We start from the raw sequence: 57,671 nt of genomic DNA on the forward strand, positions 1-57,671 counted from the left end.
GAGGCTCGCGAGCGTCAACGCGAAGGTCATCCACCACGCGCCGTCGAGCCGCCGCAGCAGCCCGCGCGCGACGAACAGCAGCGCGACGCCGAGCACGCTGCAGATCACCTGCGAGCCTTCGAGCACCCACAGCGGCACGATGTGGCGCAGGATCGCGATCCGGTGCCAGAACGCGGGGGTCGCGCTCGAGATCACCAGCATCCCGCCCACTGCGAACGTTACGAGGCTCAGGAACACCGGTGCGAGCTGCGACACGCGCACGGCCTGCCGCGTGACGAGCCGGCGCCGCAGCGCGCGGCCCTCGAAGCCGGCCAGCAGGCCGGCCGACAGCACAAGCGGCACGCCGAAGTAGATCGCGCGATAGGCGATCAGCGCGGCGACCATCGCGTGCGCGGGCACTTCGCGGCCCAGCGTGAACACCATCGCGGCTTCGAACACGCCGATCCCGCCCGGCGTATGACCGATCATCCCGAGCAGCAATGCGGCCGCGTAGACAGTAATGAAGGTCGGGAAGCCGACCGGCGCGGCCGGCAGCAGCACCCACAGCGTCAGGCCCGCGGCCACGACGTCGAGCACCGCGTAGACGACCTGCGCGACGAGATCGCGCCGCGCCGGCACGTCGAACGACAGCCACTTGAAGCGCGTGACGACCGGGCGCGCGGCGTTGCCGCACATCACGACCATCGCGGCCAGCACCACGAGCAGCGCGGCGCCGGTCCACGTGAGCACGCCGGGCGCGACGTGCAGCATCGCGGCGAGCGCCTCCGGCACGCAGACCATGCCGACCGCCGTCATCAACACCATCGCGAGCGCCAGCGTGCCGCTCGTGAATACCGTCATCCGGCCGATCTGGGCGGGCGTGACGCCCGACACGCCGTACACGCGGGCGCGGACCGCACCGCCCGTCAGCGCGCCGAAGCCGGTGGCGTTACCGAGCGCGGATCCGGCAATCGCGCCGATCCACAGCGCGACACGCGGCACCTTCGCGCCGACATAACGCAGGCCGACCGCATCGCGGGCGACGAGCGCGAGATAGCTGAGGGCCGTCGCGGCCAGCGACGCGCCCCACTCGCCGACGGACATGTGACGCAACTGGCGGATCACCGACCGGTAGTCGACGGATTCCGACAGATGCTGGAAAACCACGATCAGCAGCAGGCCGATGCCGAGCGCGAGCAGCGGCGACAGCACGCGCTCGTTGCGGATCAGCGCCCGGGCACGGGCGATCGCCGCCGCGGCACGGCCGGGCGAACCTGAGTGGCGGGAAGACATAAGTTGTTCAGTGGTGATGCATAGCGTGTCGCGGCGCAAGAGGGCCAGGCGGCGACGAATCTGGTTGTTCTGCGTGGGCGGTCGGCCGAAGACGGAGGCAGGCGGCGCCTGGATCAGAACTTACGAGTATACGGAATTTATATTACAGAATCTTTCAGGTTCGCATTGTGCGGTTTTGTGGCTCGCCGGGCGCGTCAACAACACATAAAAATCGTGCGGCCGACAAACGCAAGGTGCGCATCATACCGGGAACGCAGGCAGTTTTTTCATCGGACGAATGACTTGTGATGCATTTGGGAGAAATCTACCGGGCGCGGCCCGGCGGTCGAGGACGAAAACGTGATGCGGCGGGACTTCGCCGGAATCGGGACGGGTTGATTCGGGCCGCTCTCCGCGCCTTGCGTCGGCGCGACGACATGCCCCCATTTCGTCCCCCGCTCACGCTCCCCCAACGCAATCGCCTTGTAGTCGTCAGTCGGATAGCACTCCGTCCGGTAAGCGCCCCATGCCGGGTCCTCGAGCACGCGATTGACCTCGCGCAGCCGCGACGCCGGCAGCCGCAGCACGACGATCTGCTCGATCCCCATCGTCACGGTCCCGCTCGCCACTTCGACGCACGGCGGCGGATAAATTGCTACCGTCAACCGGCCGATGCGATTACGTCGCGTCCGCGCCTTCTCGCTCCCGCAGCACGTCGATGAACGCACGCAGCTTGGCCGGCACGTGCTTGCGGTTCACGTAATACAGCCACATCGGCGGCAGCGTGCGGCACACGCCCGGCAGCACCTCGACGAGCCTGCCGTCGCGCAAATCCTGCTCGATCCGCTCGCGCATGAACGCGAACGCAATGCCGACACCCGCGCGTGCCGCATCGATCACCGCATCGGCATCGTTCGTCACGAACACACCGTCCGGATCGAGATCGACGTCGCGCTGCCCGTCGTGCAGCAGCCACTTGTGCAGGCGCCCGCTTTCCGAGAACCGGAACCGGATGCACGCATGCCGTTCGAGCGCCGCAATCGACGCCGGCACGCCGTGCCGCGCCAGATAACCGGGCGACGCAACCAGCGCACACGACAGCGCCGGCGCGATCCGCACGCCGATCATGCCCGGCTGCAACCGGTCGGCCAGCCGGATCCCCGCATCGAACCCGTCCTTCGCGATATCGACCAGTTCGTTCTCGTAGCGGATTTCGAGCCGGACTTTCGGATAGCGCTCGCGGAACGTGGCGAGTACCGGCGCGATCACGCGTGCGCGCGCCAGCGGCAACGCGGTCACGCGCAACACCCCGCTCGGCTCGCTGCGCGCGTCCTTCAGCTCGTCGCGCGCCTGCATCACCTGCCGGTACGCAGGCTCCGTCTGCCGCCAGTAGCGCTGCCCGGCTTCCGTCAGGCTCACGCCACGCGTGCTGCGGTTGAACAGCTTCACGTTCAGTTCGCCCTCGAGCTGCCCGATCGCGAGGCTGACGGCAGCCGGCGTCAGGCCGAGCGCGGCGGCGGCCCGCGTGAAGTTGCCGGCCGTCGCGACGGTCATGAACACGTGCAGCCCGGCCATCGGATCGCGTCTGCCCATCATTAAAAAAACTTGAAACTCCTTCGAGCGGAATACGGATTCTCCCATATACCGCAACTGCCTACACTGGCGCTGTCGTCCCACCGGAGCCCCGCATGAACCCGCTCGCCGCCGCGCTGCCGCTCGCAGCCGCCCGCCGCACGATCGATGCCGCCCTCGCGCATGCCGCGTCGCTGCAAGTCGCCGGCGTCGCCATTGCAATCGTCGATGCCGGTGCAAACCTGCTCGCATTCGTGCGCACCGACGATTGCTTCCTCGGTGCGATCGATCTCGCGCAGCGCAAGGCGCTGACGGCTGTCCGCTTCCGTGCATCGACCGGCGCACTCGGCGCGATGTCGGGCGACGGTCCGCTGCGCGGCATCGAGCACAGCCACGGCGGGCTCGTCACGTTCGGCGGCGGCGAGCCGCTCTTCGATGGCAACGGGCGCTGCGTGGGCGCGATCGGTGTCTCGGGCGGCAGCGTCGACGATGACACCGCGATCGCGCAACACGGCCGCGACCGCTTTCCGGCAACGCTCCACCTCCAAACCAAAGGGTAAGCACATGACACAGAAACGCATCCTCATCACCGGCGCAGGCACCGGCTTCGGCCGCGAAGTCGCGCTGCGCCTCGCCGAGCGCGGTCACGACGTGACGGCCGGCGTGCGCGTCACCGTCGAGATCGATGCACTGACGGACGCCGCCGCGCAACGCGGCACCGCACTGCGCGCGATCAAGCTCGACGTCACGTCGGCCCATGATCGTGCCCGCGCGGCCGAACTCGACATCGACGTGCTCGTGAACAACGCGGGCGTGGGCGAAGCCGGCGCGCTGGTGGACCTGCCGGTCGAGATCGTCCGCGAGCTGTTCGACGTCAACGTGTTCGGGCCGCTCGAACTCACGCAGCAGATCGCACGCGGCATGCTCGCGCGCCGGCACGGCAAGATCGTGTTCGTATCGTCGATCGCAGGCCTGATCACCGGCCCGTTCACGGGCGCCTATTGCGCGTCGAAGCACGCGGTCGAATCGGTGGCCGAGGCGATGCACGCGGAACTGGCGCAGCACGGCATCCGCATCGCGGTCGTGAACCCCGGCCCGTACAGCACCGGCTTCAACGACCGGATGATGGAAACGACGCGGCGCTGGCGCGATCCGGCCGTGCATACCGTGACGCCCGAGCGGCTGACGTTCCCGCTCGAACAGCACGACCCGGAAGAGATGATCGCGAAGATGATCGACGTGATCGAAAGCGACGGCGGCGCATTCCGCAACCTGCTGCCGCAGTCGTCGGAAGCGTTCGTCCGTGCCGAACAGGCGCGCGCGTGGGACCGTCAGCAGTGATGTAAACCGGCGGTGGCCGGCGGTTCACGCAGGAACGCGATGCCCGCCGCCCGGCGTGACGCGCGCCGCGTTCGCCGTCGCCAGCCGTCCCGACGGCCTGGACCGCCGCACGCCAACCCGTCGCCGAAGCCGGGCCCGCATGCCGGCGGGCCGCGTTAAGCCGCGCCGCCCGCGGTCAGTACACGTCGCGCATGTAGCGCCGTGCCTTCGAAAGCCGCGCGACGTAGTCGTTCGCGGCCTCGTCCGACATGCCGCCGTGTTCGGCAACGACGGCCTTCAGCGCCGTATCGACGTCCTTCGCCATCCGCGCGGCGTCGCCGCACACGTAGAAGTGCGCCCCCTCCTCCAGCCACGCGAACAGTTCCGCGCCCTGCTCGCGCATCCGGTCCTGCACGTAGATCTTGTCGGCCTGGTCGCGCGAGAACGCGAGATCGAGCCGCGTGAGGAAGCCGCTGTCGTGCATCGTGCCCAGTTCGTCACCGTAGTAGAAGTCGGTCTGCGCATGCTGCTCGCCAAAGAACAGCCAGTTGCGCCCGCGCGCGCCGCGCGCCTGCCGCTCGTGCAGGAAGCCGCGGAACGGTGCGACGCCGGTGCCGGGGCCGACCATCACGATCGGCACGTCGCCGTTCACCGGCGGCCGGAAATGCGCGGACTTCTGCACGAACACCGGCACGCGGCCGTCGTCCGCGCGATCGGCGAGAAACGTCGACGCAACGCCTTTGCGCGCGCGCCGGCCGTTGTGATAACGCACGGCCGACACGGTCAGGTGGATCTCGCCCTGGTGCGCGCTCGGGCTCGACGCGATCGAATACAGGCGCGGCTGCATGCGCTTCAGCATCCCGACCAGCTCCGTGCCCGACAGCTCGACCGGGAATTCGTGCAGCACATCCGCGAGCTGCTGCCCCCACAGCCATTGCTTCAGGTCGCCCTTGCGCTCGTCGCCGAGCAGCGATTTCAGCGCGCCGTTCGCACTGCGCGACGCAATGAACGCGAGCGTGTCCGGATGCGGACGCGTGATGTCGAAGTGACGCGCGAGCGCATCGCCGAGGCGCACGTCGCCGACGCCCGCGATCGACACCGGCGCATCGGCCTTCAGCGCGGTGACGGAAAGCAGCTCGTCGACCAGCTCCGGGCAGTTGGTCGGCCACACGCCGAGCGCGTCGCCGGTTTCGTATTCGAGGTTCGCGCCTTCGGTCGACAACGACACGTAGCGCGTATCTTTCGCGGCGCCCGGACGGTTCAGCCGCAGGTTCGCAACGAGCTTCGACGGTGCCGGATGCGCCTTCGTCGGCAGCAGCCCCGACGGGCTCATCCCGCCGGACGGCACCGCGTGCAGCGCGGCATCGGCCTCCTTGATCCGCGCGACGACGCGCTCGAGCCACTGGTCGGCGTCGCGCTGGAATTCCACGTCGCAATCGACACGCGCGCACAGGCGGGCCGCGCCGAGCTCCGCGAGCCGCGCGTCGAGCCGGCGGCCGTGGCCGCAGAACTGGTCGTAGTTGCGATCGCCGAACGCGAGCACCGCGAAGTGCACGCCGTCGAGGCGCGCGGCACTGCCGGCCTGCAGTGCATCCCAGAACTCGGTACCGTTGTCGGGTGCATCGCCGTCGCCGAACGTGCTCGTCATCAGCAGCACGTATTGCGCACCGGCGAGCGACGCAATCGGATAGTCGGACATGCACGCGGTGCGAATCTCGAAGCCCGCGTTCATCAGTTGCGTCGCGTAATCTTCGGTCAGCGATTCGATGTTGCCGGTCTGCGACGCCCACAGCAGCACGACCTTCGGGCGCGTGCGCACGATCCGCACGCCGCCGGACGCGGCCGCGTCGGCCGGCAGCGCGGCCGTCGCGGCCACCGGCGAATGCGCAGGCAGCGAACGGCTGAACAGGCCCGCGAGCATCCCGTCGAGCCAGAACCGCACCGGCGGCGTCAGCGGGGCGGCGGCCGGCAGCACGGGCACGCTGCCCTCGCGCCGGCCGGCGCTCGCCTTCAGCCCGCTGACGAGGCCCGCCACGTACAACCGTTCCGTGTCGGTCAACGGCGGCGGCGCGAGATCGGCGACGCCGAGCGCGGCCGCGAAAGTGTCGATGTCTGCCATGTCGGATTCCTGTGAAGCAGTGGCCTGCACCGTCGCCGGCGCGGGCCGCACGTCGTCGGCGCATGCATCGGGTTGCGCCGTTTCGTCGTCGGCGGATGCGAACGCGTCCGTGTCGACGCGCCGCAGCGCGACCGCGCAATATTTCAGTTCGGGTTGCTGCGATTCCGGGTCGATCGCGTCGTTCGTCACCGCGTTGATGCACAGGTCGTCGCCGTACACGTCGTTCCAGTGCATCGGGGCAAAGCAGTTGCCGCGCTGCACGCGTTCGGTCACGACGGCCGGCAATACCGCACGGCCGCGCGCCGAACGGATCTCGACGCTGTCCTTCGCGGCAATGCCGAGCGCGCTCGCATCGTCCGGGTGCAGCTCGACGAACGGGCGCGGGTTCAGCTTGTTCAGCATCGCGACCTTGCCCGTCTTCGTCATCGTGTGCCATTGATGCTGCAGCCGCCCGGTGTTCAGCACGATCGGGAACGTGTCGTCGGGCAGCTCGGCCGGATCGACGTGCGGCCGCGCGAAGAAGCGCGCCTTGCCCGACGGCGTCGGGAACGCGATGCGCGGGGCATCGTTGCCGTCAGCGGCCGGGCGCCGTGTCTGGCTCACGCCGTCGTTCAGGTAGCGGATCGGGTGCCGCTCGCGCGCGGTGCCCGGCGCGACCGGCCATTGCACCGGGCCGTCGCGCAGCGCCGCGTGGCTCGCGCCGCGCAGGTCGTAGCCGGTCGCCGGATTCGAGAACCGCACGATCTCGTCGAACACGTCGGCCGCCGACGCATAGTCGAATGCATCGCCGAAGCCCATCGCGCGCGCGACTTCCGCGACGATACGCCAGTCGGGCAGCGCGTCGCCGGGCGGCGCGACCGCCGCACGCATCAGCGTCATGTTGCGCTCGGAGTTGATCATCACGCCGTCGCCTTCGGCCCACAGCGCGCCCGGCAGCAGGATGTCCGCGTAGCGGTTGGTCTCGGTGTCGAGGAACGCGTCCTGCGCGATCACGAGTTCCGCGGCCTGCAGCCCGGCGATCACGTTCTGCCGGTTCGGCACGGTCGCGACCGGATTCGTGCAGACGATCCAGCACGCCTTGATGTCGCCGGCCGCCATGCGTTCGAACAGGTCGACCGTGCCCTTGCCGGTGTCCTTGCGCAGCGTGCCGGCCGGCACGCGCCACAGGTGCTCGACGAAGCGCCGGTCGTCGTCGGACAGCACCGAGCGCTGGCCTGGCAAGCCCGGACCCATGTAGCCCATCTCGCGGCCGCCCATCGCGTTCGGCTGGCCGGTCAGCGAGAACGGGCCGCTGCCCGGCCGGCAGAGCTTGCCCGTTGCAAGATGCAGGTTGCAGATCGCGTTGGTGTTCCACACGCCGTGCGTGCTCTGGTTGAGCCCCATCGTCCAGCAGCTCATCCACTCCTGCGCGTCGCCGATCCATTGCGCGGCCGTGCGCAGGTCGGCTTCCGCGAGCCCCGTGATCGCCGCGACGCGCTCGGGCGTGTAGTCGGCGAGAAACGCGGGCATCGCGTCCCAGCCTTCCGTGTACGCGTCGATGAACGCGGCATCGGTGCGGCCGTTCGCATGCAGCAGGTGCAGCAGCCCGTTGGTCAGCGCGAGATCGGTGCCCGGCCGGATCTGCAGGAACAGGTCGGCCTTGTCGGCGGTGCCGGTGCGGCGCGGATCGACGACGATCAGCTTGGCGCCGGCCTTCACGCGATCCATCATCCGCAGGAACAGGATCGGGTGACAGTCGGCCATGTTTGCGCCGATCACGAAGAACAGGTTCGCGCGATCGAAGTCCTGATACGACCCGGGCGGGCCGTCCGCGCCGAGCGACTGCTTGTAGCCGGTGCTCGCGCTCGCCATGCAGAGACGCGAGTTCGACTCGATGTTGTTGGTGCCGACGAAGCCCTTCGCGAGCTTGTTGACGAGGTATTGCGCCTCGATCGACATCTGCCCCGACACGTAGAACGACAGCGCGTCGGGCCCGTGCGTATCGAGCACCGCCCGCAGGCGGCGCGCGGTTTCGGCGATCGCGTCGCGCGCCGGCAGCGGCACGAGGTCGTCCTCGCGTGCGCGGCGCACGAACGCACGGTCGAGCCGCCCGGAGCGGCGCAGCGCGACGTGCGCCGACGAACCCTTCGTGCACAGCCGCCCGAAGTTGGTCGGATGGTCGGAGTCGCCGGATACCTTGACGACTTCGCCATCCTCGACGTGCAGCACCATGCCGCAGCCGACGCCGCAGTACGGGCACACGCTCTTGACGGGGGTGGCGGTCATGCGCGCTCCGGGACGGTCAGGCCGCGATCCACACGAAGCCGTCCTCGACCCGCGACGGATACGCGCTCACCGACTGCTCGGGCGCTTCCAGGCATTCGCCGGTGCGCAGGTCGAAATGCTGCTTGTACAGCGGCGACGCGACGACGACACGCTCGCCGAGGCTGCCGATCAGCCCGCGCGACATCACGGCCGCCTGCGATACCGGATCGACGTTGTCGATCGCGAACACGCCGCCGTCGGCATGCGCGACGTGAAATACCGCGACCTGCTCGCCGTTGACGAGCGCGCACACGCCGGTGTTCGGCACGATGTCGTCGAGCGGGCACACGCGGGTCCAGGACAGCGGAAGACGATCGTTCATGATGGGCTCCTTGAAGTGATGCGGGTATCGGTCAGGCGGTTGCGGGTTCGGTCACGGCTTGCGTCGCGCTTTCCGCGACGACGGGAATCGGCACGGGCTTGCCGCCCGCGCGCTCGCCGGGCGTCGCGGGCCGGATCTGGCCGCGCGTCTCGACGAATTCGATCGTCGTGTCCGGCGCGTCGCTGTTCACGAAGTGGCGGAAGCGCTTGCGCGTATCGGGATCGGTGACGGCCTTCTTCCATTCGCACTCGTAGGTGTCGACCACGTGCTGCATGTCGGCTTCGAGTTCGGCGCCGATCCCGAGCCGGTCGTGCACGACGACGTCGGTCAGGTAGTCGAGGCCGCCTTCGAGGTTGTCGCGCCACACGCTGGTGCGCTGCAACCGGTCGGCCGTGCGCACGTAGAACATCAGGAAACGGTCGATGTAGCGCAGCAGCGTCGCGCGGTCGAGATCGGACGCGAGCAGTTCCGCGTGGCGCGGCTTCATCCCGCCGTTGCCGCACACGTACAGGTTCCAGCCTTTTTCGGTCGCGATGATGCCGACGTCCTTGCCCTGCGCTTCAGCGCACTCGCGCGTGCAGCCCGATACGCCGAACTTGATCTTGTGCGGCGCGCGCAGCCCCTTGTAGCGATTCTCCAGGTCGATCGCGAGGCCGACCGAATCGTCGACGCCATAGCGACACCACGTCGACCCGACGCACGACTTCACGGTGCGCAGCGCCTTGCCGTACGCGTGCCCCGATTCGAAGCCGGCCTCGATCAGCTCCTCCCAGATCGACGGCAGTTGCTCGACGCGCGCGCCGAACAGGTCGACGCGCTGGCCGCCCGTGATCTTCGTGTACAGGCCGTACTTCTTCGCGACCTGGCCGACGGCGATCAGCCCTTCCGGCGTGACTTCGCCGCCCGGCATGCGCGGCACGACCGAGTACGTGCCGTCGCGCTGGATGTTCGCGAGGTAGTAGTCGTTCGAATCCTGCAGCCCCGCATGTTCCTTCTTCAGCACGAATTCGTTGAAGCACGACGCGAGGATGCCCGCGACGGCCGGCTTGCACACGTCGCAGCCGAGCCCGTGGCCGTGCTTCGCGAGCAGTTCGTCGAACGTCGTGATGCGCTCGACGCGGATCAGGTGGAACAGCTCCTGGCGCGAATGCGGGAAGTGCTCGCACAGATGGTTGTTGACCGCGAGGCCCTGCTTCTTCATCTCGGCCTTCATGATCTGCGTGACGAGCGGCACGCAGCCGCCGCACGACGTGCCGGCGCCCGTGCACGTCTTCAGCGCGCCGAGGCTCGTCGCGCCGTCCGCGACCGCCGTGCAGATCTGCGACTTCGACACGTTGTTGCACGAGCAGATCTGGGCACCGTCCGGCAGCGCGTCGACGCCGATCGCCGGCTTCGCGACGCCGTCCGACGACGGCAGGATCAGGAATTCGGGCGACTCGGGCAGCTCGATGCGGTTCAGCATCATCTGCAGCAGCGTGCCGTACTCGGCCGCGTCGCCGACCATCACCGCGCCGTGCAGGAACTTGCCGCAGTCGGACACCACGAGCTTCTTGTAGACCTGGCGGCGCTCGTCCGCGTACTGGTAGGTGCGGCTGCCGGCCGTCGTGCCGTGCGCGTCGCCGATGCTCGCGACGTCGACGCCCATCAGCTTCAGCTTCGTGCTCATGTCGGCGCCCGCAAACGCGGCGCCGGTTGCGTCGTTCGCGTCACCGGCGAGCTGCTTCGCGACCACACGCGCCATGTCGTAGCCGGGCGCGACGAGGCCATACACCATGCCGTTCCATGCCGCGCATTCGCCGATCGCATAGATGTCGGCATCGCTCGTGCGGCAGGCGTCGTCGATCGCGACGCCGCCGCGCGGGCCGGTGTCGAGCCCGCATGCGCGGGCCAGTTCGTCGCGGGCACGGATGCCGGCCGAGAACACGATCATGTCGGCGTCGAGGTGCGTGCCGTCGGCGAACGCCATCCGGTGCGTACCCTCCTCACCGTCGACGATTTCGAGCGTGTTCTTGCCCGTATGCACGGTCACGCCGAGCGCCTCGATCTTCGCGCGCAGCATCCGGCCGCCGCCGTCGTCGACCTGGACGGCCATCAGCCGCGGTGCGAATTCGACGACGTGCGTGTCGAGCCCCATGTCACGCAGCGCCTTCGCGCATTCGAGGCCGAGCAGCCCGCCGCCGATCACGACGCCGCGCTTCGCGTGCGTGCCGCACGCCTGCATCGCTTCGAGATCCTCGATCGTCCGGTACACGAAACAGCCTGCGCGATCGTGCCCCGGCATCGGCGGCACGAACGGGCGCGAGCCCGTCGCGAGCACCAGCTTGTCGTAGGCCAGCGTTTCGCCCGACGCGAGCGTGACCGTATGCGCGGCGCGGTCGATCGATGCGACCTGCGCGTTCAGGCGCAGGTCGAACTGCGGATGACGCTCGAAGAAGCCCGGTTCGACGAGCGACAGGTCGTCCGCCGACTTGCCCGAGAAAAATTCCGACAGGTGCACGCGATCGTAGGCCGGACGCGGCTCCTCGCCGAGCACGGTGACCTGCAGCGCGCCCGCCGCACCGGCTTCCGCCGCGACGCATTCGAGGAGCTTGTGGCCGACCATGCCGTGGCCGATGACGATGAGTTTCATGGTGACGATTCCTTCGGTCGATCAGTTCGCGGCGTTGGCGGCGGCCAGCGCGCGGTCGCGCAGTTCGGCTTCGCGCGCCTTGTGTTCTTCGCTGAAGCGCACGGCCATCGCGCACAGCGCGGTGGCGGTGACGGCGAGGCCGAGCATGCTCAGCGTCTGCTGGACGTCGCCGACGCCCTTCAGCAGGAACGCCGCGGCCACCGCGCCGACGTTGCCGCCCGCACCGACGATCCCGGCGACGCCGCCGAGCGCCTTGCGGTCGATGAACGGCACCAGCGCGTAGGTCGCGCCGCACGCCATGTGCGTGAACAGGCCGAAGGTCACCATCGCGACGAGCGCGATGCCGACGCTCTGCGCATGCGAGAACCAGATCAGCCCGAGCCCTTCGCCGATGATCAGTGCGCACAGCAGCGTCGCGCGCACGTCGAGGCTGCGGCGCGCGGCGATCTTGTCGGACAGCCAGCCGCCGAGCGCTCGGGCGAACAGCGCGAGCAGCCCGAACAGGCCGACCGCGAAACCGGCGTCCTTCAACGACAGGCTGAAGTGATCGACGTAGTACAGCGCGGCGATGTTGTGGATGAACACTTCGACGCCGAAGCACGCGCCGTACGTGACGAACAGCATCCACACGCGATAGTTGCCGCACGCGGCGAAGAAGCTCGCCCAGCCCCCCTTCTTGCCACTGTCGACCGTCACGCCTTCCTTGCGCAGCGCGACGATGTCGCCTTGCGGGCAGTCCTGCGTGAAGCGCCAGTACGCCCACGCCATCACGAGCATCGCCACGCCCGGCACGACCAGCGCCATGCGCCACGACGAATCCTCGCCGAAGCCGAGCATCAGGCCGGCGGCGACGAGCAGCGGCATCAGCGCCTGCGTCGCGCCCGCCCCTGCGTTGCCCCAGCCGGCCGTCGTCGCGTTCGCGGTGCCGACCACGTTCGGCGCGAACATCACCGACGTGTGGTACTGCGTGATCACGAAGCCCGCGCCGATCGCGCCGATGCCGAGCCGGCAGATCAGGAACGACAGGTAGTCGTGCGTGAACGACACCGCGAACACCGGGATCGCGCCGAGCAGCAGCAGACCGACATACACGCGGCGCGGGCCGAAGCGGTCGCACAGCGGGCCGACCAGCAGCCGCACGGCGATCGTCGCGGCCACCGCGGCGATGTTGATGTTGGCGACCTGCGCCGCGGTCAGGTGGAATTCGCGCGCGATGAGCGGCATCAGCGGCGCGCACGCGAACCATGCGAAGAAGCACACGAAGAACGCCATCCACGTCATGTGGAACGCGCGCATCGGCGCGGTGCGGAAGCTGAAGAGATCGATACGGGTAGCTTTGTCGGTCATGTCATCCGCCAAACGAAAAACGGCGTCCTGCGCACCCGGTCTCGTCGAGACCCGATGCGTAGGACGCCGTTGCCCATGAAGCCCGTTGCCGGGCGCGTCTGTAATCGGTACTGCGAGCGAATCGCCATTGATCCGCCCGGACCAGCTTACGCAAACGCCGTGCCATGTCATCGAAAATCCGGCTCACAGCCCCGCCGTACAAGGCTCGCGGCGAGGGTATGGCCCGCTGCGGCACACGACGCACGATGCGCCGAGATGCAGCGAGGCACAGATGTGGTGCGCTGCAGCACTGTCGCCGTGCGACATCGCGGTGCGCGCTGGCGGGGCACGATGCACACCGATGCGGCATTGCGGACGGCCGCACGCCGCGGCCGGCTGCATACGTGTGGCCGGCGCGCGGTGCGTCGCGCCACGCGGCCACCATGTGTTGCCCGGGTTGGCCCGGATATTGCTCAATCTCATCCATCACACCGGCAACGGCGCCGGTGGGCAGTCCCCGCAAACCCTGCCCGCCCTTCACGGCGGGCCCGTCAGGACAACGGTGTCCCCCCGTGCGCGGCACGGCCGGATGCCGGTGCGTTTCGACCGCCCGCCGCCGCCGCGCAGACAACGCGTTAGCAGACCGCCGCACGCTCGCGATGCGGCACAGGAACACGACATGACGACTGGCAAAGTCACGCTGCTGGGCGCCGGCCCCGGCGATCCCGATCTCCTCACGCTGAAGGCCGTGAAAGCGCTGGCCGCCGCCGACGTGCTGCTGCTCGACGATCTCGTCGCGCCCGGCATCGTCGAACTCGCCCCGCAGGCGCGCGTGATCCGCGTCGGCAAGCGCGGCGGCTGCCGCTCCACGCCGCAGGCCTTCATCGAGAAACTGATGCGCCGCTACGCGCTGCGCGGCGCACACGTGGTACGCGTGAAAGGCGGCGACGCGCTGCTGTTCGGGCGCGCCGGCGAAGAACTCGCGACGCTGCGCGCAGCCGCGATTCCGGTCGAGATCGTCAACGGCATCTCGTCGGGATTCGCGGCCGCCGCGAGCCTCGGCATCTCGCTCACGCACCGCGAGCACTGCCAGGGCGTCACGTTCGTCACCGCGCACCGCCAGGACCACGGCGAACCCGACTGGGCACGGCTCGCGGCCACCGGCACCACGCTGGCGATCTACATGGGGATGAGCCGCGTCGACAGCCTTGCGGCGGGCCTGCTCGCCGCGCTGCCCGCGTCGACCCCGGCGGCGGCCGTGCAATGGGCCGGCACGCCCGACGAACGCCGCTGGACCGGCACGCTCGGCACGCTCGCACACGGCATCGAGGCCGCGCGGCTCGGCAGCCCGGCCGTGATCCTCGTCGGCGGGGCGATCGGCGAAGCAGCCGTGCAAGGCACGGACGCCGCCACCGAAGCGGCGTTTTCGAGAGCCGCGTGACATGCCCGACATCGTGCGGCTTCGGCCGCTTCCCGTTCCCGTCACCACCGGCCGCGCGTCCGGCCTGCATACGTCGTCAGCAACTTGCACCGAAGCCCCATTGCCCCTGTCGCCCGCCTCATGAGTTCGCCTGCCCTGTCCGCCCGCCTGCGCGTGCTGCTCGTCACCGACACCGACAAGCCGATCGGCGAGCTCGGCGACGCGCTCGCGCGCCTCGGCTACGAGATGCTGAACGACGTCGCGACGCCCGCGCGCCTGCCGGCGGCCGTCGAGGAACAACGCCCTGACGTCGTGATCATCGACACCGATTCGCCATCGCGCGACACGCTCGAGCAGCTCGCGGTCATGCACGCGACCGCACCGCGCCCCGTGCTGATGTTCAGCCACGACGCCGACCAGGAACTGATCCGCGCGGCGGTCGGCGCGGGCGTCAGCGCGTATCTCGTCGAAGGCTTGTCGGCCGAGCGTCTCGCACCGATTCTCGAAGTCGCGCTCGCGCGCTTCTCGCACGACGATGCACTGCGCCGCCGGCTGGCCGACGTCGAGCGCGAACTCGCGGAGCGCAAGCTGATCGACCGCGCGAAACGCGTGCTGATGGACCAGCGCAAGCTGTCCGAACACGACGCGTACGCGGCGCTGCGCAAACGTGCGATGGATCAGGGCCTGCGCATCGTCGACGTCGCGCGACAACTGCTCGACGCTTCACCCCAGTCATGACTGCCATGGATACCTCACCTCCCGCCGCGCCGGAACGCGCGCATCTTCGCCTCGGGTTCGTCGCGCTGAGCGACGCGGCCCCGCTGATCGTCGCGCAGCGCCTGAACCTCGGCGCGCGTCACGGCCTCACGCTCGAACCGAGCCGCCAGCCGTCCTGGGCCGCCGTGCGCGACAAGCTGTTGAGCGGCGAACTCGACGCCGCGCATGCGCTGTACGGGCTCGTCTGCGGGTTGCAGCTCGGCATCGGCGGCCCGCAGGCCGACATGGCCGCGCTGATGGTGCTGAACCGCAACGGCCAGGCGATCACGTTGTCGCGCGGGCTCGCCGACGCGTACCGTGACACCGCGAGCGTGCGCGCCGCCTTCGCGACGCTCGGCCGCAAGCCGCTCCTGGCGCAGACGTTCCCGACCGGCACGCACGCGATGTGGCTGAACCACTGGCTCGCGTCGCATGACGTCGATCCGCTGCGCGACGTGCGCAGCGTCGTGATCCCGCCGCCGGAGATGGTCGCCGCGCTCGCCAGCGGCGAGCTCGACGGCTTCTGTTCCGGCGAGCCGTGGCACGCGGTGGCCGACGCATGCGGCGCAGGCCGGACCGTCGCCGTCACGAGCGAGATCTGGCCCGATCATCCGGAGAAGGTGCTCGCGACCCGGCGCGATTTCGTCGCGCTGTATCCGGCCACCGCGCGCGCGCTGATCCGCACGCTCGTCGATGCGTGCGCGTGGCTCGACAGCGCCGCGCACCGCCGCGAGGCGGCCGACTGGCTCGCGTCGCCCGATGCGCTCGGCGTGCCGGCCCGGCTGATCGCGCCGCGCCTGCTCGGCGATTACGGCGCGGGGCCGTTCGCCGCGCCGCCGCTGCCGATCCGCTTTCACGACGGCGGCACCGTGAACCGGCCCGATCCGCGCGAAGGCCAGTGGTTCCTGTCGCAATACCGGCGCTGGGGCATGCTCGACGGTTCGCACGACGACGCGGGAATCGCCGCGGCGATCGCGCAGACCGCGTTGTATGATGCAGCGGTCGCCGAAGGCAGCGCAGCGGGTCCGTCGCGGGCCTGATGCGTGCCGTGCGGTGCGACAGGCGCGTGCTTCCGGGCCGCGCCATGCCGATCCGGGCCGCCCGGCGGCTGCCTGCCTGCGCCGCCCGTGCGACACCGCCTTGCCACTCCGCCCCCGCTCAGAACCGATGTCGAAACGAACGCGCGCGCCGCTCGACGTGCTGCTCACCGAAATCCGCGCGTGCCGTGCCTGCGAAGCCGACCTGCCGCTCGGCCCGCGCCCCGTCGTGCGCGCCCATCGCGACGCGCGCATCCTGATCGTCGGGCAGGCGCCGGGCGCGCGCGTCCATGCGAGCGGCATCCCGTGGGACGACGCGAGCGGCAAGCGGCTGCGCGGCTGGCTCGACGTCGACGCCGAGACCTTCTACGACGAGACGCGCTTCGCGATCGTGCCGATGGGTTTCTGCTATCCGGGCCGCGGCGCGAGCGGCGACAACCCGCCGCGCCCCGAATGCGCGCAACTGTGGATCGACCGGCTGCTGGCCGAACTGCCGTCGATCCGGCTGACGCTGCTGATCGGCCAGTACGCGCAGCGACATTTCCTGCGCGATGCGCGCAAGGCCACGCTGACCGACACCGTGCGCGCATGGCGCGAATACGGCCCCGACGTCCTGCCGCTGCCGCATCCGTCGCCGCGCAACCAGGCATGGTTCAAGCATCGCCCGTGGTTCGACGCCGAGGTCGTGCCCGAGCTGCGGCGCCGGGTCGCGCCGCTCGTGCAAGGCTGACCGCACGACCGCGGCCGTCCCCGTCGCGCCCGGTTCGCTGTACCATCGCGGCTCAACCGCGTCACGAACAGCAGAATCCTTCATGCCCTCCATCGCCCCGCCGCGCCTGTACGGGATGCCCGAACGCAGCGACCGGCTCGACTTCTACATCCGCGACCAGGCCTCGCGCCAGGCAATCACCGAGCCGCACCGGCACGCGTATTTCCAGATCCAGTTCAACCTCGGCGGCGACACCGAACAGCGGATCGGCGGCGTCACGCGGCCGTTTCCGCGCGGCGCGCTCGCGTTCGTGCTGCCGCACCGCGAGCACCTGATCCCGCATCCGGAAGGCGCGCATTTCATCGTGATCAACTTCAGCCAGGCGTTCCTGCGCGCCGATCTCGACGTCGATCCGCTCGATCTCGAGGACGTGCCCGCGCACCGCTTTCCCGAGTTGACGCCGTTCCGTTTCCAGGAGCATCTCGATTTCATCCTGACCGGCGACTCGTATGACGAAGCGCGCCGCCTCGCGCTGTGCATGCTCGACACCGATCGCGTGCGCACGTTCGGCTCGACCACGTTGCTGCGCGGCTACCTGCTGCAGCTGATCGGGCTCGTCTGCACGCAGTACGCGGGCGCGCTCGACAAGCTCGCGCAGCGCGGCGCCCAGCGTGCGGGCCGGCGCGATGCGCTCGCACGCGTGCTGCGCCACGTGCGCGCGAACCTGACCCGCGAGGACCTGACGCTCGCCGCGACCGCCGAGGCCGCGTTCCTGTCGCCGAACTACCTCGCGCACCTGGTCCGCAAGGAAACCGGCAGCACGTTCACCGATCTCGTGACCGAGCGCCGGATCGCGCTTGCGCAGTCGCTGCTGGCCCATACGAGCCGGCGCATCGCGGACATCGCGCGTTCGGTCGGCTTCCGCGACGAAGGCTATTTCGCGCGGCGCTTCCGCGCGCGGGTCGGCCTGTCGCCGAAGGCCTACCGCGACGCGAACGCCTCGCTGCCGGACAGCGACGACACGCCGCCGGCCGCGGACGCGTAGATTTGTCCCGGTAAAACGCAGTTGCGTCGCATCCGGGCGCACGTTCGTCGGGTATCGTTTCACGCATGCCGGCCCGTGCGCCGGCCTCCGTCTTCCTACCGAACGAGGCCATCCGATGTCCGCCTATGTCATCGACGCTGCCGAGCGTCCTTCCGTCGAAGTCGAACAGTCGTCCGCGCGCTTTCCGGTGCGCCGCGTATTTTGCGTCGGCCGCAACTACGCCGACCATGCCCGTGAAATGGGCGCCGATCCCGACCGCGAACCGCCGTTTTTCTTCACGAAACCGGCCGATGCGATCGTCCCGGCCAGCGGCACGGTTGCCTATCCGCCGCTGACGAACGACCTCCATCATGAAATCGAGCTGGTCGTCGCGATCGGCAAGGACGGCCGGTCGATCGACCCGGCCGACGCGCTGTCGCACGTGTGGGGCTACGGCGTCGGCGTCGACCTCACGCGCCGCGACCTGCAGGCCGAAGCGAAGAAGCTGAGCCGTCCGTGGGACTGGGCGAAGGGTTTCGATGCGTCGGGCCCCGTGACCGCACTGCGCGCGGCATCGGCCACCGGCCACCCGGCGGCGGGCCGCATCTGGCTCGCGGTCAACGGCGACACGCGTCAGCAAGGTGACCTGGCCGACATGATCTGGGCGGTGCCCGATGTCATCGCGTACGTGTCGCGCTCGGTCGAGCTGAAGGCCGGCGACCTGATCTTCACCGGCACGCCGGCCGGTGTCGGTGCGCTGCAGCCGGGCGACCGCGTGACGGGCGGCGTCGACGGCGTCGCGACGTTCGAATTCGTGGTGGGCGCCAAGCCGTAATGACGCGTGCGCGGCGGCTGCCCGTCCGGGGCCGCCGTGCGATATCCCGATGCAGGTCAGCCGAAACGGCGCAGGAATGCGTCGGCGACGGCCGGCGGATTCAGCGCTTTCGCCGAGGCGTTTTCCAGCGCCCTGGCTGCGTCGTCGTCGCTGATCGACACGAACAGCGTGATCGCCGCCCGCTCCTCGCCCGTGCCGAACAGGCCCTCGCGGTCGAGCAGCCGCAATCCTTCGATCATGTCGGCGTGCAGTTGCCGGGTGAACTCCGCGAACCGCGACTGCGCAAATTGCGGGCTCAGCACTTCGTCGGCCAGCCTTCCGCAGATCGCATTGAACGGCGACGCTTCTGCCGCCTCATAGGCCCATTCGGCAGAACCCCACCTATACCAGGGCGCCGGATCGTCGTCCGCGATCGCCCGTTGCGCGCGGATCCGGCGCAACCCTTCGATCGAATTGGCCGCCGGCACCACCGTCATCGCGCCACTGTCCGTATACAGCGCGAACACGTAGAAATGCTCGTCCGGGTGCAACGCCCGCAGTGCCTTGAAGGTCGCCCGCGCGGCATCGGCAATGTCCCGCTGGAAATCTGAAAAGTCGCTCATCGCATCCTCGTCCAGTCACCCTTCGCGCGCGTCGGGGAACATGGCTCGCGGAGGGTGCGTCGTCTCCCGGTATGCGACGGATTGTCCGTCATTCGGCCGCGACACGGTACCGGGCCGCACCCGCGGTCATCGCGCGGCGTCCCGTGCATCGAACGCCCGCACGCAAAAAGCGGCCGCCAGCGCAATCGCCGCCGACAGCAGCATCATCGCGAGCGGCACATACCCGGCGTTGCCGGCGGTCAGCACCGCGCCCGTCAGCGACGACAACGCGGCGCCGCCGGCGATCGCCATCGCGCCGGCCAGCCCCGATGCGCTGCCCGCCAGTTCCGGGCGCACCGACAACGCACCCGCGTGGGCGCCGGGATTGGTCAGCCCGTTGCCGATGCCGACCAGCACGCACGGCCCGAACCATGCAAGCGCATGCGTCGCGCCGCCGGACATCAGTGCAAGGCCGATCAACGGGCCCGTACACGCGACGATCCGTCCGCACAGGATCGTCGTGGCCAGCGCGTAGCGGCGCGCGACACGCGCGGCCAGAAAGCTGCCCCCGACGAACCCGGCCGTGATCGTCCCCATGTAGACGCCGATCTCCGCCGGCGCAATGCCGAACACCGTTTTCGCGGCGAGCGGCGCGCCGGCCAGGAACGCGTAGAACGCGCCCGTCGAAAACGCCATGCAAAGCGCATAGGCCCAGAAACGGCGCGCGCGGAGCAGCGCCGGATACGCACGAAGCTGCTGCCGGAAACTCGACGAGCGGTTCGTATGGGTTTCGACGAGATCGAATGCGCACCAGCCGAACAGCGCGATACCGGCTGCGCCGAGCAACCCGAAACCCGCGCGCCATCCGGCCATCTGATCGAGTGCGCCGCCGAGCGTCGGGCCGAGCATCGGCGCAAACGCGGCGGCCATCGCCGCATAGCCGATCCGGCTCGCTGCGCGCGCGCCGCCGCCGGTATCGCGGATCGTCGCCATCGACACGGGATAGACCGACGTGATCGCCGCCTGCATCAGGCGGCATGCGAGAAACATGCGGATATCGGTCGCCAATGCGCAGCCGAGCGAGCCGAGCGCGAACACGCCGACGCTCGTCAGCACGATCGGCCGCCGCCCGAACCGGTCCGACAGCGGCCCCGTCACGAACTCGAGCGACGCGGCCACCGCCGCGTAACCGCCGAGCGACAGTGCGACGAGCGCATAGTCGACGTGCAGGTCGCGCGCGATCGCCGGCAATGACGGCAGGAACAGGCTCAGCGGCAGTACCGAGAGCGCGCACAGCAGGATCAGCGTCGCATGTCGCGGCGACGCCGGTTCGGACACGGACGACAGGTTCGATTGCAAGCGGATGGCCCTCCGCGCACGCGCCGCATGGCCGTGCGCAACGCAAAAAAAAGCCCCCGAACGAGTCGGGGGCGCATGGGTGCCGGCGCGGTGCCGCTACCGGACCCTGCGCCTGTGGACTACTACGATGAAGCAAGCCGTTTTCATGCCGAATGACTCCTGAATGCGTGGCTGGCTGCCAGCGATACCGGACGATGTTAGGCGGAGGGCGCCGGCCGCGTCAACGCCCTAACGCGCGCGCACCGACACGAACTTCCGCGCGTTGTTGCGCTGGATCAGCACGGCGATCACGCTGCCGCCGCTCGCTTCGAGCGACTGCACGTCGTCCGGCGTCTCGAGCAGCGTGTCGTTGAGCTCCAGCACGACGTCGCCCGGCTGGATGCCCGCGCTCGCCGCCGGGCCGTGCACCGCGTCGACCATCATCCCGACCGCAAGCCCCGTCGAACGGCGCTCGTCGTCGCTCAGCGCGTGCATCGTCAGCCCGAGGCGATCGCCGCGGTCGCCGGCGGCCGGCCCCGGCCGCGCAGCAAGCGCCGGCGCGGCCATGCCCGCAGCCGCACCCGCGGTGCCGGCCGCCTCGTCGGCGCCCGTAATCGTCAGCATCACCGGCGCGCGGTTGCGGATCACCCGCAGCGGCGCCTTTTCGCCGGGCGGCAGCGCGGCGGCCAGGTCGTTCAGTTCGGCCGAGCGGCCGATCGCCTTGTCGCCCAGTTTCACGATCACGTCGCCGGGCTTCAGTCCGGCGGCCGCAGCCGGCGAGCCGGGCGCGACACCGTTGACGAGCGCACCGGCCGGACGCGGCAGCCCGAACGCCGCGGCCAGCCCGACGCCGACGTCCTGGACGTCGACGCCGAACGCATTGCCGGGCGACGCGCCCGGCGCCGGCGCCTGCTGCGCGTGCATCTGGGCCTGCTGTTGCGCCTGCAACTGCGCGCGCACCTTTGCCGCGAACGCGATCGGGATCGCGAACGTCGTGGTCGCGTAGCGGTCGGCGCCCGTATAGACCTGCACCGCGATGCCGATCACGTCGCCCGCGCGATTGAACACGGGGCCGCCCGAGTTGTCCGGGTTCGGCGCGATGTCGGTCTCGAAGAACGGAAACGCGCTGCCGTCCGGCAGCCGGTGCGACGTCGCGCTGACGATGCCGGCCGTGACCGTGTTGCCCGATCCGTCCGGCGCGCCGATCGTCATCACCGGTTCGCCCGCGCGGACCTTCGATGAATCACCGACGCGCACGAACGGCAGCTTCGTCGCGTTGACGCGCAGCACGGCGACATCGCTTTGCGGATCGACGGCCAGCACCGTCGCCTTGAATTCGCGGCGGTCGGTCAGCCGCACCGTCACGTCGGTTGCTTCGTCGACCACATGGGCCGACGTGAGGATCAGGCCGTCGGCACTGACGATGAAGCCCGAGCCGCTACCCGATACCGCGCGAGGCGCCGTGTCGGGCGCCGGCGCCTGCGGAGCCTGTGCCCCTTGCGCTGGCCCCTGCGCCGGCGGCGGTGCGTCGTGCCGGAAGAATGCGGCGAGCGGATCGTCGGGATCGAGGATCGCGAAGGACGGGCCGCCGGATTGCTGGTCGGGTGCGGTGGCCATGATGGTCACGACCGCCGGGCCGTAGCGCTCGACGATCGCCGGGAAATCGACCGGCATCGCATACGGCACGGCGGGCACCCTCTGCTTCATCGCGCGTGGCGCGGCAGGCGGCGCGACGGTGGCGGCAATGGCAGCCGGCGGCGGCAAGAATCCGGCAAACACGCCCCCGATCAACGCGGTGCGAAGCACGGCGCGAGCAAGCGTCTGGCAAACCACGGTGCACCTCCCCCGGCAGTCGCGGCGCCAACTTGCGCGAAACGCGCAGGCGCCCGACAAGCACCGGTACACGCATCCATTTATAGCCCACGCGCCGGTTGGAACATACGAATCGAAACCCGTATGCCGGCGGGAGGCGGCAGGTGCGAAGCCGCGATGGCGGTCGTTTCGAACAAAGTCGGCGATTCGTCAATCCGCACAAATCCGATCACGCGGCCTGCGCCGGCGTTGACCGGACACGAGAGACCGGCGCAGCCGGCATGCGCAGAATGCCTCGCCGCCCTTGGCGGAACAGCATCGCCACACGCGGGTTACTTGACGCACCAGTAGCGCGCCGCGAATTCCTTGTTGATCGTCACCGAGACCATCCCGTAAGCGCCGCGCGGCGGCTTGCCGTCCGTGCATGCGGCGCTGTCCGACACCCAGTACACGATATTGCCGCGCTTGAACGACCAGTCGGTGCTCACGCACGGATCCGTTCCGCCCGTTGCTTCCATGCCGCCGCGCACTTCGACGTCCGGCTTCTGGTCGACCGGACGCGGCTTGTTCCAGGCACGGTAGCGCAATGCGCCATCCGCAACGCGGTCGATCACGACGTGATGCTTGTCGGTATCGCAGATGAAGCCATCGCTCGTGGGTTGCGCGTGTGTGACGGCCGCCGCCAGCGATGCGCAGGCAACGGCAACGAACAGGAATGATTGACGGAGCGTCGTCATGAGCGGTCAGCGGGAAGTTCGAATGGCGGAACCATACCGTCACGCGTCACCCGCGTCCACCCGCTCCGCAATCGCCGACAACATCCGCAACATCGGCTCGAACGCATCGGCCGACGTATTGCCGAAACCGAGCACGAGCCCGTTGCCCGCCCGCCCCGCATCGATCGAAAAGCCCGACAGCGGAAACGGCCCGATCCCGTGCGTGCGCGCCGCGTCGACGATCGCGCGGTCGCGATAGCGCGCCGGCAGCCGCAGCGCGAGATGCAGCCCGCACGGGCCGCCCTCGACCTGATGCGGCACGCTCAGGTTGCCGTCGAGCGCCGCAAGCAGCAATCGCCGCCGGTCGCGATACAGCCGGCGCATCCGCCCGAGATGCCGGCCGTATTCGCCCGTCTCGATGAAATCGGCGAGCGCAAGCTGCACGTGCCGCGTCCCGCCGCGCAGCATCTCCGGCAGCACCGGCCGCACGGCGGCCAGCAACGCCTCCGGCAGCACGAGAAAACCGATGCGTAGCGCCGGAAACATCGTCTTGCTGAACGAGCCGAGATAGACGACCGGCGAATCGGGCGCGAGCCCGTGCATCGCGCCGATCGGCTCGCCGGTGTGACGGAATTCGCTGTCGTAGTCGTCTTCGATGATCCATGCGCGATGGCGACGCGCCGCATCGATCAGCGCGAGCCGGCGCGAGATCGACAGCACGGCGCCGGTCGGGAACTGGTTCGACGGCGTCGTGTAGACGAGGCGCGGCGTCCGTTCGCGCCAGTCGTCCTCTTCCGCGCGCAACCCTTCCGCGTCGACCGGCATCGGCACGACGTCGAGGTCGGCCGCCTGCATCGCGGTACGCGCGCCGCGATAACCGGGCTCCTCGACCCACACCGTATCGCCGGGATTCGTCAGCAACTGCGCGCACAGCGCGATCGCGCCCTGCGCGCCTTCCGTGATCACGATCTGCTCGGGATCGCAGCGCACGCCGCGCGTCACGGCCAGGTGGCGTGCGATCGATTCGCGCAGCGCGGGCTCGCCGAGCGGATCGCCGTACGCCAGCAGGTCGCGGCCGGCGCGGCGCAGCGCGCGGTCGATCGCGTGCCGCCACGCGTCCACCGGGAAATGCGTCAGCGCGGGCACGCCAGGCCGGAAACCTTCCGTTTCGCCGGTGCCGACAAGGCTCGGGCGAATCCGCGCGAGCCGCTGCGCGACGGCCGGCGGCGCGGCACGCCGGCGCGGCGGTGCGGGCCGCGACAGCCCGACCACGCGCGTGCCGCGCCGGTCCGACTGCAGGAAGCCCTCGGCGACGAGCTGCTCGTAGACGGCGGCCGTCGTGTTGCGCGACACGCCAAGCGTCTCGGCCAGCGCGCGCGTGCCGGGCAGCCGCGTGCCGGCCGGCATCGTGCCGCCGAGAATCGCGTCGCGCACGCGGCGCAACAGCTGGCGCTGCAGCGACGGTGCGCCCGGCGTGCGCGCCAGCGGCGCATCGAGCGGCAGCAACGGCGCGTCGCCGGGAGAAAAGGCAGTCGTCATCGGAACGTCGCAGCGTGAAAGTGTCGGAATCCGGCGCACGGCGCACGGCGCACGGCGGGCGGCGGGCGGCGGGCGGCCACATATCGTGGCACCATAAATTTACCGCTCTCTGGCGCTTCTCATGGTACCTCGCCGGGACTACGATCGTCTGCATGCCGGCATGTCGCCGGCCGCCAACCGAAGCGAGATCGACCTTGTCCACGCTCACCAACGCTTTCCAGCAATCCATCGGCCAACCCGTTCCCGACTGGTCCGCGCGCCCGCGCCCGGAGCGCATCGCGCTCGAAGGCCGCTACTGCCGGCTTGAAGCGCTCGACGCCGAGCGCCATGCGGCCGACCTGTATGCGGCCTACTCGCAAGCGCCCGACGGCAGCGACTGGACCTATCTCGCGCACGGCCCGTACGCCGACGAGGCGAGCTACCGTGACTACGCGCGAGGCGCGCAGGCGAGCCCCGATCCGCTGCACTACACGGTGATCGATCGCGCCACCGGCCGCGCGGTCGGCACGCTCGCGCTGATGCGCATCGATCCGGCCAACGGCGTGATCGAGGTCGGCTCCGTCACGTTCTCGCCGCTGCTCAAGCGCACGCCGGTCTCGACCGAAGCGCAGTTCCTGCTGATGAAGTATGCGTTCGACACGCTCGGCTACCGGCGCTACGAATGGAAGTGCGACGACCTCAACGAACCGTCGCGCAAGGCGGCCGCGCGGCTCGGCTTCCGTTACGAAGGCACGTTCCGGCAGGCGATCATCTATCGCGGCCGCAACCGCGACACCGCGTGGTTCTCGATCATCGACGGCGAATGGCCGGACGTCCGCGCCGCATTCGAAACGTGGCTTGCGCCCGGGAACTTCGACGCTGAAGGCAACCAGCGCCAGTCACTCGCCGCGATCCGCCACGCACAAGCCAGCGAACGCGATGCGGCCAGCCGCGCGAACGACGCCACGCGCGTCACGGTGCGCCCGCTCGTTGCGGCCGACGAAGCCGCGTGGCGCCCGCTGTGGCAGGGTTATCAGAAGTTCTACGACACGGCGCTGAGCGACGCGGTGTTCGCCACCACGTGGGCGCGCCTGATGGATCCCGCCGAACCGATGTTCGTGCTGGGCGCATTCGACGCATCGGGTGCACTGGTCGGGATCGTGCACTCGATCTACCACCGCTCGTGCTGGACGGAAGGGCCGTACTGCTACCTGCAGGACCTGTACACCGCCCCCGACGCACGCGGGCAAGGTGCGGGCGGCGCGCTGATCGAAGCCGTGTACGAACGGGCGCGCGAAGCCGGCGCGAGCCGCGTGTACTGGCTCACGCACGAGACCAACACGACCGCACGTGCGCTGTACGACAAGCTCGCGAACAATGGCGGTTTCATCCAGTACCGGCACGATCTGAAGAAGTAACGCCGTCCTGCTACCGGCCGGTGTTCAGCCGTGGACCTCGGCCGGATCGCGTGCGTCGCCGTCCCCCGGCGCGCCGTCACGCGACGCGCCGGCCACGCCTGGCACCGAGGCCGGGCAGATCATCTCGTCGCCATTGGCCGGCACGGGCCGCCGCACCGGCCGGAACACCGGTTCGCCGGCCTCGATCGGTTGCCCCGAGATCGCGCAGCGACCGGGCTGTAACGCGACGCGCAAGCGCCAGCGTTGCTCGCCGTAATGGCAACGGCCGCTCTCGACCCAACGAATCAGCAGGCCGTCGTCGCCCGCCTCCAGCACCGTGACGAACAGTTGCGGACGCAACTGCGAGACCGCCGCCTCGGCGTGCTCGGGAATCGGCGCACGGCCGATCGTCACGAGCGGATGCGCGACGCCGGCGCCGCGCGACGGCATCGCATCGTGATCGTCCAACGCCGGTGCATCGCACGACAGGTCTTCTTCGCAGATCAGGCTTTCCATGATGTTGAACATGCTTGACGGATTTCCGTGCAGGTTGAACGGCGCCGGCGCCGCGCTCAGCGCCGGCCCATCGGCTCGCGCAGCAAGGACAGGCCGATCGCCGCGCCGGCGACGGCCGCCGCGAGCATCAGCCCGATGCCGCCGGACCAGCCGAATGCCCCGACGATCGCGCCAATCGTCAGCGGGCCGATCACCTGGCCGAGATAGTTGCCTTGCACGACCCAGCCGATGCTGAGCGGCGCCAGCGACGGCGACGGTGCGGAGCCCGGCGCGCAGGCCAGGATCGTCGCGGGCAGCATCCCGGCGATCGCCGAGAACGCGAAACCCAGCGCGACCGCGAGCGGCGCGGGGGTCGCCGCGCTGAACAGCCCTGCGCCGGCCGCGCCGATCGCGACCGACGTCGCGGCCATCACGATCCCCGGCCGCGCACCGCGCGACAACAGCCAGCCGGCGGTCAGGTTGCCGGTCACGCACGCGGCGACGATTGCCGCGCTGATCAGCCCCGCCGCGCCCACCGCAACGCCGAGGCGCTGCATCAGGAACACCGGCAGGAACGTCATCACCGCGAAAAACTGCACGTTGTAGGTCGCGAAGCCCAGTGCGAGGAGCGTGGTCGAGCGCGACGCGAGCACGTCGCGCAGCGCAGGCCCGATGCGCGTGGCGCTTGCCTGCCGCGACGGGACATCGGCCGAGGTGGTGACCGGCACCGCGGCCGCCGCGACGAGCGTGAGCGCCGCGGCCGCCAGCCAGCCGTTGCGCCAACCGCCGAGCAGCGGCCCGACCAGCATCGACAGTGCCATGCCGGCCGGCATGAACGTGCTCCACAGGCCGAACGCGAGATTGCGCCGCTCGGGCGGCGTCACGCGGTTCAGCACGGCCGGTGCGGCGACCACCACGATCACGAAGCCGAGCCCTTCCGCGAATCGCGTGGCCAGCAGCAGCGCGAAACTGCCGGCCCACGCGCCCGCGATGCTCGACAGGCCGAGGATGACGAGGCCCGTCATCAGCAGCAGCCGGTCGCCCCAGCGCCGCACCAGCAGGCCGGCGGCGATCCCGCCGAACACGCCGACGAACGGAAACACCGACATGATCCCGCTCAGCGATGCGAGCGAGCCGCCGAACTCGTGCTGGAGCGACGGCAGTGCGATCGTCGCCTTGCCGACATGCAACGCCGACACGATGCTGGCCAGCACGACGTTCGCGACGGCGGCCCGGTAGCTGCGCGACGGCCGCATGGCGGCATCGGCCGCGACAGGCGCTTCGGTCATCTTCACCTCCGTTGAAACGGCCGCGTGCAACGGGATGTCCACGCGGTCGCAATCGGACTGGCGCACATGATACAAATTGAAGTTAACTTCAAGTAAAGGGGTAATGTGCGCAACGCTCCATTTCAGCGATCGCAGCAATGGCCCGCGCGACACGCGGCGGCATCCTGATCTAAGCTGTCGGCCTTGTCCCGACAACGCTGCGCGCCCACCCATGCCGACCGCCTCCCCCGCCCCGGTCACGCTGTTCCCGCTCGACGAAGCCTGGTCGGCCTTTCCCCGCCGCAAGGCGGCCGTGCGCACCTTCATCGCCGGCTACTGCGCCGCGCGCGACCGGTGCGACGCACCGCTGCGCGACAGCCCGGACGGCCACGTCGTGCAGTTCGACGGCGGCATGGGCCGGCCTTTCGAGCACTTCGTGATCGAGGGTGCGCCCGTGTCCGGCGACGGCCCGTTCGCCGTCGGCGCGTGGATCACGCGCTACGGCGCCGCCCCGCTGCCGCCCGCGCTGCGCGGCAGGACACGCCGGCTGTCGGACGAGCATTTCATGGCCGCCGATATCGGCGTGCTGTCCGGCGACGACGCACTCGCACATGCGCTTGCCTGCGATACGCCGGGCGGCGTCGACGCGTTCAACGCCAGCGACGCATTCCCGCCGTTCCAGCCGAATCCGGCCGCGTTCCTGTTCGCGCACCGGCTCGACGGGCAGATCGCGGCCACCGCACGCTACGGCTTTGCGTCGCCGCGCGATATCGTGGTCGATCGCGTCGGAACCGCGGACGCATTCCGGCGTCGCGGCCTCGCAACGCAACTGCTCGCCGCGATCGTCGCGCACGCGCGGCAACGCGGCGCACAGCGCGTGTGGCTCATCTCGACCGAAGCCGGCCAGCCGCTGTACCGCGCCGCCGGCTTCACGCCGCTCGCACCGGTCTCGGTGGACGAAGTCTTGGCCTGAACGCGCATCGAATCGTGCCGCCGATCGTGATGCGTCTCGCGATTCGTCTCATTCGCTGAGACGAATGTCCCGGCGTCTCAGCCGATTCACCGTTTCGCAGTCGCAACAAACATGACGCGCGCAACCCGCCGGATTGCTTTACGTCAACGAAAGCCGGCGTGTTGCGCCGCACACTTCACACGCTGACCGAGCGCCGCATCCCGTCCCGATTCACGCTGGCCCCGTTCCTGCATACCGGTCGATCGCGCAATCGCGCGACGGGCGCACCGGCAGCCACGCCTCGCGCCCGACGACAACCCGACGGAGACAGCAACGTGAGTACACCGGCACCGAACACCGCCCCCCGCATGAAAGCCGCCGTCTGGCATGGCCGCCAGGACATCCGCGTCGAAGAGGTTCCCGTTCCGGAGCGCCCGCCCGCTGGCTGGGTCACGATTCGCGTGCACTGGTGCGGCATCTGCGGCTCCGATCTGCACGAATACGTCGCCGGGCCCGTATTCATCCCGGTCGACGCGCCGCACCCGCTGACGGGCCTGAAGGGCCAGTGCATCCTCGGTCACGAGTTCAGCGGCGAAATCGCCGAGCTGGGCGCGGGCGTCTCCGGCTTCGCGGTCGGCGATCGCGTGACGGCCGACGCGTGCCAGCATTGCGGCACCTGCTGGTATTGCCGGCACGGGCTGTACAACATCTGCGAGAACCTCGCTTTCACCGGGCTGATGAACAACGGCGCGTTCGCCGAATACGTGAACGTGCCGGCCGAGTTGCTGTACAAGCTGCCCGACCATTTCCCGACCGAAGCCGGTGCGTTGATCGAACCGCTCGCGGTCGGGCTGCATGCGGTGAAGAAGGCCGGCAACATCGTCGGGCAAACCGTCGTCGTGGTCGGCGCGGGCACGATCGGCCTGTGCACGATCATGTGCGCGAAAGCCGCGGGCGCCGGGCGCGTGATCGCGCTGGAAATGTCGGCCGCGCGCAAGCAGAAGGCGCTGGAGGTCGGCGCGAGCGTCGTCATCGATCCGAAGACGTCCGACGCGATCGCGGAAGTCAAGGCGCTGACGGGCGGCTACGGCGCCGACGTGTCGTTCGAGTGCATCGGGCACACGGCCACCGCGAAGCTCGCGATCGACGTGATCCGCAAGGCCGGCAAGTCGGTGATGGTCGGCATCTTCGAGGAACCGACGCCGTTCAACTTCTTCGACATCGTGTCGACCGAGAAGGAAGTGATCGGCTCGCTCGCGTACAACGGCGAATTCGCGGATGTCATCCGCTTCATCGCGGACGGCCGCATCGACGTGCAGCCGCTCATCACCGGACGCATCGCGCTCGGCGACATCGTCGCGCACGGCTTCGAGGAACTGGTCAACCACAAGGACCGCAACGTGAAGATCATCGTCCAGCCGGCCCTCTCCTGACGCCGCGCGCGGTGCGGTATCGATTCGCACCGCGTCCCCCTCTGGTCCGACGTTGAGCGTCGCCCGCGCACGGGCGACGCGCCTGCCTGCCGACGCTTTCCCGCCACCACCCATCTCCTTGCCGCCATCGCCGGACGCGGCCGTCATGCCGATCTCCGTTGCGAAACGGCATCCATGAACATTCGCAATCCAAACCATTCACCGCTACGTGCCGCACGCCTGGCGCACGATCAGGGTTTCCCCGGGTCAAGCGCGATTCTTCCGGTGTCGACAGGAAGGTGGCGCAAGGCGATCCGGCGCCACGCGCGATCCGGCTTCCCGGCCGCGATCGTTGCCGCCCCGCGACGGCGGAACACCTGTTGAACCTCGCGGCGCAATCGCGCCGACAGGCCGAGAATACGGGCCTTCCCGGGATAGCTTGCAAACAGGGTGTGTCATGAATCTCTCGTTCAATCGGGAATGCGCAAACAACGTTCGATCGCTGACGATCCAGCAGAAGACGCATATCGGCGTTGCACTCGTCACCACGCTGCTGGCCCTGCTGTGCGGCACGATCATCTGGGGGAGTGTCCGGCAATACCGGCAGGAAAACGCCGATCTGCAAAGCTTCGAATTCATCCACGGCGCGATGGCCGCCGCCAACATGATCTCGGCCGAGCGCGGCCCGACGAACGACCTGCTGGTACGCCTGCAGCGCGACGATGCGACGGAGCTGCGCAACCTGCGCGCGGCACGCGATCGTTCCGACCAGGCACTCGCGCGCTTTCGTACCGCGATCGGGCAGGCCGCCGCGCTCGACGACCGCGAGCGCAGCAACCTGCTGCGCTCGCTCGACGCGATCCGGATCACGCTCGCCGATGCCCGCGCGGAAGTCGACGCGCTCGACGCCCGGCCGCTCGCATCACGCACCGTCCACGCGATCCAGCATGCGCAGGCGCGCCTGTTCCGCGTCGTCGACGCCGTGTCGCTGCTGATCGACGGCGCGATGACCGATACGGCGATGGGCGACCCGCACACGTCGGGCGCGATCCTGCTGGCGCGGCTCCTGAGCGATCTCCGCGAATACGCGGGACGCACGGGCTCGCTGCTCGTTGCGCCGATGTACAGGCGGCAGGTGCTCGACCGCCCGCAGTTCGCGGACATCATGCGGATGCGCGGCCGCATCGAGCAATTGCGCGCGCGGATCGACGGCGCGATCGGCGCGCAGCTCGACGATGCCGGCGTCGCCCGCGCGTACGCGCAGCTCAACGCGGCGTTCGACGATCGCCTGCTCCCGCTCGTCGACACGGTCGTCGCAAGCGGCCAGACCGGTGCCTACCCGATGAGCGCCGCCGATTTCTCGAGAACGATCGTCCCGTACTTCCAGCCTTGCGAACTGCTGCGCGACCGCGTGATCGACCTGGCGCGGCGGCGCGCCGTCTCGGACCGGAACACGGCCCGGATCAAGGTGGCGATGTCGGCGATCGCGGCCCTGCTCAGCGTCGCGATCCTGCTGTCGCTCACGCGCGGCACGCAGCGGCTGCTGTCCAAGCCGCTCGATACGCTCGGCCGCCGGATCGTCGCGCTCAGCGACGGCGATACGACGCACGTCGCGATGCCGCGCGGGATTGGGCCCGAGATCACCCGCATCCACGACGCGCTGGAGGTATTGCGCAATGCGTATGTCCGCCGCGACATGCTCGAACGCCAGCGCAACGACATGCTGACGCTGTTCTCGCACGACATGCGCGCGCCGCTGACGTCGCTGATCATCCTGATCGACGCGCAGGAACACCGTGCGGGCGATGCGCAGACGAAGCGACAGTGCGCGAGAATCGGCAAGCTCGCGCGCCACACGCTGGCGATGGCCGACGGTTTCGCGCAGTTGTCGCGCGCGGAGGCCAGCGAATACGAGCGCGTGCCGGTCAACCTCGCCGACCTGATGAACGAGGCGCGCGACGCCGTATGGCCGATCGCGCACCGCAAACATATCTCGATCGACGACGTGCCACGGCGCGACGACGCGATCGTGCCGGGCGACCCGGCCCTGCTGTCGCGCGCGCTGATCAACCTGCTGGACAATGCGATCAAGTACAGCGCGCCGCTCACGAGCGTCGAATGCCGGGTCGAACCGGGCGCCGACGGCAGGACCGTACGCTGCACGATCCGCGACAACGGATGCGGGATCGGCAGCGCGGACCAGGCACGGCTGTTCGAACGCTACCGGCGCTTCCGCACCGCCGGACAACCGGAAACCAGCGGCGTCGGGCTCGGCATGGCGTTCGTCAAGGCGGTCGTCGAACGGCACGCCGGCGAGATCCACGTGCAGAGCGCCGTGCTGCAAGGCACCACGATCACGATCACGCTGCCGGCGGCGGTCAACGCGTGACGAAGCCGGCGCCGGCAACCGGCGGTTGCGACACCGCAGCCCGGCGCGATTCTTCGATATACTGGACCGAACCCTTTTCGGGGCAACCGGGGACAACCACACCTTTCGCGCGTTCGCCCCAACCTGCGTGGAATTGCGACCCGTGAAACCGCGAGCCGGACTGATTCTCGAACTCTTCGTCAACCTCGTGCTGCCGTGGGTGGCCTATCGGGTCGCGCATCCGCATTTCGGCGAAACCGGCGCGCTGTACGCGTCGGCGATTCCGCCGATCATCTGGTCGATCATCGAATTCATCCGCTCGCGGCGCGTCGACGCGGTAGCGGCCATCGTGCTGCTCAGCATCGCACTGTCGATCGTCGGAATGGCGCTCGGCGGCAGCCCGCGTACGCTGCTGATGCGCGAATCGCTCGCGTCGGGCACGATCGGCGTCGTGTTCCTGCTGTCGCTGTTCCGTGAACGCCCGCTGATCTTCTATCTCGCTCGCGCCACCGTGGCCCGCGAAATGGACGGCGGCGCCGCCCATTTCGAAGCGGTCTGGGACGCGCAGCCGGGGCTGCGGCAGATGCTGCGGCTGATGACATTCGTCTGGGGCGCCTTCATGACGCTCGAAATGCTGTTGCGCTGCTGGATGGTCATGACCTGGCCGGTCGAGCGCGTGCTGGTCGTGTCGCCGGTCATCGGCTACACCGTGTTCGGCTGTCTGCTGGCGTGGACGTTCTGGTACCGGCGGCGGATGCGCGTGCGCAACAGCGTCGACATTCCGGGCCGCAACGGTGTCACCGAGACCGCCGGGCGCTGACGCCCGGCAGGCAGGCCGCCCGGCCATCGCCGGCCCGAGGGCGTGTCACGGCCGCTGCTGTATGATGCGCGGCGTCTCATCCGACAAATGCCTCTCCTGTCATGTCCCTTTCGCTCCTTCCGTGCGCCACGATCTGGATCGCCCTGTTCGCGGCCGCCGCATTCGCCTGGCATCGCCCGCTGCATGGCCTGAGCATCGGCCTCGCCGCGCTCGGCTATGCGGGCGCGCTGGCGTTCGGCCAGCTCGCGCCGGTCACGCTGGCGCCGCTCGCGCTGCTGGTTGCGGCGACCTGGGGCGTATTGCCCGAACGCCCGCTCGCGGTGCGCATCGCCGCGCACCTCGTCTTTGCCGCGCTCGCGATCGCGCTGAGCCTGCACCTGCTTCCCGGCTTCCACAATCCGCGCGTGATCGCGCCGACGCGCTTCACGCCGGACGCCGTACCGTTCACGATGTACCTGAATTTCGACAAGCCGCTCGTCGGCCTGTGGCTGCTGTGGGTGCTGCCGTGGGTCGCCCCCGACGTCGCACTGTCGCGCGCGCTGCGCACCGGCGTGGTCGCGGCCGTCGCAACGGCCGCCGCGTGCCTGGCGGGCGCACTCGCGATCGGGATGGTCGGCTGGGCGCCCAAGTGGCCGCCGTCGGGCTGGCTATGGCTCGTCAATAACCTGCTGCTGGTCACGCTCGCCGAGGAAGCCCTGTTCCGCGGCTACGTGCAAGGCGGGCTGACGCGCGCGCTCCGCGCCTACGCGTGGGGCCCGTGGGCCGCGCTCGCGACGGGCGCGGTGCTGTTCGGGGCCGCCCATGCGGCCGGCGGCTGGCAATGGATCGTGCTCGGCACGGTGGCCGGCGTCGGCTATGGCCTCGCGTGGCGACGCGGCGGCCTGCTCGCCGCCGCCACCGCGCATGCGGGGCTGAACGTCGTCCATTTCGGGCTGTTCACCTACCCGATGCTCGCCGCCGCGCACTGAGCGCGGCGCGAGCGTCGCCCGCGCGGCCGCTCAGTTGAACCCGGCGACCGCGTGCGGCACGTATGGACGTTCGAGCGTGGCGATTTCGTCGTCGGTCAGTTGCAGCTCGAGCGCGCCGAGTGCATCGTCCAGTTGCTGCGGCTTCGAGATGCCGACGATCGGCGCGGTCACGCCGCGCTTCTGCGCGACCCACGCCAGCGCAACCTGCGCCCGCGGCACGTTGCGCGCGGCGGCAATCGCCGCGACGGCCTCGACGACCGCCTTGTCGGCTTCCGCCGTCGCGTCGTACAGCCGCAGGCCGACTTCGTCCTTCTGCTGGCGTTCCGACGATTCGTCCCAGTTGCGCGTCAAGCGCCCGCGCGCGAGCGGGCTCCACGGAATCACCGCGATGCCTTCGTCCGCGCACAGCGGCAGCATTTCGCGCTCCTCTTCCCGATACAGCAGGTTCAAGTGGTTCTGCATGCTGACGAAGCGGGTCCAGCCGTTCTGTTTCGAAATATGCAGCGCCTTCGCGAATTGCCACGCGAACATCGACGATGCGCCGATATAGCGTGCCTTGCCGGCCTTCACGACGTCGTGCAGCGCCTCGAGCGTCTCCTCGATCGGCGTGCCGTAGTCCCAGCGGTGGATCTGGTAGAGGTCGACGTAGTCGGTACCGAGCCGCTTCAGGCTCTGGTCGATGTCGGTCATGATCGCCTTGCGCGACAGGCCGGCGCCGTTCGGCCCCGGTCGCATCCGGTAGAACACCTTGGTCGCGATCACGACGTCGTCGCGCTTCGTGAAATCGCGCAGCGCGCGGCCGACGATCTCCTCCGACGTGCCGTCCGAATACATGTTCGCGGTGTCGAAGAAGTTGATGCCGGCTTCGACCGCCCGCTGGATGATCGGGCGGCTCTCCGCTTCCGGCAGCGTCCACGGGTGCGTGCCGCGCAACGGCTCGCCGAACGTCATGCAACCCAGCACCAGCTTCGACACGTCCAGCCCGGTCGACCCGAATTTCACGTATTCCATTGCACGCCTCGCCACTCAAGTTGGGTTTGCGGCGACATGCGCATCGCGCATCCGCCGGACGTCGCATGGTATCTCGCAGGGCACAAACGCGTACGGCACGCGCACGCGCGCAGGCTGCGTGAAAGGATGAACCGGGACGGCCCGTTACTTGGCCTGGTCGGCGATCGGCTGCAGAAACGCGGAGAAGCCGGTCAGCATGATCTGCACGCCGATGCACAGCAGCAGGAACGCCGACACGCGCTTCGCAACCTTGGTCCCTTCGCTGCCGAGGTAGCGCGCAAGCAGCGCGGAGCGGCTGTAGACCTGCCAGATCACGACCGCGACGAGCACGGAGACGGCGATCGACACGATGCTCGACAGCATGAACTCCGACAGCTTGTGCGTGCGGTTCGCGTTCAGCGCGATCGCGGTCGCGATCGAGCCGGGCCCGACCGTCAGCGGCACCGTCAGCGGGAAGAACGCGCGCGTCATGATCGCGTTCGCGTCGATCGGCTTGACCGGCGTGTCGCCGCCGCCCGGGCCGTCGGGTTCGTTCAGCATCTGCCAGCCGGCCACGGCGACCGCGAAGCCGCCGCCGATCCGCAGCGCTTCCATCGAGATCCCGAAGAAATGCAGCACCGGCGTGCCGGCAAAGAACGCCACCAGCAGCACGACGAACGAGTTGAACGCCACCTTCCTCGCGAGCAGGTCGCGCTCATGCTCGGTCAGCGCCTCGGTCCGTTCGAGAAACAGGAATGCGATACCGATCGGATTGATGATGCCGATCAGGCCGGTGAAGCCGAACAGGATCTCGGAGATAAGGCGGTTGACGATCATCGGGCGAAGCATCGGTCAGGGCTGGGCCGGCAGCGCGCCGGGGGTCACGCATTGTAGAGCAAGCGCCCGGGCCCGAGACGCAAATTGCGGCCGGGCCCGGCTCGCCGTCGATCGTCGTCGTCCTGCCTTACTCGGCGCCCGCCTCCCAGGCCGGCGGCCGCTTCGCGAAAAAGGCCGCGAAGCCTTCCTTCGCCTCCGGCATCGCCCGCATGCGGGAGATCGTCTGCGCGGTGAATGCCGCGCGCGCGTCCGACGGCGGATACTCGCCGATCGCATCGAAAAAGCGCTTGATCTCCATCAGCGCGTTCGGGCCGTTGCGGCCCAGCTCGGCGAGCGTCCGGTCGAGCGTTTCGTCGAGCGCATCGAGCGGCACGGCCTGGTGGATCAGGCCGATCGCGACGGCTTCGGCGGCGGCAAGCTGCGTCGCGGTCAGCGCGAGCCGGCGCGCCTGGCGCTGGCCGACCGCCTCGACCAGATACGGGCCGATCACGGCCGGCAGGATCCCGAAGCGGGCCTCGCTGACCGAAAAGCGCGCGTGGTCGCTTGCAATCACGATGTCGCAGGCCGCGCACAGGCCGACGCCGCCGCCGAACGCGTGGCCCTGCACGCGTGCGACCGTGGGTTTCGGGCACTGCCGGATCGCGTGCATCATCGCAGCAAACCGCTCGGCGTCGCGCAGGTTCGCGGCTGCGTCGTTCGCGCTCGCGCGCTGCATCCACTGCAGGTCGGCGCCCGCGCAAAATGCACGGCCGTCCGAACGCAGCACGATCGCGCGCACGTCGTCGCGCCGGCCGAGCGTCGTGAACGCATCGGTCAGCTCGGCGATCATCGTCTCGTCGAACGCGTTCAGCACGTCGCCGCGCTGCAGCGCGACGGTCGCGATGCCGCGCGCATCGACCGTGACGGCCAGGGTCTTCAATCCATCCATCGAACAGGTTTCCTCGGGTAGAACGGCAAACATCGGGCTCAGGCGGCCTGGCGGCGGTCGATCACGCGCCGCGCCTTGCCGGTCGCGGTCGCGGGAATCCCGCCGGCCGCCAGCACCGTCACGCCGGACGACACGCCGACCATCGTCTTGATCCGGTGCTGCAACTCGCGCGCAAGCGCCGCGCGATCGCCGTCGGTGACGGACGCCGCCATCTCGGAGCGCAGCTCGACCGCGAGGTCGAGACGGTCCATGTGACCGTCGCGCGACAGCGTGATCTGGAACTGGCCCGACAGCTGCGGCAGCGCAACGACGATCTCTTCGATCTGGCTCGGGAACACGTTCACGCCGCGCACGATCAGCATGTCGTCGGAGCGGCCCGTGATCTTCGCGAGCCGGCGCATCGCGCGTGCGGTCGGCGGCAGCAGCGCGGTGAGATCGCGCGTGCGGTAGCGGATCACCGGCATCGCCTCCTTCGTCAGCGACGTGAACACGAGCTCGCCCTGGCTGCCGTCGGGCAGCACTTCGCCCGTGACGGGATCGATGATCTCCGGGTAGAAATGGTCTTCCCAGATCACCGGGCCGTCCTTCGTCTCGACGCATTCGCACGCGACGCCCGGGCCCATCACTTCCGACAACCCGTAGATGTCGAGCGCATCGATGCCGACGCGCGTCTCCACTTCCTCGCGCAGCGCCTGCGTCCACGGCTCGGCGCCGAAGATGCCGATCTTCAGCGACGACTCGGCCGGGTCCATCCCCTGCCGCACCATCTCGTCGATCAGGTTCAGCATGTACGACGGCGTGACCAGGATGATCTTCGGCTCGAAATCGCGGATCAGCTGCACCTGCTTCTCGGTCTGCCCGCCCGACATCGGCACGACCATGCAGCCGAGCCGCTCCGCACCGTAATGAATCCCGAGGCCGCCCGTGAACAGGCCATAGCCGAACGCGTTGTGCAGCGTGTCGCCCGGGCGGCCGCCGGCCGCGCGGATCGAGCGCGCGGTCACGTTCGCCCATGTATCGATGTCGCGCGCGGTGTAGCCGACCACGGTCGGCTTGCCGGTCGTGCCGCTCGACGCATGGACGCGCACGACCTGCTCGCGCGGCACCGCGAAGAGCCCGAACGGATAGTTGTCGCGCAGGTCGTTCTTCGTCGAGAACGGGAATTTCGCGAGATCGGCGAGCGATTTCAGGTCGTCCGGATGCACGCCGGCCGCGTCGAACGTGCGGCGATAGTGCGGGACGTTGTCGTACGCGTGGCGCAACGACCACTTGAGGCGCTCGAGCTGCAGCGCCTGCAGTTCGTCGCGGCTGGCGGTCTCGATGGGCTCGAGGGCGGCGGCGGGATGCGTCGGGTGAGTCATCGGGGTGCTCCTCCAATGGAGTGATGTCGTTTTCGTGTTCGGTGTGAGCGGGGCCTGTTCCCGCCAATGCAAGTCCGTGATGAGCGGGAACAGGCCCTGGCGGTTAGGACCGGAACGTGCGGCCGGCCGCGTGCAGCGCGGCGAGGCGCGGCGACACGCGATAGCGGTCCTCGCCGTAGCTCGCCGCCAGGTTCGACAGCACGCGATGCACGCGGCCGATGCCAATCGCATCGGCCCACGCGAGCGGGCCGCACGGGTAGTTCACGCCCTTCTCCATCGCGAGATCGAGATCGGCGGGCGAGCACACGCCCTGGTTCACCGTGTCGGCCGCCTCGTTCGCGAGCATCGCGACGGTGCGCATCGCGACCATCCCCGGCACGTCGGCGACGCCGACGACGCGGAAGCCCGCTTGCTGGAACAGGCCGACCGCGTCCGCATATGCCGCGTCGCTGCACTGGAGCGCGCGCGTCAGCGCGACGAGCCCGGCCTGCGCGTAATCGCGCGCAAGATCGACGAGCACGAGATCGGCCACGCCCGTTTGCGCGGCACGGGCGGTGGCCGTCCGGCCGTCCGTCAACGCGATCGACGCGCGGCCGGCCGTGGCGAGCAGGTCGTCCGGCTGCGCGCCGGCCTGCCGGGCGCCGACGATACGTTCGGCGAAGCGTGCATGCAACGCGGCAGCCGGACCGTCCTGCGCAAACAGCACGACGTCGGCCGGCGCGTCGCGCGGCGGTTCGAGATCGGGTGCGGGCGGCGGCGCGCCGTCTGCATACGCATAGAAGCCGCGCCCCGACTTGCGCCCGAGGAAGCCCGCATTCACGAGTTCCTGCTGGATCAGCGACGGCGTGTAGCGCGGATCGTTGAAATACGCGCGGAACACCGATTCGGTGACGGCGAAGTTCACGTCGTGGCCGATCAGGTCCATCAGCTCGAACGGCCCCATGCGGAAGCCGCCGGCTTCGCGCATCACCGCGTCGATCGAGGCCGGCGTGCCGCCCTGCTCGTTCAGCACACGCAGCGCCTCCGCGTAGTACGGCCGTGCGACGCGGTTCACGATGAAACCCGGCGTCGATTTCGCCATCACGGGCCGCTTGCCCCACGCGGCGGCAGTCGCATGGAGCGCCTGCGCGACACCGGGCGCGGTCGCGAGCCCGCTGACCACCTCGACGAGCGCCATCAGCGGCGCCGGATTGAAGAAATGCAGGCCGGCGACGCGTTGCGGCACGCGCAGCCCGGCCGCGATCGACGTGATCGAGATCGACGACGTGTTGGTCGCCAGCACGCACGCGTCGTCGACATGGCGTTCGAGCGTCGCGAAGATCTCGCGCTTCACGTCGAGCCGCTCGGCCGCCGCCTCGACGATCAGCGCGGCGCCCGCGAAATCGGCCAGCGCGCGCACTGCACGGATCCGGTTGCCGGCCGCGTCGGCCTGCGCCGGTTCGAGCCGGCCTTTCTCCGCGAGTCGCGCGAACTGCGCGCGAATGCCGGCGAGCGCCTTGTCGCACGCCGCTTCGTTCAGGTCGTACAGCAGCACCGTGTGGCCGGCCGCGGCTGCGACCTGCGCAATGCCTGCGCCCATCGCGCCGGCGCCGATCACGCCGACGACGGACGACGGCGCCAGCGCGCCCGAGTTCACCGATTGTGCAGAGGAAACAGCCATCGCTTGCGATCCGTCATGAAGTGGAAGTGCGGCCTATTATAAACCGACCGGTCGGTAGATTTATGTCAGGGCGAGCCCGAATTTGTCGTGCAAGAGCGCGTTACGGAAACTGCAAAGGTAAAAAAATTGGAAGATCAGGGCACTTTTTGTAAACCGAAAGGTCAACGTAAGCGTTCGAATATGAGATAGTGACCCCCGAACGCCTGATAAAATTCGACAAACCGCCGGATTTCAGGGGGAAACCGCGTGTCACGCCGCCACCGCCGTCCACCGCCCGCCGCCCTCTCCGGGGCGGAACCGAGCCTCCGGCCCGCGCGTCGTCGCGTGTGCTTGCCTCGCCGTCTGCGGGCAGCTGCATCGAACCGTTTCATCCAGCGACGGGCTTCAGCCCGCCCGCGCCCCTCGCCGCCTCACGGCAGCGAACCCAGGGCAGCACCGTTGCGTGCTGCCACCCTTCGGTTTCATCGTCCTCGTTCGGCGGATAGTACGGCCGGGCTTCGTCAACCCGTGACGGCGCGTCGCGCGCCGCCACTCGCATAAGGAAACCCTCCATGCCGCTCTCGTCCAACCAGCTCCCGCGCTGGACCCTCTGGGCCCCGCTTGCCGCCTGGCTGGTACTCGCGCTGTCGCGCGTCGTGCCGGCCGAAGGTCTCGTCATCGCGGTGTTCGCTGTCGCGCTCGCCGGCGCCGTGTTCGCCGCCGTCCACCATGCGGAAGTCGTCGCGCACCGCGTCGGCGAACCGTTCGGCACGCTCGTGCTCGCGGTCGCCGTGACCGTCATCGAGGTCGCGCTGATCGTGTCGGTGATGCTCGGCGCGGGCCCCGAGAAATCGGGCCTCGCACGCGACACCGTGTTCGCCGCCGTGATGATCATCTGCAACGGCATCGTCGGCATCTGCCTGCTGGTCGGCGCGTGGAAACACGGCGAACAGGACTTCCAGGGACGCGGCGCGAGCAAGGCGCTCGCGGTACTCGCGTCGCTGTCGGTGCTGTCGCTCGTGATGCCGAACTACCTGAGCGCCGCGCCGGGCCCGTTCTTTTCGAAATCTCAGCTCGCGTTTGCCGGCGTTTCGTCGCTCGTGCTGTACGGCGCATTCGTGTTCGTCCAGACCGTGCGCCACCGCGACTACTTCCTCGCCGCGCACGACAGCGCGAACGAGTCGGTGCACGCCGCGGCGCCGAGTACGCGTACCGCCATCATCAGCATGATCCTGCTGTTCGTGAGCCTCGTCGCGGTCGTGCTGCTCGCGAAGCTGCTGTCGCCGGCGGTCGAGCACGCCGTGCTGAAGCTTGGCGCGCCCGAAGCCGCGGTCGGCATCGTGATCGCCGCGCTCGTGCTGCTGCCGGAAGGGCTCGCGGCCGTCACCGCCGCGCGTGCGAACCGGCTGCAGACCAGCATGAACCTCGCGCTCGGTTCGGCGCTCGCGAGCATCGGGCTCACGATCCCGACCGTCGCGGCCGTGTTCATCTGGGTCGGCCAGCCGCTCACGCTCGGCATCGGGCCGATGGAAACCGTGCTGCTGGCGCTGACCTTGCTGGTCAGCACGCTGACGCTCAGCCAGGGGCGCACGACGGTGCTGCACGGCGTCGTGCACTTGTCGCTGTTCGCCGCGTACCTGTTCCTGTCGATCACGCACTGACGCCCGAAAACGCGCGGCCCGGCGGATCACGCCGCCGGGCCGCGTTTTTTTACGCCCCTTCACCCACGTTCGTTCACGTCACGCCATCGTTACCGGACCGGAATCACCAGATGCTGGCCCGCCAGGATCAGGTTCGGGTTCGCGAGGTTGTTGCGGCGCTGGATCTCGCGATAGCGCTGGCCGCTGCCGAGCTTGCTCGCCGCGATCAGGTTCAGCGTGTCGCCCGCCTTCACCACATACGTGTGCTCGCCCGATGCGGCCGCGGTCGTCACCGCCTGGTCGCTGACGAAGTACTTGCGCAGCAGCTCGAGATACTGCGGCGACTGCTTGAGCTTCGCGATCGCGGCGTTCAGGTAGATCAGCAGGTCCTGGTCGTCGGCGCGCACGCCGATCTTGTACGCGATGTTCGAGCCGTCGAGCTTGGTCACCGCGAATTTCAGGTCGGTGCCCTTGATCGAGCTGACCGCGAACGGGTAGTCGTAGATGAACGCGTCGACCGTATGGCCGTCGAGGCTCTTCGCGATGAACGCCGGATCGGAATCGTCGACTTCGACGAAATGCACGTTCGGGTACTGGCGCGTGACGAACGCGCGCACATCGGGGTCGCCCTTCAGGATGCCGACCGTCTTGCCGGCAAGATCGTCGGTCGAGCGGATCGCCGAGCCTTGCCGCACGATCAGCGAATAGCCGAAATCGTCGACGTACGGCACCGAATAGACGACGCCGGCCGGCGCGTTGTCCGGGAACGTCAGCCCGTCCATCGCGACGTCGACCACGTGGTTCCCCTTCGCATCGGTATCGAGCAGTTGCTTCGGCACGCCCGGGTACGTGTCGACCTCGTGGCGCGTATCGACGACGACCGGCTTGCCGCCGTGCGAGAACGACGGATCGGCGAACAGGAGCCGCGCGAACTCGACGTTGAAGCCGTGCGGTGCGCCCTTGTCCTCGCCGAAGAACGGCTCGCTCGGGTTCTGCACCGAGATCCGGACGATGCCGTTTTCGGCAATCGATTTCAGCGTGCTGGCCTGCGGCGTGAAGCCGGCCGGCAGCACATTGGCCGACGGCGGCGTCTGCGCGGGCTGGCCGGTGTCGCCACTTTGCGCGGCCGTCGTGGACGGCGCCGCATCATGCGCGGGAATCAGCGTCGACAGGCCGCCCTGATGCACGATCCATACGCCGACGAGCACGACCAGAAACGCAACTGCGCCAAGAAGTTTTTTCATGGTTGAGGGCCTGCGGGAAGTTATTGTTGTTTCGACGGCAACTGCGCGGGGTTCGCCGCGTCGAGGCCGGGGGCGTGGCCGCCGTTCATCACCGCCTGCTGCTGCGCCTGCTTGACCTCGGGGTTATCCATCAGCGACGTCTCCATCTCGGAGAACGCCTTGTTGACCGAGCGCATGACCGAATCGACGGCCACGTCGGTCTTGATCTGCTCGAACGTATCGGACGCCTGCCGGCCCGCGAGCTTGTTCATCTGCTGCGCCGCCTGCGACATGTCCCACATCGCCTTCGCGCGGTCGATCGCCGACGCGAAGTTCTTCAGTTCGGCCTGCACCTGCTTGTAGCGGCCTTCGCGGAACGCGAGCAGCTGCTTCATCGTGTCGAGCTGCGACCGGAAGCGCGGCGCGTCGTCCGGGTACTGCTTCTCGAACAGCTCCGTCTTGTTCTCGAAGTTCTTCACCTCGGTGCGAAACGCGGTGATGCTGTCCGCGAACTTCTGCGCGGCCTGGCGCTTTTCCGCGAGCTGGTTGATCAGCGTCTCGATCGGATTCGCCTGCGCCTCCTCGACGATCATCTTCACCTTCTGGTTCGCGAACTTCATCGCGACGACCGGCGCGAAATAGATCGCGCCGAGACCGATCACGCCCGCCGTGACCAGCGCAATCACGCCCTTCAGGATGAACAGCGCGGCCGGCGCCGCGATCGCGACGCCGGCAATGATGATCGCCCACTTGACCAGCTTGACCTTGCCACTCCCCGAACTGCCGTTTGCTTCATTCGAAAGCTGCGACATGAGTTTTTCTCCTTGAACCTCGAACCGAACTGCGTACGTGTGCTTTTTCAAGCTCAATCGAAATGCTTCGGACTCCGGTGCCGCCTGGCAGTCAGGAAAGCCGGCGGCGCAATACAAGGACGGGCGCGTGCGGACGTCACGAGACGCCGGTGTAGGCGCCGGTCGGGATGCGGTGATCGGGGGCAGCGTGCGGCGGGGCGATGCGGCAGGCCGGATCGGCGCCGTTCATCGGCGCGGCCAGCGCGCGGACGGGAAAGTGTACCGAGGCACGGTACGAAACGGGATGACGGATACGTGACGCGACGGGCGTCGGGTGAAGCGTTGTTCCGGCGTGCGGACCGATACCGCGCCGGTATTCCGGTACGAGGGCGTAAAGGCTCATCGTTGTTCTTTTGCGTGTCGCGGGTGCAGGAACCGCGCGGCCGGCGCGTCCCGCTCCAAATGCACGGACGTATCCTGCGCCGACCGGCATGCAGCGTCAAGCGGTCGCCGCAGTGCGTTGCCTTTCGCAATTGAAAACGTGCGCGCGACGTCAGCTTTCAGAATCGCAAGGATTCCGGCGGTACCGGGACGCGCCCTACTCGATGAGGATTGCTTGTCGTCACGATGCGACCGGCTTCCGGATCGAAAGCTTGTTACGTAGCGGCATCGAAGCCGGTGTCTGCGTGAAATCCGTAAAGCGCAGCCGCGTTGTCGACCAGGATCGCCCGGGCAAGCGCATCGTCGGCCGTGCAATCGTGCAACCAGCCGAGCAGGCCGGCATCGTCGGGCAGCGGCGACGCGTTCGGGTGCGGCCAGTTGCTGCCCCACACGCAGCGTGCCGAATGGCCGCGCGCCAGCACGGCGGCAAGGCACGCGACATCGTCGTAGCCCGGCGCGCCGGATTGCGACGTCTCGTATGGCGCGGACAGCTTCACCCACACGTGGCCACGATCGAGCAGGCGTCGCAGGGCGAGAAAAGCCGGCGCATCCGGTGCGACGGGCGTCAGGAACTTGCCCGTGTGATCGATCACGACGCGTGCCGGCAGCCGCGCCAGCGTCCGCTCGATCCCGGGCAGCGTGCGGCCATCGATCTGCAGGTCGACATGCCAGCCGAGCGGTGCGATCCGCGCCGCCATCCGCTCCAGATCGTCCCAGCGCGCGATGCCGCCCGGCAGCATCATGAACCGCACGCCGCGCATGCCCGCGGCATGCAGACGTTCCAGCTCGGCATCGGGTATGTCGACCGGCAACGTCGCGACGCCGCGCGCCTGCGGGCCGAACGCCGCCAGCGCGTCGAGCGTGCATCGGTTGTCGGCGCCATAGCCGGTCGGCTGCACGATCACCACGCGTGCGAAACCGAGCGCTCGCTGCACGCGGCGATACGCGTCCACCGGCGCATGCGGCGGCCGGAACGTCGCCGTCGGTGCGAGCGGATACGCATCGTCGTAGATGTGGATATGGCAATCGCACGCATCCGGGAACGGCATGCCGCCGGCGCGGCGCGTCATCGTGCCCCCGGTTCGACGGATGCGTTCGTCGCGCGCCAGCGCGCGAGCCGCGTCGCCTGCGCGGCGTTGACGGCGCCGTCCGGCACGCGCCCGGCGAGCAGCGCGGCAAGCTGGTCGACCGTTTCCAGCGCCTGATGCTCGACCGCCGGCAGCGTCAACCCGCCGATATGCGGGGTCGCGATGACGTTCGGATGCGCGGCAAGCGCGGGCGTCGGCATCTGGTCCGCCGCACGGCCGACGTCGAGCGCGCAACCGGCCAGCCGGCCGCCGGCGAGTGCGTCGACCAACGCCTGCTCGTCGACGAGTTCGCCGCGCGACGCATTGATGAAACAGGCGCCCGGCTTCATCGCGGCGAATGCGTCCGCGTCGATCAGGTTCGCGGTGGCCGACGTAGCCGGCGCGAGACAGACGACGAAATCCGCATCGCCCAGCAAGGTGGCAAGGGCGACCTGTTCAAGCGGCGGCGCATCGACACGCACGTACGGATCGCTGACGAGCACACGCATCCCGAGCGCCGTCGCGACCGGTGCGAGATGGCGCGCGATCTGCCCGTAGCCGATCAGGCCCAGCGTGCTGCCGCGCAATTCGCGCCCCATCCGCGGCACCGGCGGTGCGCCACGGTGGTAGGCATCCGCATAGCGGCCGATGCCGCGCGCGAGATCGATCATCACGCCGACTGCCCACTCCGCGACAGCCGGCGCGAAACCGGGGCTTGCCTGCGTGACCAGCACGCCGAACGCGCTTGCCGCGGCGACGTCGACCGTGCGAATGTCGACCGCGCAACGCAGGAACGCGGCGAGCGCCGGCAGCCCCTCGAACAGCGCGCGAGGCGCAGGGGTTTGCCGGTACCCGATGATCGCGTCGCATCCCTGCGCGGCGACAATCAGTTCGTCCGTGCCGAGTTCGCGATCGAGCGGGTTGCAGGTGACGTCCGCGATCGCACCCAGCGCGCGCAGCGCCCTGGCGCCGAAGTAATGGTCGATCATCCCGGCCGGATGGGTGACGTAGACGCGCGTCATGCGTGATCTCCTCCCGGGCCGGCCACGCGCGGCGGCGGCGCCACCGACGCGCGCTCCACGAGCGTCACGCCCGCGAACACGCATTGCCCGGGCGCGGACGGTGCGTCGCCCTCCTGCCGCATCACGCGCCGCACCATTTCCTCGGCCATTTCCGTGACGGGCAGTTGCACCGTGGTCAGCGCCGGCCACGAGATCGCCGACAGGAAATGACCGTCCATCCCGATGACGGACACGTCGTCCGGCACGCGCAGCCCGCCGTCGCGCAGCCCGGCCATCAGGCCGAGCGCAAACAGGTCGTTGACCGCGACGATGCCGGTCGGCCGCGCCGGATCGGCCGCGAGCCCGACGCCGAGCGCACGCCCGACATCGACGATCACCGAGTCCCCGTATTCGTTGGCGGGGCCGCCGTCGAGCACGCGCGCCTGTGTGGCGCCGCCCGCATCGCGTGCCGCGGCCAGAAAACCGCGGATCTTGTCGCTGCGGCTCACCGTGATGCCGGCGACCGTCGCGAACGCGAGCCGCGTATGCCCCGCATCGACGAGACGGCGCGTCGCGAGCCGCGCGGCCGCCTCGTTGTCGGCCGTCACGTGGTCGACCTTCGACTGCTCGCCGGGTGTCGCGCGGCGGTCGTAGCTGACGACCGTCATCCCGCGTTCGGCGGCCCGTTCGAGGTGACTTTCGTCGGCGAGCGACGAGATCACGATCACGCGCCGCACGCCATGCGCGTACAGGTCGTCGAAGAACGACGCCTCCTTGCCCGCATCGCGATACGTGTTGCCGATCAGCACGCGATGACCATACCGTTCCTGCGCGCAGGTCTCGACCTCGCGTGCGATATAGCCGTACATCGGGTTCGCCATCGACGGCACCAGCAGCCCGACGAGCGGCGTCTGCCCCGTCTTGAGCTGGCGCGCGAGCGTGCTCGGCCGGTACTGCAGCGCGTCCATCGCGGCCTTCACGCGTTCGAGCGTTTCCGGCTTCATCTGGTCGGTGCGCCCGTTGAGCACGTTCGAAACCGTGCTGACCGAAACCGCCGCCTGACGGGCCACGTCCTGAATCGTACTCATGTCGTCTTGCATAGAACGGGCTACAGGCCGAACCGGGCCGGCAGCCACAATGAAAACGCCGGTGCGAAGATCAACGCCACCAGGGCAGCGAACAGCACCAGCAGGTATTTCACCATCGGCCGGGCCACCTGCCCGACCTCGGTGCCCGTGATCGCACAGGTCGTGAACAGACCGAGCCCGACAGGCGGCGCGAACAACCCGAGCCCCATCGCCACCACCACCACGGTGCCGAAATGCAGCGGGTTGATGCCGAGCTGCAGCGCGATCGGCGCGAGCAACGGCCCGAAGATGATCAATGCTGGCGCGCCTTCGAGCACCGCGCCGAACACGATCATCAGCAGCGCCGACAGCAACAGGAACATCGTCGAGCCGTACTGATGGCCAAACGCGGTCATTGTGCCCGAGACGAGGGTTGGAATCTGCTCGATCGACAGCGCGAACGACACGCTCGACGCGGCCGCGACGATGAACAGGATACCGCTCGCCATCGACGCGGCACGCACGAACACGCGCCCGACCGATCGCCACGTCAGTTCGCGGAACGCGAGCCAGCCCACGACGAGCGCGTAGACCACCGCGAACGCGGAGACTTCGGTCGACGTCGCGATGCCCGACGTCACGCCCTTGCCGATCATCGCAACCATGACCAGCGCGACGAGCGCACCGCCCGCGAGCGGCAACCACGCGCGACGCTCCGCGAACACCTCGGCCACGTCGATCTTGCCCCCGGTGGCCACGGTCACGACCGCGAGCGACGCGGCCAGCACGGCCGCCGGCACGATCCCCGCGACGAACAGGCCGGCGATCGAAATGTTCGCGACGAAGCCCATGATGATCATGTTCACGCAAGGCGGGATCGTCTCGGCCATCACCGCGCTGCACGCGAGCAGCGCGGCGGTTTCGTTCGGGTCCTGCCGCGCGCGGCGCACCGCCGGCATCACGACGCTGCCCACCGCCGCGATGTCCGCCAGTTTCGATCCCGACACGCCGGAAAAGCAGGCCGTCGCGAAGATCACGATCAGGCCGAGCCCGCCGCGCACGCGCCCGAAGATCCGCAGCAGCAGCTCGACGAGCCGCGCGGACATCCCGTTCGACTCCATCAGCAGCCCCGCCAGCACGAAGAACGGGACCGCGAGCAGCACGAAGTGGTCGGCACCGGCCATCACCTGTTGCGAGTAGACGAGCAGCGGCAGCGTCGGATCGGCGAGGAAGTACAGCAACGCCGAAAGCGCCAGCACGAAACCGATCGGCACACCGAGCACCAGCCCGCCGACGAAACCCGCGACCAGCAGCGCGCCCGGCGCGATCGCCCGCGCGGGCCACAGCGCGTTCCAGCCATACACGGCGGCCGCGAGCGCCGCGCAGCACACGAAGGTGCCGATCACGCGGCGCCGCGGCGCATTCAGCGCATTGGCGAGCGCGAATACCGTCATGAACAGCGCGCCGAACATCATCGGATAGCCGTTGATCCAGCCCGGCAGGCCGCCCGTCGTCATCTGGCCGTACGAGTCGGCGAGCAACTGGCACGACGACACCAGCAGATTCAGCGAGACGGCGGCCACGATCCAGTGACCGGCCTGGATCGACGCGCCCTGCCAGCGCGCCGGCAGCAGGCCGCGAAACACATCGATGCCGACATGCTGGCTACGCCCCAGCACCGTCGCCGCACCGAAGAACACCAGCACGATCATCAATGCGCTGGCCACCTCCTCGGCCCAGTCGACTGGGTCGTGCAGGAAATAGCGAAACACGACCGACACGAACACGACGAGCACGTCGACAGCCAGCACCGCGGCAGCCAGGTATTCGATCCAGCGCAGCGCCGCATCCAGCACGCGGGCGGCGCGATGCACCGGAAGGCCTGCGCCGGACGCCGGCGCGGCACTCGAGACGGAATGCAGGTCCATCGTTCAACCCCGCGCGGCGGCAATCGCCGGAAACAGCGGCGCAGTCGCCGGATACTGCTTCGCGAACCCGACATAGAGCCGGTCGTGCATCGTCTGCCGCAGCGCTACGCGCTCGGCATCGGCCAGCGGGTGAAACGACATGCCGCGCTGCTTCAGCGCCTGCTCCGCCTGCGCGGCTTTCTGCACGGCGATCGCGCGCTGCTGCACGGTCGCGTCGGCAACCGCACGGTCGAACGCCGCACGCAGGTTGGCCGGAATCCGGTCGAGCGCACGCCGCCCCATCACGACGGTCATCGCCGCAAACACGTGGTGCGATTGCCAGCACGACTTCACGATCTCGTCGAAGCGGCTCGCGAGCACCGTGGCGGGATCGTGTTCGAGACCATCGACGACACCCGTCTGCACGGCCATGTACAGCTCGCCGAACGGAATCGGCGTCGGCACCGCGCCCATCGCCTTGAAGGTATCCATGAACGCGGGCGTCGGCAGCACGCGCAGCTTCGTCCCCTTCAGCCCCTGCAGCGCCGACACGGGCTGCTTCGTGAATACGCAGCGCCCGCCGAAATGCGAGCCCCAGGTCAGCACCGAACAACCGGCACGCTTTTGCAGCAGCGCGTTCAGGCTTGCACCGACCGGGCCGTCGAGCGTCTTCGCGACGTGCGCATAACTGTCGAACAGGTAGCCGAGATCGAGCATGCCGAGCTCCGGCGCGACCGTGGCCCAGATCGACGACCCCGCGATCATCATGTCGATCGCCCCGATCTTCACCTGCTGCACGACGTCGCTCTCCTTGCCGAGCTGGCTGTTCGGAAAGTAGTCGACCCGAATCGCGTCGCCCACACTCGCCTTCAGGTTCGCGGCAAGACGCTCGTACCACACGTAATGCGCGGCGTTCTGGTCGGCCGGCATCGACGACGCGCAGCGCAGCGTCACGACCGGCTGCGCGCGCACCGTTTCCGGCAAGCCGCCTGCGGCCGCGAGCGTCGCGGCGGACACCGTCTGCAGAAAGCGCCGCCGGGTGTAGGTATTCATGGGCCGTCTCCTTTGCGATGGCGTCTCACGACGCACTGTATCGATTTAGTGTATCGATACAGTAATACGACGACCGATGAGAGAAAAATGAGGGTTTCCCCTGTCCAGGATGAAAATGCGTGAGTCGCCAGACCTGTTTCCAACCGGATTCGCGTGGAATCCGTGCAGTTTCCATGCATTCCGGATGAACTGAAAACGATTGAAGCCCGAGTTTTCAATTGTCAGACGACAGACTTTTCGGCCTGCGCAGACGCGCTGCGCAGGCTCATGCTCATGCTCATGCGAGCAGGCGCGCCTAGACGCCCGCGTCGTCTGCGCTCTCGGTCAGAAACCGCTCGACCATCGCGTTGAACACGGGCAGCGCCGGATTGTCGTTGTCCGCTCGCCACGCGAGATACAGCTCGGCCGCCACGTTCACGCCCGCCAGCGGCCGGAACACCACGCCGTCCACGTGAAGCTCGCGCGCCGACGCCGGCACCAGCGCCGCGCCGAGCCCCGCGCGCACGAGGCCGAGGATCGTATGCGTCTGCCCGACGTAATGCAGGTAGTTCGGCAGCCGGCCTGCGCCTGCGAACATCCCCGAGATCATGTCGTGGAAGTACTTCCCCTCGTTCGGCGAATACGCGATGAACGGTTGCCGGTCGAGCTCGTCGGGGCCGATCTGCTCGTAGGCGGCAAGCGGCGCGCCTTCCGCGACCGCGACGAGCATCGGCTCGCGCTGCACGAGCCGGTATTCGAGCGGCTGGCGCGCGGCGCGCTGGCGCACGAAACCCGCGTCGAGCATCCGCGACGCGAGCGCATCGATCTGCACGGTCGACACCATCTCGCGCAATTCGACGTCGACGTCCGGCAGCGCATGCGCCGCGTGTGCAAGCAGCACCGGAATCATCCGGTACGCGCTGACGGCCGTGAAACCGAGCGTGATGCGGCCGGCCCCGCCGTGCGCGACGCGCTGCGCGGCCTGTTCGGCCCGTGCCGAGAACTCGAGGATGTGCCGCGCGTCGCGCAGGAAGCGCTCGCCGGCCGCGGTCAGGCTGACCTGCCGGCTGCTGCGCTCGAGCAGCGCGATGCCGAGCGCGTGTTCGAGCAGCTGGATCTGCCGGCTGAGCGGCGGCTGGGTCATGAAGAGCCGTTTGGCCGCGCGGCCGAAATGCAGTTCCTCGGCCACCGCGACGAAGCAGCGAAGCTGGTGCAGTTCAATCATCCAATTCTTGAATCAATCGATAGTCTTTTGATGTTAGACCCATATCGATGCGATTCCTATACTCGGTTCCACCTGATGCGCGGCCCGCGCCGCACACGACGACCGAGACCTTCATGACCATCGACATCCTGCTGACCCAGCCGCTCCCCGACACCATCGACGCCGAACTGTCCGCCCGTTACGCGGTGCACCGGCTGTATGCGGCCGAGCAACCGGACGCGCTGCTCGATCGCGTGGCCTCGCGCATTCGCGGAGTCGTGACCGGCGGTGCGAACGGCCTGTCCGCCGCGCTGATGGACCGGCTGGGCGCACTCGAAATCGTCGCGATCAGCGGCATCGGCACCGATGCGGTCGATCTCGACCGCGCCCGGTCGCGCGGCATCCACGTGACGACGACGCCCGACGTGCTGACCGACGACGTTGCCGACATGGCGCTGGGGCTGATCCTGATGACGTTGCGCGACCTCGGCGCCGGCGAGCGGATCGTGCGTGCCGGCCGCTGGGGCAAGGCAGCCCAGCCGCTCGCGACGCAAGTCACGGGCAAGCGGCTCGGCATCATCGGGCTGGGCCGCGTCGGGCGCGCGATCGCGCAGCGTGCGCAGGCGTTCCGGATGCCCGTCAGCTACTTCGGGCCGCGCGAGCATCGCGACAGCGGCTATCGCTACGTGCCCGACCTCACCGCACTCGCGCGCGACAGCGACGTGCTCGTGATCGCGGCATCGGCCGATCACGGCAACGTGCTCGTGACGGCCGACGTCCTCGCCGCACTCGGCTCCCAAGGATTCCTGATCAATGTCGCGCGCGGCAAACTGGTCGACGAAGCCGCGCTCATACGCGCACTTGCCGACGGCACGATTGCCGGCGCCGGACTCGACGTCTTCGCGAACGAACCGCACGTGCCGGCCGCGCTGCTTGAACTCGACCGCGTCGTCGTTCAACCGCACCGCGCGAGCGCCACGCATGAAACGCGCGAAGAGATGGGCCGGATCGTGCTCGCCAACCTCGCCGCGTGCTTCGCTGGCCAGCGCCCGCCGACCAGCGTCACCGGCTGACCGCCGCGCGGCCGCACGGCCGGCATCCCCGTTACGACAACCGATGCTTCCGCGCGACGGAGGCCAGGAGACACGCATGTCCAATCGATCCAGCGGCGCCGCCCTCGCCGCGTCGCCCGCCGCCTCGCGCACGATCGGCCGCGTCCGCTATGCGGTCCTCGCGCTGATTTTCGCGGTCACCGTCATCAACTATGCGGACCGCGCCACGATGTCGATCGCCGGCACCGGCGTCGCACACGACCTCGGGCTGACACCCGTGCAGCTCGGCATCGTCTTCTCGGCGTTCGCATGGGCTTATGCGATCGGCCAGATTCCGGGCGGCTGGCTGCTCGACCGCTTCGGCGCGCGGCGCGTGTACGGCCTGAGCCTGCTGCTGTGGTCGGTATTCACGATGCTGCAGGGCACGGTCGGCGGGTTCGCCGTGCAGGGCGCAGCCGCGACGCTCGCGCTGTTCGTCATGCGCTTCATGCTCGGCCTCGTCGAATCGCCGGCCTTCCCGGCCAATTCGCGGATCGTCGCGTGCTGGTTTCCGACCGCCGAACGCGGCACCGCGTCGGCCTTGTTCAATTCCGCCCAGTACATGGCCGTCGTGCTGTTCACGCCCGCGATGGCCTGGCTCACGCATGCGCTCGGCTGGGAACACGTGTTCCTGTGGATGGGGCTGCTCGGCATCGCGCTCGCCGCGCTGTGGTTCGCCTGGTATCGCGAGCCGCACGGCCACCCGCGCGTCACCGATGCGGAGCGCGACTACCTGCGCGCGCACGGCGCGCTCGTCGATCTCGAGGCGAACCGCGTGCGCCAACGGCCGCGCGTGTCGTGGCACGATGTGTCGCAACTGTTCCGCCACCGGAACCTGTGGGCGATCTATATCGGCCAGTACTGCATCACGGCGCTCACCTACTTCTTCATCACGTGGTTCCCGATCTACCTGATCAAGGGGCGCGGGATGACGATCATGGAAGCCGGCTGGGTCGCCGCGCTGCCGGCGATCTGCGGGTTCACGGGCGGCGTGCTCGGTGGCGTGCTGTCGGACTGGCTGATCCGGCGCGGCATGCATCCGTCTAAGGCGCGCAAGACGCCGTTCGTCGCGGGCATGGCGATGGCGACGCTGCTCGTGCTCGCGAACGGCGCCTCGTCGAACGCGGTCGTGATCGCACTGATGACGATCGCGTTCTTCGGCAAGGGGCTCGCGGCGGTCGGCTGGGCCGTGCTCGCCGACACGGCGCCGGAAGGCATGGTCGGATTGAGCGGCGGCGTGTTCAACGGTCTCGGCAACATCGCCGGCATCGTCACGCCGCTCGTGATCGGCTACTTCGTGGCCAGCACGGGTTCGTTCGCCGGTGCGTTGTGGTTCGTCGCCGCGCACGGGCTGATCGGCATTGCCGCGTATGCATGGCTCGCCGGCCGCTTCGAGCGGATTCGCATCGTGCCGGCCGCATGAACGCCGCGGCGGCGCGAAGGCGCGCCGTCACGCGCGCTTGCGGCCGCCCGGTGTCTGCTCGATCGTCAGCCGGTCGAGTTCGCGCAGGTCGTGTTCCAGCGCAGGCGTGAGCGTCGTGCGCAGGTGGTCGAGGAACGTGCGAATCTTCGCATCGAGATAGCGACGCGTCGCATAGACGGCATACACGCTCACCGTCTGCAGCCGGTACTCGGGCAGCACGCGGATCAGCCGCCCTTCGCGGATGTCGTCGAGCACCGTGTACAGCGCGACGCACGCGATCCCGCGCCCGGCACGCACCGCGACGCACAGCGCGTCCGGCACGTTGACCTGGAACGGCGCCGGCTGCAGTTCGTAGACGGTTTCCTCGCCGTCGCTGCGCTCGAGCCGCCATTCGCTGGCCGGCGAGGCAGGCGTGTCCAGACGCAGGCACACGTGGTTCGGCAATTCGTCGGGCGTCTGCGGCGTGCCGTGCCGCGCCAGGTATTCGCGCGACGCGACGAGCACGCTGCAGCTCGTGCCGCAGGTCTGCGCGACGTAACCCGAATCGGGCAGTTGCGACGCCGTCACGATCGACACGTCGTAGCCCTCCTCGACGAGATTCGGCATCCGCTGCGCGAGCGTCAGCTCGACCGACACGTCGGGGTTGTCCTCCTGGTAGCGGACGATCGACGACACGACGTGACTCTGCCCGAGCCCCGTCATCGCATGAAGTCGCATCTTCCCGCTCGGCCGGAGCAACGCGTTGCGCGCCTCCGCGTTCGCGTAGTCGATCTCCGCGAGGATCGATTTCGCGCGCTCGAAATAGCGCTCGCCGCTTTCGGTCAGGCCGAGGTGGCGCGTCGTGCGATGCAGCAGGCGCGTCTGTACGTGCGCTTCGAGGTTCGAGACCGCGCGCGACACCTGCGCGGTGGTCGCGTCGATTTCCTTCGCGACCGCAGTAAAACTGCCGGCTTCGACAACGCGCACGAACAGGCGCATGTTTTCGAGCATGTCCATTGGATTGGCTTGGGGAGAGTCGGTGGGGAGGCGTCGGCGGCGCTCGCGTCAGGTGGGGAACGGAACGCAGCCGCGAACCACGTCGAATCGATCACCGAGCCGGGGGACAGGCAGGAGAGCGGACATCGCGGACGTGGTTCTGGCATGACGGGGGATTCAGTGGCCCGAATTGTACGCCGCTGCAGACAATTTTGCGCGCGTGCCCGGCCTCCAGGCTTTCATCCGATGAAAGGTTCTGGAAAGACTCGCGCGTCGTGCGCATGCAACGCGTTGATGCGATGCGACAATTTGTATCACAACACGATATAATCGCGTTTTTGTCGCCGCACGCCCCGCGCCGTCATTTTTACCGCTTACCCGTCCATGTCGTCAGGCTCCTCTCCATCGCGCCGCACGTTGCAGCAATGGCTGCACAGCTTCATTCCCCATCCGATGTCGCTTGGCTGGCGCGAACGCCTGCGCTCGTGCACGGGCGCGCTCGTCGGGATCGCGACGGTCGGCGTCACGATGCGGCTGCTGCCCGGCGTGCCGGGCCTCGTGCCGCTGCTCGTCGCGCCAATGGGGGCCTCGGCCGTGCTGCTGTTCGCGGTGCCGGCGAGCCCGCTCGCACAGCCGTGGTCGATCATCGGCGGCAATCTCGTCGCGGCGACGGTCGGCGTGGCCTGCGCGCAATGGATCGCCGATCCGATCACGGCCGCCGCGGTCGCGATCGCGTGCGCGATCGGCGGCATGTTCGTGCTGCGCTGCGTGCACCCGCCATCGGGCGCCGTCGCGCTCACGGCCGTGGTCGGCGGCCCGGCGATCCATTCGCTCGGCTTCAGTTTCGTGCTGGAGCCGATCGCGCTGCAATCGGCGATCCTGCTGTCGGCCGCGCTCGCGTATCACGCACTGACCGGGCACCGCTACCCGCACGGCGGCGTGCGCCCCGAAGCGAAACCGCAGGCGGGCGGCGCGGCGCCGGCGCGCGGCGGCTTCACGCGCAGCGACCTCGACGCAGTACTGAAGCGCCGCAGCGAATGGCTCGACGTCGATCCGGACGATCTCGAATCGCTGCTGCGCGAAACCGAGATGCACGCGTATACGCGCACCTTCGGCCAACTCACGTGCACCGACCTGATGACGAAGAATGCGATCGAGGTCGCGCCGTCGACCTCGGTAACGGCCGCGCTGACGCTGCTCGACCGCCACCGCGTGAAGGCGCTCCCGGTGGTCGACGGCGAAGGCCGCCTGGCCGGCATCGTCACGCGCGCCGACCTCACGCGCCAGCTGCGCCGTCCGACTCCGCTGTGGCAACGCCTGTCCGCGCGGCTGCCGCAGTCGCTCGGCGGTCAGCCCGCGAGCGTCGCCACCGTGATGACGCGCGACGTCGCGTGCGTGCCGGAAACGATGCCCATCACCGCGCTCGTGCCGCTGTTCACGCATTCGGGCCACCACCACATTCCGGTCGTCGATGCGTCGCGCCGGCTCGTCGGGATCATTACGCAGACGGATCTCGTGACGGGGCTTTATCGGCAGACCCAAATGCTCGAGGCCGCGTAACGCGCGTCATGCACCGTAACGACTGACACAACGCGGAATGCATTCATTCCGCCCAAGCTCGGCCATTTATATCATGTTGTGATATATTTTGCGCTACCGAAACAGACTGACCGACCGACCCCGATGAACGATACCCGACGCGCGCTGGCGAAAAGCGATTTCCAGCAATTGTCCGAGTTCCGCTACCAGATGCGCTGCTTCGAGCGCTTCTCCGAACGCGCCGCGCAAAGCGAAGGCGTGACGCCGCTGCAATACCTGCTGCTGCTGCACATCAAGGGCTATCCGCATCGCGAATGGGCAACCATCGGCGAAATCGCGGAACGCCTGCAGGCGCAGCACCACGGCGTCGTCGCGCTGGTCACGCGCTGCGAAGCGCTCGGGCTCGTGAAGCGCAAACCGAGCGAAGCCGATCGCCGCCAGGTCGAGGTCCACCTCGAGCAAGCCGGCGAAACGCTGCTCGCCCGCCTCGCAGCCATGCATCGCGCCGAGCTGAAGTCGCTCAAGGACGCGTTCCAGGTTCCCCAGATCGATTACTGACCCTTGCTCTTTCCACTCCGATGAACGCACCACACAAACGCGATTTTTCGACCAACGAACGCCTGCCCAGGATCGCGTTGCTTGCCGCCGGGATCGGCCTGCTCAGCACGCTCGCCGCGTTCGTGCTGTTGAGCCTGATCCACCTGTTCACGAACCTGTTCTTCTTCCAGCAGTTCTCGTTCGCCGACCGCTCTCCGGCAAACAACACGCTCGGCGCATGGGTGATCGTGATTCCGGTGATCGGCGGGCTGATCGTCGGGTTGATGGCGCGCTTCGGCTCGGAGAAGATCCGCGGCCACGGCATTCCCGAAGCGATCGAGGCGATCCTGTTCGGCAAGAGCCGCATGTCGCCGAAGGTCGCGATCCTCAAGCCGCTGTCGTCCGGCGTCGTGATCGGCAGCGGCGGCCCGTTCGGCGCCGAAGGCCCGATCATCATGACGGGCGGCGCGCTCGGCTCGCTGATCGCGCAATGCGTGCACGTGACCGCCGCCGAGCGCAAGACGCTGCTCGTCGCCGGTGCGGCCGCCGGCATGACGGCCGTGTTCGGCACACCGGTCGCAGCCGTGCTGCTCGCGGTCGAGCTGCTGCTGTTCGAATGGCGGCCGCGCAGTTTCCTGCCGGTCGCGCTTGCCTGTGCGGTGGCCGGGTTCGCACGCGCGGTGTTCTTCGGCGTCGATCCGCTGTTTCC

The 57,671-nt window shown here is 68.9% G+C and carries 47 protein-coding genes and 1 pseudogene (2 of these 48 cut by a window edge); 20 read left to right on the forward strand and 28 right to left on the reverse strand.

Features of this window, described 5'->3' with window-relative positions; all coding sequences use genetic code 11:
• The 3 genes and pseudogenes from mprF to BLA15945_RS00540 form a co-directional block, all read right to left on the reverse strand.
• Window positions 1-1,272, reverse strand: the 5' portion of a protein-coding gene (gene mprF, locus BLA15945_RS00530; RefSeq protein ID WP_174991200.1) for a bifunctional lysylphosphatidylglycerol flippase/synthetase MprF. Its footprint begins 1,323 nt before the window's first position; 1,272 of the gene's 2,595 nt are visible here — the first part of the coding sequence; its start codon is at window positions 1,270-1,272; its stop codon lies off the left edge, out of view.
• 434 nt (window positions 1,273-1,706) lie between these two features.
• A pseudogene (locus BLA15945_RS00535) lies at window positions 1,707-1,901 on the reverse strand (hypothetical protein); the annotation flags it as partial.
• Window positions 1,902-1,929: 28 nt separating this feature from the next.
• Window positions 1,930-2,844, reverse strand: coding sequence for a LysR family transcriptional regulator (locus tag BLA15945_RS00540; RefSeq protein ID WP_081052071.1), 915 nt, complete (start codon window positions 2,842-2,844; stop codon window positions 1,930-1,932).
• Window positions 2,845-2,939: 95 nt separating this feature from the next.
• Between BLA15945_RS00540 and BLA15945_RS00545 the strand changes: the two genes are divergently transcribed.
• Together BLA15945_RS00545 and BLA15945_RS00550 are read left to right on the forward strand one after the other, a co-directional pair.
• Complete coding sequence (locus BLA15945_RS00545; RefSeq protein ID WP_059240378.1) at window positions 2,940-3,383, forward strand: GlcG/HbpS family heme-binding protein; 444 nt, start codon at window positions 2,940-2,942, stop codon at window positions 3,381-3,383.
• 4 nt (window positions 3,384-3,387) lie between these two features.
• Window positions 3,388-4,164, forward strand: a complete 777-nt coding sequence (locus BLA15945_RS00550) for an SDR family oxidoreductase (protein ID WP_059240377.1) — start codon at window positions 3,388-3,390, stop codon at window positions 4,162-4,164.
• Between the two features lie 175 nt (window positions 4,165-4,339).
• Here BLA15945_RS00550 and BLA15945_RS00555 read toward each other — a convergent pair whose 3' ends face one another.
• The 4 genes from BLA15945_RS00555 to BLA15945_RS00570 are packed head-to-tail and all read right to left on the reverse strand — an operon-like array spanning window position 4,340 to window position 12,864.
• Window positions 4,340-8,527 (reverse strand): bifunctional nitrate reductase/sulfite reductase flavoprotein subunit alpha, encoded by a 4,188-nt coding sequence (locus BLA15945_RS00555; RefSeq protein ID WP_174991201.1) that lies wholly within the window; start codon window positions 8,525-8,527, stop codon window positions 4,340-4,342.
• Window positions 8,528-8,543: 16 nt separating this feature from the next.
• Window positions 8,544-8,888, reverse strand: coding sequence for a nitrite reductase small subunit NirD (gene nirD, locus BLA15945_RS00560; protein WP_047903106.1), 345 nt, complete (start codon window positions 8,886-8,888; stop codon window positions 8,544-8,546).
• A gap of 31 nt (window positions 8,889-8,919) precedes the next feature.
• Window positions 8,920-11,517 carry a nitrite reductase large subunit NirB gene (gene nirB, locus BLA15945_RS00565; RefSeq protein ID WP_059240375.1) on the reverse strand — a complete coding sequence of 866 codons (2,598 nt, stop codon included), beginning with the start codon at window positions 11,515-11,517 and terminating at the stop codon, window positions 8,920-8,922.
• Window positions 11,518-11,538: 21 nt separating this feature from the next.
• Window positions 11,539-12,864, reverse strand: coding sequence for an MFS transporter (locus BLA15945_RS00570; RefSeq protein WP_059240374.1), 1,326 nt, complete (start codon window positions 12,862-12,864; stop codon window positions 11,539-11,541).
• A gap of 658 nt (window positions 12,865-13,522) precedes the next feature.
• Here BLA15945_RS00570 and cobA point away from each other — a divergent pair.
• The 6 genes from cobA (at window position 13,523) to BLA15945_RS00600 (ending at window position 18,624) form a co-directional block, all read left to right on the forward strand.
• A complete protein-coding gene (cobA, locus tag BLA15945_RS00575; protein WP_059240373.1) occupies window positions 13,523-14,284 on the forward strand; it encodes a uroporphyrinogen-III C-methyltransferase in 762 nt (253 codons plus the stop codon).
• Between the two features lie 120 nt (window positions 14,285-14,404).
• On the forward strand, window positions 14,405-15,001 hold the full coding sequence (locus BLA15945_RS00580; protein ID WP_059240372.1) for an ANTAR domain-containing response regulator: 597 nt from the start codon (window positions 14,405-14,407) through the stop codon (window positions 14,999-15,001).
• A gap of 5 nt (window positions 15,002-15,006) precedes the next feature.
• The gene (locus BLA15945_RS00585; protein ID WP_174991202.1) at window positions 15,007-16,059 is read left to right on the forward strand and encodes a CmpA/NrtA family ABC transporter substrate-binding protein; all 1,053 of its coding nucleotides are present in this window, start codon (window positions 15,007-15,009) and stop codon (window positions 16,057-16,059) included.
• A 127-nt stretch (window positions 16,060-16,186) separates the two neighbouring features.
• On the forward strand, window positions 16,187-16,786 hold the full coding sequence (locus BLA15945_RS00590; protein ID WP_174991203.1) for a uracil-DNA glycosylase family protein: 600 nt from the start codon (window positions 16,187-16,189) through the stop codon (window positions 16,784-16,786).
• An 82-nt stretch (window positions 16,787-16,868) separates the two neighbouring features.
• Entirely contained in the window at window positions 16,869-17,810 is a 942-nt protein-coding gene (locus BLA15945_RS00595) for a helix-turn-helix transcriptional regulator (protein WP_059240369.1), read from the forward strand.
• 115 nt (window positions 17,811-17,925) lie between these two features.
• Entirely contained in the window at window positions 17,926-18,624 is a 699-nt protein-coding gene (locus tag BLA15945_RS00600; protein WP_059240368.1) for a fumarylacetoacetate hydrolase family protein, read from the forward strand.
• 56 nt (window positions 18,625-18,680) lie between these two features.
• Here the strand turns inward: BLA15945_RS00600 and BLA15945_RS00605 are convergent, their stop codons facing one another.
• The 5 genes from BLA15945_RS00605 to pdxR all read right to left on the reverse strand — a co-directional run bounded on the left by BLA15945_RS00605 (window position 18,681) and on the right by pdxR (window position 24,610).
• A complete protein-coding gene (locus BLA15945_RS00605; protein ID WP_059240367.1) occupies window positions 18,681-19,226 on the reverse strand; it encodes a DUF4303 domain-containing protein in 546 nt (181 codons plus the stop codon).
• Window positions 19,227-19,352: 126 nt separating this feature from the next.
• Window positions 19,353-20,564: an MFS transporter gene (locus tag BLA15945_RS00610; protein ID WP_174991204.1), complete on the reverse strand. Its 1,212-nt coding sequence runs from the start codon at window positions 20,562-20,564 to the stop codon at window positions 19,353-19,355.
• Window positions 20,565-20,792: 228 nt separating this feature from the next.
• A complete protein-coding gene (locus tag BLA15945_RS00615; RefSeq protein ID WP_174991205.1) occupies window positions 20,793-22,376 on the reverse strand; it encodes a trypsin-like peptidase domain-containing protein in 1,584 nt (527 codons plus the stop codon).
• A 311-nt stretch (window positions 22,377-22,687) separates the two neighbouring features.
• Window positions 22,688-23,092, reverse strand: a complete 405-nt coding sequence (locus tag BLA15945_RS00620; RefSeq protein WP_226196377.1) for a hypothetical protein — start codon at window positions 23,090-23,092, stop codon at window positions 22,688-22,690.
• 39 nt (window positions 23,093-23,131) lie between these two features.
• Complete coding sequence (gene pdxR, locus BLA15945_RS00625; RefSeq protein WP_059240364.1) at window positions 23,132-24,610, reverse strand: MocR-like pyridoxine biosynthesis transcription factor PdxR; 1,479 nt, start codon at window positions 24,608-24,610, stop codon at window positions 23,132-23,134.
• Window positions 24,611-24,804: 194 nt separating this feature from the next.
• Between pdxR and BLA15945_RS00630 the strand changes: the two genes are divergently transcribed.
• Window positions 24,805-26,007 carry a GNAT family N-acetyltransferase gene (locus tag BLA15945_RS00630; protein WP_233464092.1) on the forward strand — a complete coding sequence of 401 codons (1,203 nt, stop codon included), beginning with the start codon at window positions 24,805-24,807 and terminating at the stop codon, window positions 26,005-26,007.
• A gap of 24 nt (window positions 26,008-26,031) precedes the next feature.
• Here the strand turns inward: BLA15945_RS00630 and BLA15945_RS00635 are convergent, their stop codons facing one another.
• Window positions 26,032-26,514, reverse strand: a complete 483-nt coding sequence (locus BLA15945_RS00635) for a DUF3331 domain-containing protein (protein WP_174991207.1) — start codon at window positions 26,512-26,514, stop codon at window positions 26,032-26,034.
• 44 nt (window positions 26,515-26,558) lie between these two features.
• The gene (locus tag BLA15945_RS00640; RefSeq protein WP_059240973.1) at window positions 26,559-27,770 is read right to left on the reverse strand and encodes an MFS transporter; all 1,212 of its coding nucleotides are present in this window, start codon (window positions 27,768-27,770) and stop codon (window positions 26,559-26,561) included.
• Between the two features lie 211 nt (window positions 27,771-27,981).
• Here BLA15945_RS00640 and BLA15945_RS00645 point away from each other — a divergent pair, with 211 nt between their 5' ends.
• From BLA15945_RS00645 to BLA15945_RS00665, 5 genes are all read left to right on the forward strand, one after another.
• Entirely contained in the window at window positions 27,982-28,722 is a 741-nt protein-coding gene (locus BLA15945_RS00645) for a GNAT family N-acetyltransferase (protein WP_174991208.1), read from the forward strand.
• A gap of 347 nt (window positions 28,723-29,069) precedes the next feature.
• Window positions 29,070-30,134 (forward strand): 2,3-butanediol dehydrogenase, encoded by a 1,065-nt coding sequence (locus BLA15945_RS00650; protein WP_174991388.1) that lies wholly within the window; start codon window positions 29,070-29,072, stop codon window positions 30,132-30,134.
• 436 nt (window positions 30,135-30,570) lie between these two features.
• Window positions 30,571-32,502, forward strand: coding sequence for a sensor histidine kinase (locus BLA15945_RS00655; RefSeq protein ID WP_174991209.1), 1,932 nt, complete (start codon window positions 30,571-30,573; stop codon window positions 32,500-32,502).
• Window positions 32,503-32,644: 142 nt separating this feature from the next.
• Window positions 32,645-33,301, forward strand: a complete 657-nt coding sequence (locus BLA15945_RS00660; protein ID WP_174991210.1) for a VC0807 family protein — start codon at window positions 32,645-32,647, stop codon at window positions 33,299-33,301.
• 101 nt (window positions 33,302-33,402) lie between these two features.
• Entirely contained in the window at window positions 33,403-34,269 is an 867-nt protein-coding gene (locus BLA15945_RS00665) for a CPBP family intramembrane glutamic endopeptidase (protein WP_174991211.1), read from the forward strand.
• A gap of 30 nt (window positions 34,270-34,299) precedes the next feature.
• Here BLA15945_RS00665 and BLA15945_RS00670 read toward each other — a convergent pair whose 3' ends face one another.
• The 5 genes from BLA15945_RS00670 to BLA15945_RS00690 all read right to left on the reverse strand — a co-directional run bounded on the left by BLA15945_RS00670 (window position 34,300) and on the right by BLA15945_RS00690 (window position 40,045).
• Window positions 34,300-35,280: an aldo/keto reductase gene (locus tag BLA15945_RS00670; RefSeq protein ID WP_059240356.1), complete on the reverse strand. Its 981-nt coding sequence runs from the start codon at window positions 35,278-35,280 to the stop codon at window positions 34,300-34,302.
• Between the two features lie 144 nt (window positions 35,281-35,424).
• Entirely contained in the window at window positions 35,425-36,096 is a 672-nt protein-coding gene (locus BLA15945_RS00675) for a MarC family protein (RefSeq protein WP_059240354.1), read from the reverse strand.
• 127 nt (window positions 36,097-36,223) lie between these two features.
• Window positions 36,224-37,024, reverse strand: a complete 801-nt coding sequence (locus tag BLA15945_RS00680; protein ID WP_174991212.1) for an enoyl-CoA hydratase-related protein — start codon at window positions 37,022-37,024, stop codon at window positions 36,224-36,226.
• Between the two features lie 38 nt (window positions 37,025-37,062).
• Window positions 37,063-38,385, reverse strand: a complete 1,323-nt coding sequence (gene paaK / locus BLA15945_RS00685) for a phenylacetate--CoA ligase PaaK (RefSeq protein WP_174991213.1) — start codon at window positions 38,383-38,385, stop codon at window positions 37,063-37,065.
• A 103-nt stretch (window positions 38,386-38,488) separates the two neighbouring features.
• The gene (locus BLA15945_RS00690) at window positions 38,489-40,045 is read right to left on the reverse strand and encodes a 3-hydroxyacyl-CoA dehydrogenase (protein WP_059240348.1); all 1,557 of its coding nucleotides are present in this window, start codon (window positions 40,043-40,045) and stop codon (window positions 38,489-38,491) included.
• A gap of 551 nt (window positions 40,046-40,596) precedes the next feature.
• Between BLA15945_RS00690 and BLA15945_RS00695 the strand changes: the two genes are divergently transcribed.
• Window positions 40,597-41,685 (forward strand): calcium:proton antiporter, encoded by a 1,089-nt coding sequence (locus BLA15945_RS00695; protein ID WP_174991214.1) that lies wholly within the window; start codon window positions 40,597-40,599, stop codon window positions 41,683-41,685.
• Window positions 41,686-41,774: 89 nt separating this feature from the next.
• Here BLA15945_RS00695 and BLA15945_RS00700 read toward each other — a convergent pair whose 3' ends face one another.
• The 8 genes from BLA15945_RS00700 to BLA15945_RS00735 all read right to left on the reverse strand — a co-directional run bounded on the left by BLA15945_RS00700 (window position 41,775) and on the right by BLA15945_RS00735 (window position 51,418).
• Window positions 41,775-42,908, reverse strand: a complete 1,134-nt coding sequence (locus BLA15945_RS00700) for a transporter substrate-binding and LysM peptidoglycan-binding domain-containing protein (protein ID WP_174991215.1) — start codon at window positions 42,906-42,908, stop codon at window positions 41,775-41,777.
• A 20-nt stretch (window positions 42,909-42,928) separates the two neighbouring features.
• On the reverse strand, window positions 42,929-43,699 hold the full coding sequence (locus BLA15945_RS00705; RefSeq protein ID WP_059240342.1) for a hypothetical protein: 771 nt from the start codon (window positions 43,697-43,699) through the stop codon (window positions 42,929-42,931).
• A gap of 635 nt (window positions 43,700-44,334) precedes the next feature.
• A complete protein-coding gene (locus BLA15945_RS00710; RefSeq protein ID WP_174991216.1) occupies window positions 44,335-45,189 on the reverse strand; it encodes an amidohydrolase family protein in 855 nt (284 codons plus the stop codon).
• Window positions 45,186-46,208, reverse strand: a complete 1,023-nt coding sequence (locus BLA15945_RS00715) for a hydroxyacid dehydrogenase (RefSeq protein ID WP_174991217.1) — start codon at window positions 46,206-46,208, stop codon at window positions 45,186-45,188. The genes BLA15945_RS00710 and BLA15945_RS00715 overlap by 4 nt, the downstream gene beginning before the upstream one ends.
• Window positions 46,205-47,287, reverse strand: coding sequence for a LacI family DNA-binding transcriptional regulator (locus BLA15945_RS00720; protein WP_174991218.1), 1,083 nt, complete (start codon window positions 47,285-47,287; stop codon window positions 46,205-46,207). Before BLA15945_RS00720 ends, BLA15945_RS00715 begins: the two co-directional genes overlap by 4 nt.
• A gap of 8 nt (window positions 47,288-47,295) precedes the next feature.
• Window positions 47,296-49,182 carry a TRAP transporter large permease gene (locus BLA15945_RS00725; RefSeq protein WP_174991219.1) on the reverse strand — a complete coding sequence of 629 codons (1,887 nt, stop codon included), beginning with the start codon at window positions 49,180-49,182 and terminating at the stop codon, window positions 47,296-47,298.
• A 3-nt stretch (window positions 49,183-49,185) separates the two neighbouring features.
• On the reverse strand, window positions 49,186-50,214 hold the full coding sequence (locus BLA15945_RS00730) for a TRAP transporter substrate-binding protein (RefSeq protein WP_174991220.1): 1,029 nt from the start codon (window positions 50,212-50,214) through the stop codon (window positions 49,186-49,188).
• A gap of 295 nt (window positions 50,215-50,509) precedes the next feature.
• The gene (locus BLA15945_RS00735) at window positions 50,510-51,418 is read right to left on the reverse strand and encodes a LysR substrate-binding domain-containing protein (RefSeq protein ID WP_059240340.1); all 909 of its coding nucleotides are present in this window, start codon (window positions 51,416-51,418) and stop codon (window positions 50,510-50,512) included.
• A gap of 113 nt (window positions 51,419-51,531) precedes the next feature.
• Between BLA15945_RS00735 and BLA15945_RS00740 the strand changes: the two genes are divergently transcribed.
• Both BLA15945_RS00740 and BLA15945_RS00745 read left to right on the forward strand, forming a co-directional pair.
• The gene (locus BLA15945_RS00740) at window positions 51,532-52,470 is read left to right on the forward strand and encodes a 2-hydroxyacid dehydrogenase (RefSeq protein ID WP_059240338.1); all 939 of its coding nucleotides are present in this window, start codon (window positions 51,532-51,534) and stop codon (window positions 52,468-52,470) included.
• Between the two features lie 76 nt (window positions 52,471-52,546).
• Window positions 52,547-53,911 (forward strand): MFS transporter, encoded by a 1,365-nt coding sequence (locus BLA15945_RS00745; RefSeq protein ID WP_059240335.1) that lies wholly within the window; start codon window positions 52,547-52,549, stop codon window positions 53,909-53,911.
• Between the two features lie 27 nt (window positions 53,912-53,938).
• Here the strand turns inward: BLA15945_RS00745 and BLA15945_RS00750 are convergent, their stop codons facing one another.
• Entirely contained in the window at window positions 53,939-54,907 is a 969-nt protein-coding gene (locus BLA15945_RS00750) for a LysR family transcriptional regulator (RefSeq protein ID WP_059240333.1), read from the reverse strand.
• Between the two features lie 363 nt (window positions 54,908-55,270).
• Here BLA15945_RS00750 and BLA15945_RS00755 point away from each other — a divergent pair, with 363 nt between their 5' ends.
• The 3 genes from BLA15945_RS00755 to BLA15945_RS00765 all read left to right on the forward strand — a co-directional run.
• Window positions 55,271-56,446: an HPP family protein gene (locus BLA15945_RS00755; RefSeq protein WP_174991221.1), complete on the forward strand. Its 1,176-nt coding sequence runs from the start codon at window positions 55,271-55,273 to the stop codon at window positions 56,444-56,446.
• Window positions 56,447-56,569: 123 nt separating this feature from the next.
• Window positions 56,570-56,983, forward strand: coding sequence for a MarR family winged helix-turn-helix transcriptional regulator (locus BLA15945_RS00760; protein WP_059240329.1), 414 nt, complete (start codon window positions 56,570-56,572; stop codon window positions 56,981-56,983).
• Window positions 56,984-57,003: 20 nt separating this feature from the next.
• A protein-coding gene (locus tag BLA15945_RS00765; protein ID WP_059240327.1) for a chloride channel protein crosses the window boundary here: on the forward strand, window positions 57,004-57,671 show its beginning. It continues 1,120 nt past the right edge of the window; 668 of the gene's 1,788 nt are visible here — the first part of the coding sequence; the start codon lies at window positions 57,004-57,006; its stop codon lies off the right edge, out of view.

The sequence above is a fragment of the Burkholderia arboris genome (genome assembly GCF_902499125.1).
Taxonomy (GTDB): domain Bacteria; phylum Pseudomonadota; class Gammaproteobacteria; order Burkholderiales; family Burkholderiaceae; genus Burkholderia; species Burkholderia arboris.

What these genes read in the sequence shown, in the direction of transcription:
- BLA15945_RS00540 (WP_081052071.1), bottom strand. Translation starts at nt 2,844, where the DNA reads ATGGGCAGACGCGATCCGATGGCCGGGCTGCACGTGTTCATGACCGTC.
- BLA15945_RS00545 (WP_059240378.1), top strand. Translation starts at nt 2,940, where the DNA reads ATGAACCCGCTCGCCGCCGCGCTGCCGCTCGCAGCCGCCCGCCGCACG.
- BLA15945_RS00550 (WP_059240377.1), top strand. Translation starts at nt 3,388, where the DNA reads ATGACACAGAAACGCATCCTCATCACCGGCGCAGGCACCGGCTTCGGC.
- BLA15945_RS00555 (WP_174991201.1), bottom strand. Translation starts at nt 8,527, where the DNA reads ATGACCGCCACCCCCGTCAAGAGCGTGTGCCCGTACTGCGGCGTCGGC.
- nirD (WP_047903106.1), bottom strand. Translation starts at nt 8,888, where the DNA reads ATGAACGATCGTCTTCCGCTGTCCTGGACCCGCGTGTGCCCGCTCGAC.
- nirB (WP_059240375.1), bottom strand. Translation starts at nt 11,517, where the DNA reads ATGAAACTCATCGTCATCGGCCACGGCATGGTCGGCCACAAGCTCCTC.
- BLA15945_RS00570 (WP_059240374.1), bottom strand. Translation starts at nt 12,864, where the DNA reads ATGACCGACAAAGCTACCCGTATCGATCTCTTCAGCTTCCGCACCGCG.
- cobA (WP_059240373.1), top strand. Translation starts at nt 13,523, where the DNA reads ATGACGACTGGCAAAGTCACGCTGCTGGGCGCCGGCCCCGGCGATCCC.
- BLA15945_RS00580 (WP_059240372.1), top strand. Translation starts at nt 14,405, where the DNA reads ATGAGTTCGCCTGCCCTGTCCGCCCGCCTGCGCGTGCTGCTCGTCACC.
- BLA15945_RS00585 (WP_174991202.1), top strand. Translation starts at nt 15,007, where the DNA reads ATGGATACCTCACCTCCCGCCGCGCCGGAACGCGCGCATCTTCGCCTC.
- BLA15945_RS00590 (WP_174991203.1), top strand. Translation starts at nt 16,187, where the DNA reads ATGTCGAAACGAACGCGCGCGCCGCTCGACGTGCTGCTCACCGAAATC.
- BLA15945_RS00595 (WP_059240369.1), top strand. Translation starts at nt 16,869, where the DNA reads ATGCCCTCCATCGCCCCGCCGCGCCTGTACGGGATGCCCGAACGCAGC.
- BLA15945_RS00600 (WP_059240368.1), top strand. Translation starts at nt 17,926, where the DNA reads ATGTCCGCCTATGTCATCGACGCTGCCGAGCGTCCTTCCGTCGAAGTC.
- BLA15945_RS00605 (WP_059240367.1), bottom strand. Translation starts at nt 19,226, where the DNA reads ATGAGCGACTTTTCAGATTTCCAGCGGGACATTGCCGATGCCGCGCGG.
- BLA15945_RS00620 (WP_226196377.1), bottom strand. Translation starts at nt 23,092, where the DNA reads ATGACGACGCTCCGTCAATCATTCCTGTTCGTTGCCGTTGCCTGCGCA.
- pdxR (WP_059240364.1), bottom strand. Translation starts at nt 24,610, where the DNA reads ATGACGACTGCCTTTTCTCCCGGCGACGCGCCGTTGCTGCCGCTCGAT.
- BLA15945_RS00635 (WP_174991207.1), bottom strand. Translation starts at nt 26,514, where the DNA reads ATGTTCAACATCATGGAAAGCCTGATCTGCGAAGAAGACCTGTCGTGC.
- BLA15945_RS00640 (WP_059240973.1), bottom strand. Translation starts at nt 27,770, where the DNA reads ATGACCGAAGCGCCTGTCGCGGCCGATGCCGCCATGCGGCCGTCGCGC.
- BLA15945_RS00645 (WP_174991208.1), top strand. Translation starts at nt 27,982, where the DNA reads ATGCCGACCGCCTCCCCCGCCCCGGTCACGCTGTTCCCGCTCGACGAA.
- BLA15945_RS00650 (WP_174991388.1), top strand. Translation starts at nt 29,070, where the DNA reads ATGAAAGCCGCCGTCTGGCATGGCCGCCAGGACATCCGCGTCGAAGAG.
- BLA15945_RS00655 (WP_174991209.1), top strand. Translation starts at nt 30,571, where the DNA reads ATGAATCTCTCGTTCAATCGGGAATGCGCAAACAACGTTCGATCGCTG.
- BLA15945_RS00665 (WP_174991211.1), top strand. Translation starts at nt 33,403, where the DNA reads ATGTCCCTTTCGCTCCTTCCGTGCGCCACGATCTGGATCGCCCTGTTC.
- BLA15945_RS00670 (WP_059240356.1), bottom strand. Translation starts at nt 35,280, where the DNA reads ATGGAATACGTGAAATTCGGGTCGACCGGGCTGGACGTGTCGAAGCTG.
- BLA15945_RS00675 (WP_059240354.1), bottom strand. Translation starts at nt 36,096, where the DNA reads ATGATCGTCAACCGCCTTATCTCCGAGATCCTGTTCGGCTTCACCGGC.
- BLA15945_RS00680 (WP_174991212.1), bottom strand. Translation starts at nt 37,024, where the DNA reads ATGGATGGATTGAAGACCCTGGCCGTCACGGTCGATGCGCGCGGCATC.
- paaK (WP_174991213.1), bottom strand. Translation starts at nt 38,385, where the DNA reads ATGACTCACCCGACGCATCCCGCCGCCGCCCTCGAGCCCATCGAGACC.
- BLA15945_RS00690 (WP_059240348.1), bottom strand. Translation starts at nt 40,045, where the DNA reads ATGGCTGTTTCCTCTGCACAATCGGTGAACTCGGGCGCGCTGGCGCCG.
- BLA15945_RS00695 (WP_174991214.1), top strand. Translation starts at nt 40,597, where the DNA reads ATGCCGCTCTCGTCCAACCAGCTCCCGCGCTGGACCCTCTGGGCCCCG.
- BLA15945_RS00700 (WP_174991215.1), bottom strand. Translation starts at nt 42,908, where the DNA reads ATGAAAAAACTTCTTGGCGCAGTTGCGTTTCTGGTCGTGCTCGTCGGC.
- BLA15945_RS00705 (WP_059240342.1), bottom strand. Translation starts at nt 43,699, where the DNA reads ATGTCGCAGCTTTCGAATGAAGCAAACGGCAGTTCGGGGAGTGGCAAG.
- BLA15945_RS00710 (WP_174991216.1), bottom strand. Translation starts at nt 45,189, where the DNA reads ATGACGCGCCGCGCCGGCGGCATGCCGTTCCCGGATGCGTGCGATTGC.
- BLA15945_RS00715 (WP_174991217.1), bottom strand. Translation starts at nt 46,208, where the DNA reads ATGACGCGCGTCTACGTCACCCATCCGGCCGGGATGATCGACCATTAC.
- BLA15945_RS00720 (WP_174991218.1), bottom strand. Translation starts at nt 47,287, where the DNA reads ATGCAAGACGACATGAGTACGATTCAGGACGTGGCCCGTCAGGCGGCG.
- BLA15945_RS00725 (WP_174991219.1), bottom strand. Translation starts at nt 49,182, where the DNA reads ATGGACCTGCATTCCGTCTCGAGTGCCGCGCCGGCGTCCGGCGCAGGC.
- BLA15945_RS00730 (WP_174991220.1), bottom strand. Translation starts at nt 50,214, where the DNA reads ATGAATACCTACACCCGGCGGCGCTTTCTGCAGACGGTGTCCGCCGCG.
- BLA15945_RS00735 (WP_059240340.1), bottom strand. Translation starts at nt 51,418, where the DNA reads ATGATTGAACTGCACCAGCTTCGCTGCTTCGTCGCGGTGGCCGAGGAA.
- BLA15945_RS00740 (WP_059240338.1), top strand. Translation starts at nt 51,532, where the DNA reads ATGACCATCGACATCCTGCTGACCCAGCCGCTCCCCGACACCATCGAC.
- BLA15945_RS00745 (WP_059240335.1), top strand. Translation starts at nt 52,547, where the DNA reads ATGTCCAATCGATCCAGCGGCGCCGCCCTCGCCGCGTCGCCCGCCGCC.
- BLA15945_RS00750 (WP_059240333.1), bottom strand. Translation starts at nt 54,907, where the DNA reads ATGGACATGCTCGAAAACATGCGCCTGTTCGTGCGCGTTGTCGAAGCC.
- BLA15945_RS00755 (WP_174991221.1), top strand. Translation starts at nt 55,271, where the DNA reads ATGTCGTCAGGCTCCTCTCCATCGCGCCGCACGTTGCAGCAATGGCTG.
- BLA15945_RS00760 (WP_059240329.1), top strand. Translation starts at nt 56,570, where the DNA reads ATGAACGATACCCGACGCGCGCTGGCGAAAAGCGATTTCCAGCAATTG.